The sequence below is a fragment of the Ochrobactrum sp. C6C9 genome, from assembly GCF_022627935.1.
GTDB classification, from domain to species: domain Bacteria; phylum Pseudomonadota; class Alphaproteobacteria; order Rhizobiales; family Rhizobiaceae; genus Brucella; species Brucella teleogrylli.
This window is the reverse complement of sequence record NZ_JABXGB010000004.1, coordinates 1-56,600: the sequence shown is the minus strand read 5'-3', so window position 1 is coordinate 56,600 and position 56,600 is coordinate 1. Positions and strand designations below refer to the sequence as shown.

Genomic DNA, 56,600 nt, shown 5'->3' with positions numbered 1-56,600 from the left:
TTCCGCGATCTTGATAGGGGGCACACCGCCGCCGCCAAGATCGTCTTGACCATCTAAGCAATTGCCCGAAGGTTTGTGCCCCTTCCCCCTCAAATTCTATCCGGGGGATCCAAAAGTGCCACACTTCCCGATTGTTCGCCACGGCTTGGGTCAATTCTTCTGACAGCGCACTGTAATCGCCTTGACTGTCTTGGCTCATGTGCCACAAAGAGCATAGGTAACTGAAATGGGATACTATGAGCGCTCTTGAAAAATCGCTGACCATCATCGAGCTGCTCGCGGCTCATCCTGCCGGTCTGTCCGTCTCAGCGATTGCCCAGCATGTCAATCAGCCTCCAAGTGGCGTGCACCGCACGCTTAACGAATTGATTCGACTTGGTTATGTTCGTCAAGTTCAGGATCAAGGAGACTATGCGCTCACCATGAAGCTCGCAGCGCTCGGTGTAGGTTTTCTCGGCCGCACGGGCGTTGGAGATGTGGCTCAGCCCATATTGGACCGGTTGGCCCAAACCAGCGGCGAGTTGATTCGTCTCTCGGTGATTGATGGCGACGATCTGATCTGGGTCGCGGTTGCACAAGGCGCGACCGGCGGTTTGCGTTATGATCCCGGACAAGAACAGGGCGTCAATGTTCATCTGGCCACAAGCGCAGGTGGTCAGGCGTGGCTTGCCTCGATGACCGATGAAGAGGCTCTGCACCGGGTTGCGCAACAGGGCCTCGTCAACAGCAACAAGCCCTCCGGTCCTGGTGCTCCCACCACGATCACTGAACTTCTGAAAGTGTTGGCGCAGACACGCAAGCGTGGCTATTCCATTTCGGTCAATAGCTACATTATTGGCATGGCTGCGATGGCTGTGCCGGTTCGCAGCGGCGGCGAGGTTATTAGCTGCCTTTCCATCGCCGGACCAACTGTCCGCATGACACCGGAGCGGATGGCGGAGCTTGCACCGCACCTCACCCGGGCAGCAGAAGAGATCGGTCTTGCGGCGAGTGGATCGCGCTACTTTCCCGGCTTGCACAAGCGAAGCTGAGGCCCGTCCGGCATAGAGCATTTCCAGCAAAAGTGCGGAACGCCTACGCGGGGAAATCAGTCCACTGGACTGATTTCTGATCCCGCTTCGATACGTAGGATAATGCTTAAAAACAAAGAGATAGAGCGGTTTCACGATTCCGTCTTAACCGGAACCGCTCTAAAGCAAAAGCCCCGAAGGGAATGATCCTTTCGGGGCTTCTTTTGTTTCGGAGGATTAACGCAGAGCTGAAAAAAGCTTAGCCAGCCTTGCGTAAGTTTTGTTGTTCAGACAGCGCCCAGCCCAGAGGTTGCAGCTTTTGCAAAGCGTCCTGAATTGCGGCGTCCGGTTCGGAACTGAGAATTTCCACGACCGACAGTCCCCGATAATCCGACGCGGCCAGTGCTTTGGCCGCCGCCACGAAATCAACGCTGCCCGTTCCGATGGGGTCGTGCTTCCAGGCGCTTTTCCCGGTGTCGGACATGTGCAGTATATCGAGGTAAGGGACCACTAGCGGGATCGCTTCACTCAGGTCCTCACTGATGAAATGCGCGTTGGCCAGATCGTAGCAGATGGTCAAAGCGGGGCTCGCAAATTCTTCCACCCATTTGACCATGCTCTTTGCATCCGGCAAGACCCCCATCGGGATGTTTTCCAGAAACACCTTTACCCCAGCCCGCTCCGCATAAGCGACCGTCTTTTCGAGAGAACCCCGGAACCAGCCCTCCAACTGCGCCTTTGGTGGCGCATTTAGAGAATTATATCGCCCTGATACGGAGACAAAGCCTTGCGCCCCAAGTTCGTAGGTCGCGTCCAATAGTTTCTTGTTGAAGCCGACCGTCATTTCGCGGATTTCTTCGCGGGGCGAAGCAAGATTATGGTCCAGGCTCTGTGCCGTCAGCGAATGAATGGTCAAGCCTTCCGCTTCCAGAAACCGACGGATGCGCGCATAATCACGCGCCGTCATATTCTGGATGTCGAGATGCGCCGGGCTGACCATCACATCGAAATGCGTGAAGCCAAGCTTCGCCAGACGAGTCAAAGACTCTTCCAGCGGCACTGTCCAGGCATCACTGATCGTACTCACTCCAAGAGGAAACGAGGCCATTTCTTCTTCTCCCGTTTTGATCGTCGCGACTTATTTCAGAGGCGAATTTGCAGTCGGAAAAGCGATGGTCGAACGCATGTCGGTCGTCAGCCAATCCGGCCCGCCTTTCGGTGGCCACACGTTTTTGGCAACGGAATCTGCACGGATCTGGCCGCGCTCGTTCACCGAAGCGAAAGGCCAGATATGCGTCATGCGCGGCTTGCCGTCGACGCCATACATGCAGATGGTCAGCTTTGAGAGTTCCGTGCGCGCCGGTACAGCCGCTTCCCATGCCTTTATCGTTGGCTCCAGACCACCGGTCTTGAGAACATAGGTACGGAATTCATAGGCAGGACCAAAGCTGCCAGTCTCAATCGGCGGCAGAAATGGAAATGGCGCATAGCCTTCAAGTTCCAGTCCGGTCAGCCATTCGGCAGCACCAAACGGACTGGCCGCGCGAAGTGTGCGCTCACGCTCGACTTCAAAATCGCCGGTGGTATCAAAGCCGCGCAGAACCAGAACCTTATTCAACGCGCCAATATCGGCATAGAAAATGCCCAGAAGACGCCCCTTGCCTTCCCCCGCGAATGCTTCCACTGCCGGCGCAACCTTGGCGGCTGCCCCCATGGTCGTGGAAAGAGTTGCGATTTCATAGCGTTGCATGTTTCTTCCTTTCATTCGTGATAACGTCGGGCGCATCTTGTGACACATCGGTAAGCTTTCCGGCGGCGTGTTTGGCCACACGCCATCCAAACACCACGGCTGGACCAATGGTCGTGCCCGGCCCCGGATAGGTCCCGCGAAAGATGGAGGCGAGATCATTGCCGCAAGCATAAAGTCCATGGATCGGCTCACCGTTCTCATTGAGAACCCGGCCAAATTCATCGCCGGAAAGTCCTGCACTGGAGGCGAGATCGGATGGGCGCACAGCCATGGCGTAATAGGGACCGGCACCAACCGGCCCTAAGCACGGATTAGGGCTGAAGCTCGCGTCGCCATTGAACCGGTTCATCACCGATGTGCCGCGCCCAAAGTCTTCATCAATACCGGTTGCGGCAGAACGATTATAGGCTTCGACGGTCTGGACAAGCATGCCCGCGTCGCAACCGATCTTGGCCGCCAGTTCCGGCAAGGTCTCGCCCTCGATCACATATCCGGCCTTGAGCATGGCTTTCAGGTTCTTCGCCCCCGGCAGGATCATCCCCATACCATAGCGATGCAGAAATGCTGCGTCGCAAACCAGGTGGGCTGGATTGGCGCCATTACCAATCTGACCCATCGAAAAATCATGATAGGAATTGGATTCATTGACAAAGCGCTTGCCTGCGGCGTCAACCGCCAGAAGGCCCGGCTTGGCGCGGTCGAGGATGATATGCGGCCACACGGCCGGTGATCCGTCTGCCCGACGATAGGACGAGCACGGCATCCAAAGGGCGGGGCTATCGCCGCCATCTTCGAAGCGCGCGCCTATCGCCATTGCCACATCCGCTCCATCGCCGGTGTTGGTGACAGGCGCCAGCGAATGATCGCGCGCCGCTTCAGGAAACAGCCGGTCGCGGATTTTCTTGTTCCAGCATACGCCCCCCGTCGCCAGCACGACCCCTTTGAGAGCCCTGATGCGACGCAGTCCCAATGGCCCCTCCAACACCGCGCCAACAACGCGGCCATCCTCAACAATCAGTTCGTGAACGCCGGTTTCGAACAGCACCGGCACCTTTGCCTTGCGCAGACTAAAGAGAAGCCGTGCCACCAGTGCATTGCCCATCAAAAGGCGTGTTCCGCGCTTGTAACTGAGGCGGTCGAGCACATAGCGCCCGACGATCTGGACGGTGCTGCGGAAATTGGCGATGGAGCCGAAGGGTTGCAGCAAGGCGCCCAGTTCATTGCGTCCCACCATCATACCGCCAAGTCCCATGAATTCGCGGCGCGGCGGACGAACCCGGTCGAAATCATCACGCTCCAGCAGGCGACCGTCAAAAGCGACTGGGCCCAAAGCCCGGCCCCCATAGGCAGAACCTGGCCCGTCGAGATAGTCGGGATGTGCAAGAGCGGCGGCAAATTTCACATCGGTGCGACGGTCGAGTTCCTCGATAGCCTCGCGCCCTGAGGCGAGAAACGCCTCGCGCAGCCGAATGCCGCTGCGATTGGCGACAACGCTTTCCAGAAAAGCGCGCGCATCCTCGACGGTATCAGGAACGCCTGCTTCTTCAGAAAGATGTGTTCCCGGGACCCAAGTGGTGCCTCCCGAGGTTGAGGTTGTGCCACCAACCTGTTTGGTCTTTTCACATAGGAGGACATTTAGTCCCTCCAGCGCACCAACCAGCGCCACCGTCATGCCACCAGCGCCTGCACCGCAAACCAGCAGATCGACTTCGTCTGTTCCGTGCTGATCATGATCAGATCGCATATTCTGTTTCCTTGCTGTTGGATTGTGCGCTCTCAATCGCGGCCCGCTTGGCAATGGTTTCAGCTGCGAGGAACCCAAAGGTCATGGCAGGGCCAAGCGTGATACCACCACTTGGATAGTGACCACCCATAATGCTGTTCATGTCGTTGCCGGCTGCATAAAGACCGGCAATTGGCTGGCCCGAAGCATCGAGGACACGCGCAAATGCATCGGTCTCGATACCGGTAAATGTGCCCAGACTGCCCGGTACAATTCGCACCGCATAGAAAGGTCCATTGCGGATGGGAGCAATACAGGGATTGGGTTTCTGATCGGGGTCCCCCTGAACCCGCTGATAGAGCGTCTGGCCGCGATTGAATTGCGGGTCTTCTCCCCATTGCGCATCACGGTTGAACGCTGTGACGGTCGCGTTGAGACCCGCCGCGTCGATGCCGCAGCGTTCAGCCAATTCGGTAATCGTTGCGCCCTTGATAAGATAGCCGTTGTTCAACCAACGCCGATAAGGAACGGGCGCTGGTTTGACAGCGCCAAGACCGTAACGGCGCAAAAACCGATGATCGCAGATGAGCCATGAGACAACTGGTTGCCCCTCCGGAGTCGCTGCTATCATATCACAAACATAGTCATGATAGGGGCCGCCCTCATTGGCGAAACGGCTTCCCGAAGCCAATACCGCGATTACACCCGGCTTTCCGCGCTCGACCAGATGCGGAAAACGCCCCACGGTTCCATCATTGCGGGGAACGAGCGATACCGGCGCATAGGCCGCACCATGCGCCATGCGGTCGGATACGTGCCCGCCGACCATTTCGGCAAGACGCATACCATCGCCAATGTTTGTCTTGGGCGCTGCCGATGCGTGATCCGTACCGGCCCGAACATGCGGCAAGTGTTCAAAGAGACGCCCTTTATCATGCGGAAAGCCACCTGTCGCCAGCACAACGCCATGTTTGGCAGTGACAGTAAGGGGGCCTTTAGCGGTCATGAAAACGGCGCCCGTGACACGTCCTTGATCAGCGGTCAATTCGCGCGCTGCGGCTCCCGACCAAAGGGTAATCTCCTTATCGGATGCAGACCGCAATAGCCGCGCGACCAGCGCGTTGCCATTGACAAGTTGCATCGCCCGGCGATGAACAACGAGATCGCGCAGATGTTTCGACACGCGCCGTGTAACATAGGCAAATGCCTTGAGTGAACGCATCGCCGTCAGGAACATGCGCATGTCGACGCCCGATGCGATGCCCATGCCCAAAAACGTTGTTTCAGGGATGGGCGGGCGCAATTTTCCGATCAAGGAGCCAAGTTCGCGACCGTCATAAGGTGCAGCGACAACCGAACGCCAGCCTGTCGCCGCCGCCGGTGCATTGCCGTGAAAATCCGGTACGCCGCTGCCCGGATTGAAGCGGACTTGCGTGTTGCGCTCAAAGAAAGACAGCATGCGCGGCGCGGCTTTCAGATAACCGTCGATCATGGCCTCATCGTAACTATTACCAAGAATATGCCTCAAATAGGCTTTCGGCTCATCGGGGTTTTCACCCTTGCCAGCTGATACGGCATGAGGCGCATTGGGGATCCACAACCAGCCACCGGAAAAGGCAGTGGTACCACCGAACACATCGGTTTTTTCGGCCACGATGACCTTCAGTCCAAAATGCGCTGCCGCTACCGCTGCAGAAAGTCCCCCGGCACCAGAACCGACAACGAGGACATCGCATGCCGCTCGATGAGAGGAAACCATCGGGTCGTTGTTATCGATGGAGTGGTCGGGAGACATATGTATTTCCTATCTGCCAAAACGCGTAACTATCGGGCTTGGGAGTAAAGGGCGGCGATGGCCGCAATCACCAGCGGAACCGCAAAGACGATCATCACCGTCGAAAGGCTTGCACCCGAACCGATCAGAACACCACCCATCGACGGGCCAACGACGGCACCAAAGCGTCCCGCTCCCATGGCCCAGCCAACGCCCGTGCCTCGGACGGAAGCCGGATAAAGGCTGGCTGCGAGACCATAGAAGGAGTTGAAGCCACCATAGATCGCCATTCCCATGAGGAATGCCGTGAAGAGTATAATGCCGAGCGACATGTGGACTGTTCCGAACACCACCAGAAGTGCAGCGGCGAGAACAAGGAACACAGCCCCGACAATGCCTTGCGGAAAGCGGTTCGACAGCTTGCCCATCAGCAACGTTCCCAGAAACGCGCCGAAGTTTAGGATCGCACCGACATAGATGGCATTTTCCAATGTCAAACCGGCTTGCGAGGCAAGCTTCGTCACCCATGAGATAACGAAATAAAGCGACAGGAAGCCCATGAAAATTCCGACCCAGAGCCAAATCGTTGGCACCAGACGATTTTCGGCGAAAATGGTAGCGAAACCGGCAGCTTTCTGCTGAGCGGACTTTTGCGGCAATTGCTCGACCGACTCCATACCGAGCCTCGCCAGCACATGATTGACGCGTTGCAGAGCATTTTCAGGCCGTTTGCGGACCAGAAAATCCAGCGATTCCGGTAGGAAAAACCAGACGAACGGCAGCACCACCAACGAGGCAATGCCCGCGCCGATCAGCATCATATGCCAGCCGTAGACAGGGAGCAGCGGTGCCATGGCGAGGCCGGTAAAAACCGCCCCAAGCGGATAGCCAGCGGTCATGACGGCCACGGCGAAGGAACGCTCCCTTACCGGTGCAAATTCCGCAGCAAGCGCGGCCATCGAAGCAAGGATCGCGCCGATCCAAACGCCGATGAAGAAGCGCAGGACAACCAGTTCCATGACTGTGGTTACAAAGCCGCTCAGGATCATGGCGACGGTGATTGCTGCCAAGGCAGTAATCGTCAGTGGCCTGCGACCCCATCTGTCTGCAAGCGGCGCAACGAAGAAGCAGCCGATCACCATGCCCGCAAGACTTGCGGAGAACACGACACCAAGCCGCTCCGGTGACAGCGCCCAGTCTGCCGAAAGCGCAGGCGCGATATAGGAAAGAATAACAACATCCATGCCATCGATGGCGTTCAATAAAAAGCAAATCGCCAGAATGATGACTCTCAACGAAGACCAGTTTTGCGAAGCGCCAATGGCTTCTAACGCAATATTGTCCTGCTTCGTTTGATCAATGGCTTTTCCATGCACACCCTTGCGGGCTGCAAGCGTCAGTTTTGCGCCATCGGACCCGACGGCATCTATGCTGTTCATCTGTTCCTCCACTCGATCGCATGCGTTCCACGTTGCATTTGCAGCGCGGTTCCACCGTCATGATGCGACATTCTTGTCCTCGTGCGCCGAGGACTCACGATCCTCACTCCCCAGCGTGAAGATCGTTATGCAGAAAGTTGAATATCATTCCATAAAATAATTTGATTTTAATTTTTGAGGGAATTCACCAAGCTCAGTGTCGCGGCCAGCGCCTGAGCCGCTCTTTCACGCGGCGCCAGCCGCGCGTGCAATTCTTCGGAGGCGATTTCCACACTGATCGGCACATTCGCAGGCAAAGCCGCCAGAAATGCGCGCAGATCAATACCGCCCTGTCCCGGAAACAGCCGCCCGCCGCGGGCAACGCGGATCAGTTCGCTATCGGTGTCGATGAATTCCTTTGGCGCATCGCATATTTGAAAATAATGAATACGCTCGGTCGGAATACATGTGAGATCATCGACCTTGCCGCCAGTGCGGTCCCAATGCAGAGCGTCGGCAAGCACACCACCATTGGCTTGGCCGGCCTTTTTCACGATGGCCAAAGCCGCTTGTGCGTCCCGCACGCCAGTCCACGGCATGAATTCGAGATCAGCGGTCAAACCATAGCGGCCCGCAAGCTCGGCGAAACGCGCAAAAGTCTGGGTGAGCCGCGCTGGATCTGGATCGTCACCAGCAACCAGAATATTTGCAGCGCCGAGCACTGCCGCACATTCCAGAAACGGCAGAAATTCCTCGACCTTTGTCTGGGCTTTCAAACGCACGATCTCGACATCCCCAATGCGAATGCCGGTATCGGACAAAGCTGACCGGGCCTCTCTCAGAACTGCCGTGTCGGTCAAAATGGGATAGGGTCCCTCACCACTGGCGGCGGCTGGAAGCAAGCGCAGACCAACGCTGTCATAGCCAGTTTCCGCTGCGATGCGGATCGCTTCTGCAGGAGCGAGATCGGGAACGGTGAGGAATGCGAGTGCGAAATGCCTGTTCATGTCGTTCACACCGCGCAGAGAAAATCGACCATCAGATCGCGTACTTCGACGAACATGTCGGCACCGGTGATTGTGCCGCAGCCGATTTTGCGCGCACGCGCCACAAGCGGGGAAATGGCCGGTTTGGTGATCACTTCTCCCACAAACATGTCGGATCTCAGCTTGTCGCCGTCAAAGGGAAGAGCATCGCCTTCCTTCATGCCCGCAGGCGTCGCATTGACAATAACATCAAATCCGGACGGGTCTGATGTGCCCACGTCAATTTTCGCCAGACCCAGAGAAGAAAGCCGTTCGATCAGGCTATCGCGGCGTGCCGCATCCATTTCGTGGACCGCCAGTTCCGCGATGCCCGACTGAACGAGCGCATAGGCGATAGCCCCACCTGCACCCCCAGCGCCTGCCAGCAAAACCTTTTTGCCTTCCAGCTGGCAGCCAGCCTTACGTAACGCCGCAACATGGCCCATTCCGTCAAACATCGCGCCTTCCCAGCCTGTTGGGGTCCGTCGCAACGTGTTGACAGAGCCCAGAAACGCCGCCGTTTCGGAAAGACGATCCGCCATGCGCGTGGCTGCGATCTTGTGGGGAACGGTGACAATAACACCATCCAGATTCTGAAGCGCGCGGGCGCCTTGCCAGAAACTGGCCAGATCTTCGGGCTTCACGTGGCCCGGTATGCAGATGGCATTATGCCCCCGGGATTGAAGCATCTCGGTTACACCTTGTGGCGATTTCACCTGTGCGATGGGATCACCGATGACGAAGTGGAGACGCAGCGCGCCATTCAGCTCGGGGGCCATATTTCCTCCAATAATTGAATATAATTCAATTTTCGAATATCATGCCAGAAACAAGCGGTCGAGCGAAAAGCGCCGCTCCAGGTCATTATAAGATCGCTGGAAACGAGCTGTTCCAAAGAAATTGGAAAGGCCGAACGCCGTCACTTCCGCAAAACAATGATTGAAAAACAGAATGTGACATGTCAGTTTTAAATTGACATGTCAGTTTTGCAAATGCTACGTTCACATTATAGACTTTCTGTCCATAATGTGAACACAGGAGGAGCCGTGGTCACGCAACCGCCCCGGGATATCGACCCCGAAACATTGCGTCGGATGCCCTATCAAAAGCCGCAGCCAGTAGAAATGCTGCCTGATTTGGTGGTGCCCAACGCCATTCCAACCGACGAACGTATCTGGGTTCCACAGTCCGAAAATGTCTGGTTCCGGCCATTGTGCCTCAACCGGTCAGCCGGTTACTGGATGAACCTGTTGAAGGTTCGCAAGTCTGGCGTGCTCAGCCGCCATCGTCATCCTGGCCCTGTCCACGCGCTGGTGCTTAAAGGCAGCTGGCGCTATCTGGAGCACGACTGGATCGCCACCGAGGGGTCCTATGCTTTCGAACCACCAGGCGAAATCCACACGCTGGTTGTCGATGAAGGTGTGGAAGAAATGATCACCTATTTCCAGGTTAATGGTTGCATGTATTACGTCGACCCCTGGGGCAACAATAACGGCTATGAAGATGTCTTCACGAAGATAGACATGTGTCGGAAACATTATGAAGAAATCGGCCTCGGCGCCGACTATGTCGATCAGTTTATCCGCTGATCGCAATCGGTTGCCGGATACAAAATAAGTCAAAAAGGCAGGTTTGAATCCTGCCTTTTTGCAGCACCAGTTGCACGCTCCCATTCTCCCAACCCCTCAAAGAGTTTTCACCATGACCTATGCCCCCGATCTGTTTTCAGGGAAACTGGCGCTCGTCACCGGAGCCACAACCGGCATTGGAGCCGGAATTGCGACCGGCCTTGCCAGACTTGGCGCGCGTGTCGTCGCCGTTGGCCTCGGTAGCGACCAGTCAAAGCCGGAAGCAGGTCTCGATATCAGCTATCATGAACTGGATGTTTGCGATGCAAATGGCGTTCAGGCGCTGATTGACGGTCTCGACCGGCTCGACATGGTGGTCAATTGCGCAGGCGTCATCCGGCGGCATGAGGAACATGAACTCGACGTGTTTGAAAAAGTGCTCGCCATCAATCTTACCGGCACGATGCGCGTCTGCACGGCAGCGCGCAGCAAACTCGCGGAAGGCAAAGGCGCCATCGTCAACACCGCTTCCATGCTGTCCTTCTTCGGCGGCGGGCTTGTCCCCGCCTATAGCGCCAGCAAGGGCGGCGTGGCTCAGCTCACCAAATCGCTGGCTATCGCCTATGCTCCCGACGGCATCCGGGTGAATGCTGTTGCACCCGGCTGGATCGCCACGCCGTTGACACAGGCTTTACAGGACGACCCCACGCGTTCCGGGCCCATCCTCGACCGCACCCCGATGAAGCGCTGGGGCAAGCCGGAGGATATTGCTGGCGTTGTCGCGTTTCTTTGCAGCCCTGCGTCAGCCTTTGTCACCGGTATTGTCATGCCCGTCGATGGCGGCTACCTAATAGCCTAACCAAAGGCCGAAGGACCGCTGAAACAGGGAGAATAGATCCTGACAATGCAGGAAAAAGTACCCGGCACCGCCGCGTTCTCCCGTTTCATGCAGGTCTTGCAGGCTGTCAGCGATCAGGAACAACCGCTGACGACTGCCAGGCTTGCCACGGCGGTCGATTTGCCTCGCCCTACGGTTTATCGCATCGTTGCGGCGCTCAAGGCCGAAGGTATGCTGACGGAAGTTCGGGGATCGGGCTTGTTGTTGCTAGGCCCGCGGCTTATCAGCCTTGCCGCACGCAGCTGGGAGCGTTCGGATTTGAGACAAGCGGCGGAATTGCCGCTGGCGCGGCTGCGCGACGCCATCGATGAGACAATCCATCTGGCGATCCGCAGCGGCAATGAAATGATCTATATCGACAAGCTGGAAAGCAACCGAACCGTCAGAATGATGTCCCGGGTGGGCACAAGGGTGCCGCTTCACTCCAGCGCGGTCGGGAAAGCCTGGCTTGCGGCGCTTGATCAGGCTGAAATTCAGGCAACACTCGACACGCTGCCCCTTCCCCAAAGAACGCGCCAAACGATTACCGGTCGCGACGATTTCGCCCGTGAAATCGAGGCAACCCGTGAGCGCGGTTATTCGCACGATCTGCAAGAAAACGAGGACGATATCTGCTGTTACGGTCGCGCTATCGTGGATCGCAACGGGCAGGTTCTCGGCTGTATCAGTGTCAGCATGCCGCGATATCGGTTCGAGGAAACCCCAGCGGAAGCAATCCTCAGAGCGATGGCGGATTGTGTCCGCGACATCGCCCGTCAGTTTAATGAGTTTAACGGCTGACCCTCACGCAAACACGACGGAGACCGGGCTGCCGATCTCATAAGTTTCGCCAAGTGGCGAAAGCGCCCCGCTTGTCTGATCAATCTTGTAGACCGCGAGCGAATGACCGTCCTGATTGGCCGCAACCAGATAGCGCCCACTCGGGTCGATAGCGAAATCGCGCGGGGTTTCACCCCGGGTCGTGTACCAGCCAACAGCCTCCATTTCTCCACTTTCAGCATGAACCTTGAAAGCGACGATAGTATCGTGACCGCGATTGGATGCGTAGACGAACCGTCCGTTCGGGTGGACGCGGATTGCCGCGCAAGCCGATTCACCGGTAAAGACCGCGGGCAAGGTGGAGATTTCCTGGATCAGCCGGATTGCATCGTCGCCAAGGGCATATGCGCTGACCGAGCATCCCAGTTCATGCACAACGAAGAGCTTCGACCCATCGGTCGAAAGCGCCATATGCCGGGGCAGATACCCGCCTCTGGTTTTCACCACGCGATCGGGAGTTGTTGCTATCAAGCCTTCAGCAAGTGAATAACGCGCAATCTCATCCGTTCCTGCATCGCAGATCAGAACGTGGTTGCCATCGGGAGTGACCGCTGCGCAGTGAACATGCGGTCCTTCCTGCCTGCTCTCGTTGGGACCCGTCCCACTGCGCTGAACATTGACAACCACTCCGGTCGGAACACCGGCGGCGTCGAGTTCGCAGGTTATGAAATTTCCGCTCAGATAGTTGGAAACAAAAAGCCTGTCTTCGGCTTTGTCCAGCGCAACGTGGCAAGGCCAGTCGCCCATCGCATCGACGCGACCGAGCAAGCGTATATCGCCCGAGGCTTTATCGAAGCTGAGCGCTGCCGCCGCCGCGCCATCCTTGGCAGAAAGTTCCTCGACGGCATAAAGCGTCTTCTTATCGGCAGATAGCGTCAGATAAGTCGGGTTGCGAAGCCCCGCGAATTGCGAAACCGGTGTGATCCGACCGCTTTCGCTCGAAAGCCGAAGAACGCTGATCCCCTGCCCGCGCGCCTGCACATGGGGTAGCGAATCCGTATAGCTGCCAAGGATCAGGGTGATTTCGTCCGGATTGATATTCTGTTCGGTCATGATTGGGGTCTCCTCCATTCATTGGGCGATGCGGGCGTAAAGATCGTCCTGCGGATGATAGCCGAGGAAGCGTTTGCCATTGTCGAGGCTCCAGTCTGAACCGGCATTCGCCGATACACCGTTAACCACAATGCCTGGCTCGGGCCAAGTGTCGCTCGATGCGGTGACGCTGGCGAAGACAAGCTGTTCGAAATCGCCGTTGGATAACCACATATTGCGGAACCATCGTAATGTGCGCGCTTCCTCTGCGTCGGCGGCGCTAGTCGCGCTCTGCCCGCTGGGCGAGCCGGAGGTGCTGATATCGGCAGGGTCGTTGTCGCCGGGCAACGCCCAACCGACGCGCAACGACACAGCGCTCAGACGTCCCTTGGAACCAGCGGCAAGACCGGCGACGAAACGCTCACCCATGATCTTGGAGGAACCATACGCCGTCGAGTCGATATCCTTCGTGCCATCGTTCCAGCGGGTGCCCGGCGCTGGCGCCAGTTCCTCGCGGAGGGCACCCGGAGCCATGGTGGCGGCCAATTCGCCATCCTTGTAGCCGCCCATCGCGTGATTGGACGAGCAGAAGACATAACGGGCGACGCCATGCTCAAGACAAGCGAGTCCGAGATTGACGGTCATGTCGAATGACGCAGCCGCTTCGGACCATGTGGAGTCCGGCACGGGGTTTTTTGCGGCAAAATGAACAACGGCATCCACGCCTTCAAGGTGCTGACGCCAGCTTCCGTTCGCATCGGTCAGATCAGCCACCACGATTTCGATCTTGTCGTTCTCCGGTTTCGGTGGCGTGCGATTGGGCGAATAGAAACCAATGACTTTCTCGCACCAGGGTGCTGCGGCCAGTGCTGCGACTGCCTTCGCGCCCAGATTTCCACCAGCGCCCGTCACAATCACCGTTTTTGTCGTGCGCAATTTGGCATCCTTCTCCATATGTCTCACTCCCTTTCGGTATCTTTGCGCCTTCAGCGCTTGAATTCTTCGAACAGGCTAAACGCAGTGTCTCGTCTCTTGCCGCACAGAATAGTCGTGCAGCGGACGAAACCTCAGCGCATCCTTGTTGAGGGTGGCAATATCGGGGCATCCAAGAAGTCCCAGCCCGCGATCGACCTCCGACGACAGGATGCCGATGGCATGCTGCGCGCCAGCCTCACCGCCTGCGGCCAGACCATAAATCCCAGCGCGGCCGATCAGCACAAGATCAGCTCCCAGAGCCTTCGCCTTGAGAATATCGGTGCCGCGTCGGAAGCCACCATCCAGCATGATGGCAAGCTTGCCTTTCAGCTCGGCGGCAATTTCCGGAAGCACTTCCAGAGCCGACACCGCACCGTCAAGCTGACGTCCGCCGTGGTTGGAAATCACGATCCCATCGGCGCCGCAATCGAGCGCCAGCCTTGCATCCGCTGCCGTCGAGACACCTTTCACGATGAGTTTTCCCGGCCACAGATCGCGCAGCCAACGAATGTCGTTCCAGTTGAGAGATGGATCAAGCTCGCGACCCAAAACCGCCGATGCGCCCTTGGCAGAGTCCTGTCCCGGTGGCAGAAGATCGCCAAGGTTCTTGAAACGCGGCAAACCATGCGGGATCGGCACATCCAGCAACCAGCGCGGATGCAGAGCCGTGTCGATAAGGTTGCGCAGATTGAGCTTCATGGGGCGGCGAAAATTGCGAAGGTCCCATTCGCGATTGCCATAGACCGGAATATCCGTCGTGACCACAAGGCCTTGAAACCCGGCGGCCTTGGCGCGTTCAGCGACTTTGCGGACGAATTCGCGTGTCCGGTACATATAGACCTGCATCCACAACATACCGCCTGCATGTTCGGCGATATCTTCCATCGAGGTATTCGAGACATTGCTGAGCGTGAACGGAATGTCAGCTTTCGCAGCGGCGCGCGCAAGCTTCAGGTCGCCCTGATGCGTGAGCATTCCGTTAAAGCCGGTCGGCCCGATAGCAAACGGGCTCGCCACTCGTTGGCCGAAGAGCTCGACCGACTGGTTTCGACTGGTCACATCGACCAGCGTGCGCGGCAAAAAGCCGATCTGTTCGAAGACGTCCCGGTTGCGGCGCAACGTCACCTCGTCATCCGCTCCGCCTTCGACATATTCGAAGCAGAAATTCGGGGTTCGGCGGCGCGCGATCAAACGCAGTTCCTCGATGTTGCGGGCGCGTCTGAAATCCCAACCGGCGTAATATCGTCTTTTCATCAAATGCTCGCTGTCCGTTGCCGAATATGCCCATGCAAACAGAAATGTAACATGTCATTAATTGGATTAATGGCTTCGCACCTTCTGCCTGCGGAGCCACAATCTGGAAAATGCGTCAGCCGCTGTGATAGCCACCATCAACCGGCAATACGGCGCCGGTGACGAAAGCTGCCGCAGGTGACGCAAGGAAAAGCGTCGGCCCGACCAGATCGTCCACCGTGCCCCACCGCTTCAGCGCCGAGCGCTGGGCGATCTTGTCCGCACTGCCCTCGACCTGCCAGAGGTCTTTCGTCATGTCGGTCTTGTGATAGCCCGGCGCGACCGCATTGACGCGCACGCCGTCACGACCATATTTATGCGCCATGGCGCGGGTCAGACCGACGATACCCGCCTTGCTCGCGGTGTAGGCGGGCACGGTTTCATCGGCAAGATAGCTCAGCATCGACGCCACATTGATGATATTGCCGCCGCTCGCCTTCAAGAGAGGATAAGCGCTGCGGGCAAGGCGCATGGCGCTCGACAGGTTGATATCGATCACATTCAGGAATGTATCTTCATCCCATTCCTTGTCCGGGCGGGAAATGCCCTGACAATTCACCAGAACATCCAGACGTTCCAATTTGGCAAAAAATGCATCAGCGGCTGGCGCATCGCGCACATCCAGACGCTGGAACGACAGCCGGTCAGTCGCAAACTGTGCGGCCTCTGCGATACGCTGTTCGGAACTGCCCGTCGCGATGACGGTCGCACCGGCTTCGGCAAAACCGCGCGCCATGGCAAGACCGATGCCGCTGGTGCCGCCGGAAACGATCACAACTTTGCCGTCAAATACCGGCTTTGCGAATGTGCTTACATCCATTTTGATTAACCTCCTCATTTGTCCTTGAAATCACGAAGCCAGTGCCCTGAGCGCCGAAACCACCATGTTGGCTGTAACGGGCATCGGCTCGTTGTGAATAATCTCGCCTTCGCGGGTGGCGCGCCTTGCGACGATACCGAGTTTTTCTTCCGTCACCTCAGTTATGCCGATGTCGGACAGGCGGGTGGGAAGGCGCACCGTTTGACAAAAGCTGCGTACGCGCTCGAATTCTTCTGTTTCGCCAGCAATGAGCAGTCCCGCCAGCACGCCGATCGCGACCTTTTCGCCATGCAGATGATGGTGCACGTCATCCAGTTCGCAAAGGCCATGGTGAATGGCGTGGGCGGCTGCAACGCCGCCGGATTCAAAGCCAATGCCCGACAAAAGAATGTTGGCTTCAACGATGCGTTCCAGCGCCGGGCCCGTCTCGTTGCGGTCGCATTGCGCAAGTGCTTCTTCACCGAAGGCAAAGATTTCATCCCGGCATCTGGAGGCAATGGCAAAAGCCAGATCGGCGCCGGGCAGACCCATGCAGTTCGCCGCACCACTTCGGCGGCAGGCCTCGGCCTCATAGAAGGTGGCAAGTGCATCGCCAATCCCCGCCGCCAGATAGCGGGAGGGAGCGCGCGCGATCAGCAGCGTATCGACGAGGACGAGATCGGGATTGCGCGGCAGGAACAGATCATAGGCAACCGTACCATCATCGCGATAAACCACGGCAAGCGCACTGCACGGCGCGTCGGACGCGGCAATTGTCGGCACGACGACAACCGGAAGGCCGAGCCGGTGAGCGACAGCCTTGGCCGTATCGAGCACCTTGCCACCGCCGATCCCGACGATCAGGTCTGAGGACGATGTGGCGGCCAGTTTCTGGACATGCTCCACTTCCGTTTCCGAACACTCGCCGCCGTGTCTGACAGCCACTGGCTGCATAGCCTCGCCGAAGGCGGAACGCAGGCGCGGTTCCAGTTCCGCGAAAAGAAACCCGTCCAGAAGCGCCAAAGGTTCGACGCCAAGTTCGCGACTGTGCTGCCCCAGTTGCGCGAAGACATTGGGCCCCTGGATATAGCGGCCCGGAAAACGAATGCCATGGACGGAAGACAGGTTGCTCATGAAGCCTCTCCGATCCGCACCACGATTTTCCCCAATACGTTACGTTCGCGCATGTTCTTGAGTGCATCGACCGCCTCGTCCAGCGCAATGACCTGCTCGATCATCGGGTCGATTTTCTTTTGCTGCAAAAGCGCCAGCATGGCGTCGCCCATCACGGCGAAGTCTCGCTGGGTGGGAACATGCCCGGCGGCATAGGCGCCGCCCAGCGCCACCTCATGGATGGAAGCGGCATAGGTATAGGGCGGAACGTCACGCAAAACCGGCATGGGATCGATGCAGAGCAGATGCCCGTTATAGCGGATCAGATCAAGTGACTGCCGCGCATCGCCGGGATTGGCGACCTCCAGCATGATATCGGCTCCGTAACCATCGGTGAGGGCGTGCACTTGTTGCTTCAGATCTTTTGCATGGCGGTCCATAACATGATCCGCGCCAAGCGATCTTACGCGCGGTTCCTGATCCTTACGCGCCAGAGCGATGACCGTCGCGCCTTTGGATTTGGCGATCTGCATGGCAAAGCCGCCCACGGCGCCGCTCGCGCCCTGAACAAGTACGGTCTGCCCTGCTTCCACGTGCGCCTTGCGCACCAATGCCTGATAGGCCGTCAGGCCGGCACAGGGTAGCGCCGCCGCAGACGTCGCCGCTATGTCGTCTGGCAATAGGGACAGGACGTGGCTGTCAGCCAGTGCAAATTCGGCCAAAACGCCCTGCCGGTTAAGGTCGCTGTGCCATAGGACTCGATCCCCCACGTTCCAGCCCGTCACGTCCGGTCCCAGACTGTCGATCACGCCTGCGCCATCAAGGCCAACCACATGCGCGCCGGTTCCTTGCCACCATGGCGCAAAGCCGGTCGCAAGTTTCCAGTCCACGGGATTGAGCGATGCCGCCTCAACGCGGACGCGGACCTGCCCTTTAGAAGGTTGTGGACGCGGAATCCGGCGCAGGCTGACACCCTCCATCTTCTCGTCCGGCGCATCGCAAACGACGGCCCACATCAATGGCTCGCCTGAAACATGTAACATGTTAGAAATTTCTGCACTGCGGTCGGGATTTGTCATGCCGTCACTCGTCCATCAGACCGGCGTAATAGACTTCAGAATAGCCGATGTGCTGGCGCAGGAGTTTGCGCACCGCTTCCACATCATTGGCTTCGATTGCATCGCGCAATCCCTTATGCTCGCTGAGCGAATGTTCGACATGCTGCGGCTGTTGGCTGAAACGCGTGCGGAGCGCGGCAAAGCGGCTATTAACCTTGCTGGTGAATGTTTCCTCCAGGAAAGGCGAACATGCACTTTCCACGAACAGAAGATGCAACCGCGTATCGAGCTTTTGATATTCATCAATTGCCCCGCGTTGGGCGCAATCGACCATCTCGTCATAAATCTCGCTGACGCTGCGCTGCAACACACGCAGGCTGCGCTGCATGGCAAGAGAAATTGCCTCAAGTTCCAGCGCCGTGCGCAGCTCGGACAGAGCCTGAAGCTCCTGCGGCGTCGGCTTGAAAACAAAAGTTCCAGACTGCGCCCGGATTTCAATCAGCCCTTCTGCTTCGAGGCGGATATAAGCGGACCGGATCGGCGCCTTCGTGACCTGATAAAGTTCCGAAAGCTGGCCCTCCGAAATCTTCTCGCCCAGCGCAAATTCGTTGTTGACGATATCGGCGCGCAGTCGTTCCAGCACGATCTCGGATACCGGTTTCGGTCGGACGATTTTGGCAATCGTTTTCTTGGATCTCATATCATCCTGCCCGCTTGCTACCCATGGCGCCGGTCACAGTACCGGCCATGGCTTCAACTGCCTTTGCCGCGATCACAAGTGTCGTCGAGTTGGTATTGCCACTGATGATATTTGGCATTGCGGAAGTATCGCCGATTCGCAAGCCCTCGACACCCATCACTTTGAGATCGCTGGTGACAACCGCATTCGGATCGTCCTCGCGCCCCATTCGCGCTGTACCGACCGGATGATAAACGGTTTTGACGAATGCCCTTGCATGTTTGGCCAGCTCTTCATCCGTATCCTTGCCGGTGCCCGGAAAGATTTCGCGGTCGACCATATGCTTGAGCGGCGCCGAATTCAGCACCCTGCGCGCCTGACGCAAGCCCGCGACAGACAGGCGCAGATCTTCCGAATCGGACAGATAATTCGGGTTCACCAGGGGCTGTTCGTCAGCCCTTCCAGAATTCAGCCGTACCGTTCCCCTGGACGCCGGACGCAACACACAGGAATTGATGGTGACGCCATAGCTCGGCTTCAGATCGGTTGTGCCCCGGTCGAGATAAACCGACGGAATACAGAACTGCTGTATCTTCGCGTCGTTGGAGAAATCATCCGGGTCGAAGAACGAACCGGCTTCCACCCCGTTCGATGTGACAGGACCGCTTTTGAACAGAAGATATTGCAGGCCATTGCGGATCTGGTTCCAGCCCCTATCCTGCCCGAAATAGCCGTATTTGCCGTTGCAGAAGGCAAGCACCGGCACCTCGGTGTGATCCTGAAGGTTTTCACCGACGCCCGCTCGATCTAGCACAACATCGATGCCGTGCGCCTTCAGATGCTGTTGCGGACCGATGCCCGACAGCATCAGGATTTTCGGCGTGGCGATGGCCCCGGCGCAAAGCACCACTTCCTTTTGCGCCTCGATCTCGGTTACGGCATTGCCACGCGAGAATATTACGCTCTTTGCACGTCCGTTTTCGATGCGCACGCGATGAACGAGGCTGCCGCTTGATATATCGATGAGCCCCGTTTTCGTCGCCGGATAGAGGAAAGCATCGGCTGCCGAACAGCGTCGACCATTATGCGTGTTGAGCTGGAAAAAACCCGCTCCGGTCTGCTGACCGCGATTGAAGTCAGCCTTGAAGGGCAGGCCTGTGGCCTGCGCTGCCTGCACATAAGCCCGCGACAACTCATTGACATGCAACGGGTCGGAGACTTTCATCGGTCCTTCGCTGCCATGCAGATCGTCGTTGAAACGGTTATTGCCTTCAATGGCGCGAAAAAGTGGCAGCAGTCGCTCGTAACGCCAGCTCTCGTCGCCGGTCGCCTCCACCCAGCGGTCGTAATCGGTGGACTGGCCACGGATATAAACCATCGCATTGACCGAAGACCCGCCGCCGATGACGCGGCCGGACGGAATGACCGGTGTGCGTCCATTGAGCTGTTCCTGTCGTACCGACTGGAAAAACCACATATAGCGCGCAGCATTCAGCAACTTCACATAACCTGCCGGCATCTGGATCAGCGGATTGCGATCCGATCCGCCCGCTTCGAGAACCAGAACACTTGCGCCCTGCTCGGCCATTTTAGCCGCGATATAGGAACCGGACGTGCCGCCACCGACGACGATATAATCATAAGCCTTGCGCGTCATTTGAACTGGTCTTCCTTTGCCGCATGAAACAGAAGCAGTTGCGACGGATCGATGGAAATCGTGATCGCCTCACCGCGTTCCACACGAATATCCGGCGCTGTAACGATGGATATGCGGGTCGCGCCGACATCGGCAAAGACAATGCTGTGATCCTGCAATTCCTCGGTAATGAAGGCTTTGGCTTTCAACTGGATCGGACCATGCGCGCCGAGTTTCAGGAAATGCGGTCGCACGGCGATCTGTCCCTGCGGCCCGACCTCTTGCAGACGCGGCAGCAGATGGTCCGGCAGATCGATATGATTGCCCTCCACATCCAGTGCACGGTTAGAGGCTGCCTTATAGGGGAGAAAATTGATCGGCGGCTCGCCGACAAATCCCGCCACAAAGGCATTTTTCGGGCGTTGATAAATCTCCGATGGGACGTCGAATTGCTGGATATTGCCGTTGCTCATCACCATGATGCGGTCGGCGAGCGCAAGAGCCTCTTCCTGATCATGGGTCACATAGATCATCGTATGGGCGAATTCCTGATGGATCGCCTTGATGAACCGCCGCATGCGATAACGCTGACGCGTATCGAGATGGCTGATAGGCTCGTCCAGCAAAAAGACCGACGGCTTTCTGACCAAGGCGCGCGCCAGTGAAACACGCTGCGCCTGCCCCGACGACAGACCGCCCGGACGCAACGAGAGCAAAGACTCCAGCTCCATCTTGGATGCGATGTCGCGCACACGCTTTTTTACCTCCGCATCGCTCATGCCGGATGCGCGCAGGGGAAAGGCGATGTTTTCGAAAACGGTAATCGGCGCATAGAGTGCGTAATTCTCAAAGCTCATGGCGACGTTGCGATCGCGAGCGCGCACATCGTTGACCTTTTTACCGTCGAAATAAATGGCGCCATCCGAGACAGTTTCAAGGCCAGCGATCATGCGCATGGTCGAGGACTTGCCGCAGCCGGAAGGCCCCAAAATAGCAACGAATTCACCGTCATTAATCTCAAAATTCAGCGGGTGCACGGCTTCCACGGTGCCGTATCGCTTGACGAGGTTTTCCGCTCTTATCGATGCCATGTGTCAGGCCCTTCCTTCCAGAGCCTTTTCGCCCTGGAACAACTGAAACTTGCCGGGATCGATTGCAACGCCGACCCTGTCACCAGCGCGCACAGAGGTCGTTGTCGGCAGCGATATCGACACCTGATCCCCACCCACATTGACGACGGCAATATTCGCATAACCAAGATGCTCGACGACGCTGACCTGCCCTGCAATCGTGCCGGACTTACCTGCTTCGCCAAGCGAAACCGCTTCCGCCCGGAAGCCGGCCTTGAGATCATCCAGCTTGCTGAAGCGGCTGAAATGTTCATCGGAGACAATCTTTTCACCGGCCAGGCTTGTCAGTCCGACGCTCTTGCCTTCGCCTGTCACACGCACGGAAACGAAACTCATTGGGGGATCGCCAATGAAGGAGGCAACAAAAGCGTTTTCGGGCCTGTGGTAAAGCTCCGCAGGGGTTCCAACCTGTTCCAGCTTGCCCAGATTGAGCACCGCGATGCGGTCGCCGAGCGCCAATGCCTCACGACTGGAGGTGGTGGTGAACACCACGGTCGCATTGAGGTCTTGCGCAAGCGCCTTGAGTTCAGCCCGCATCTGGTGACGCAGCTTTGCGTCAAGGTGGCCGATGGGTTCGTCCAGAAGATAAATGTCGGCCGGGCGGATGATAGCGCGTCCCAAAGCCACGCGCTGACGCTGCCCGCCAGACAGGAAGCCCGGACGGCGATCGAGCAGATGGCCGATGCCGAGCATCACCGAGACCCGCTTCACCCTGTCTTCGACTTCCGCACGCGACATCTTGCGCGCCTTGAGCGGAAAGGCGAGGTTTTCGCCGACGCTCAGATGCGAATAAAGCGCGTAATTTTCAAACGCCATCGCAGCATCGCGCCGTTCGGGCGGCAGCGGCAACAGGGAAACGCCGTCGCGCTGAATATCGCCCGATGTCGGCCTGGTGATGCCGCCCAAAAGGTTGAGCATCGTTGACTTTCCGGCACCTGCTGGACCGTAGAGAACGAAGAAGCTACGCTTTTGAATATCCAGATTGATCTTGCGCAGCGCAACCGTTCGCAAGCCGTAACGTTTATGGACGTTGACAAAACTATACATGGTCAGTCCACCTCTTTCATGAGGGCGGCGATTTCAGCTTCGGCCAGCGCACGCTCCTTGCGGCAGCTTTGACGGGCGAAAATGAAGAAGCCAATGGCGAGTATGGCGGCGACGATATTCATGATCGTGACCGAAAACCCACGGTCAGGAAAATGTGCTTCAAGAAAGCAGAGCCAGAAGAAGACAACGCCGATGTAGATCATCACGGACTTGAAGCCCGCATCCCAGATTTGTGAGAAAGACATCGTTACCCCCTCACCGCGCCGAAAGTCAGTCCGCGGACCATATAGCGCTGCATCAAAAGGACGAAGAGAAGCATCGGCGCGACCGAGATCGTTGCCGCTGCTGCGACGGGACCCCAGAGAATGCCTTGCAGGGTGAAGAAGCTTTCAACGCCGACCGTCACCGTCGAGGCAAATTTGCGGGTGAGAATGTAGGCGAAGAGGAACTCGTTCCAGCAAAAAATCAGGGTGAAAACCGTGGTCACGGCAATGCCGGGTGCAGCCAGCGGTAACGTCACCTTGCGCAGTACTTTCATGCGACTGAGACCGTCCATACGCGCCGACTGTTCCAGTTCACGCGGAATGTCCTGAAAGAAGCTGACCAGAAGCCAGATGGCGAACGGCAGATTGAACATCACATAGGACACGATCAATGCGCCATGCTGGTCGAGCCCCAAATGCATGAACTTGCCAAATCCGGTGCGCCCGATATCGCGAAAGATCAGAAAATAAGGCAGGATCACCGCAATGGCTGGCATCATCTTGGTGGACAGGATGAAGAACAGCACATGACCATCGCCAACATTATAACGGGCGAAACTGTAAGCCGCGAGCGAGCCGACAACGATCACGATTGCAGTCGAGATCACCGAAATGATGAGCGTATTGCGCACATAGAAAAGGAACCCCTTGTCAAAGAGCGCATGCTGGTAGTTTTCCAGTGTCGGCGTGAAGAAAAACTGGGGTGGCGACACCATGATCGCCGATTCCGGCTTGAAGCTCGTCAGCAGCATCCAGAAAATCGGAAAGAAAAAGAACAGAAGTACGACAAAGATCGCCGCATAGCGCAGAATTTCTTTCAGTGGTGATGTCTTGTGTTGCAACATCTCATGCCTCCCCTGCACGATCGGTGAACTGCTTGAGCAAAGGCTTGAGCGCGAAGATTGACGCCACAAGCATCACGTAAAGGAAAAAGACAGCCATGGTCGAAGCATAGTCCATGCGGAAAAGCTTCAAGCCTGTGCGATAGAGATAGAAGGTCATGGTTTCCGTCGAGGTGCCAGGACCACCCTGCGTCAGCACCGCGACCGCATCATAGAGACGAACGCAATCAATGGTCCGCAGCACGAGAATCAGGAACAGAACCGGCTTGAGCAATGGAAAGGTCAACGTGCGCAGGACGCGCCATGTGGATGCGCCGTCCAGTTCGGCAGCCTCGAAAGGTTCCTTGGGCAGCGCCTGAAGCCCGGCCAGCACGATCAGGGCCACAAAGGGCGTCCACTGCCAGACGTCAAAAATAATGACGGACCAGAGCGCGATATTGAAATCGCCGAGCCAGTTGGGCTCCGGCAGACCGAAGGCGCCCAGCACCCAGTTTACGACGCCGAACTGCGTATCATAGAGGTAGCGCCAGAACAGCCCCGTCACGGCAGCCGAAGTCGCCAGAGGCAGGATCATGATCGATCGGATGAGGCCCTTGCCATAGCTCGCCCCGTGGATGAGAAACGCAATCGCTATGCCGAACGACATTTGCAGGCCGACCGATACGATGGTGAATTTCAGCGTGATCCAAGCCGCAGCCCAGAAGGCCTGGTCGGCAAATATCGTGCGGAAATTGTCGAGTCCGACATAGTCTCCCAGCTTGCCGCGTGAGAGGTCGGCAAAACGGAAAGATACGTCCACCGCATAATAAAGCGGCAACAGCGCGAAGATAACGATGACAAGCATCGCGGGAACGATAAGCAGGACCGAGAATGCGCGGTCGGACGCCACCTTTGCAGGTGGAGCATGATAACTGTTCATGACAGGAACCCGGACTGTTTCTGAGTAGGGGTACCGGAGCGGCCTGCGGGTGCCCTCAAGGCAAAAGCCGCTCCGATGTATATCAGACATTTCCGACGGGGCGCTCAACGCTTCCGCGAAATATGCCAACTGATCGGTCGGTCGGAACATGTCCCGACCCCGACCATATTTACTTGCCGATGGGGCAAGGACCACCGCAAATCTTCTCGACTTCAGTCGCAAGGCTTTCAGCCGCCTGCCGCGCGGTCAACTGACCGGCCGCCGCTGACTGCAACGGAATTTGCATCGTGTTGTAGATCTTGGCGCCAAATGGCGAGGAGACGAGATTGGACGTGAAACCGTTCATGCTCTCGAAGACCTTGGCCAGCGTTGCATATTCGCCATTGGTCTTGCGCGCTTCCGGCGTCTGGAATTTCGGATCGGTCAGGATCGACATGAGGGTGGTCGCACCGCCATAGGATGCAAACTTCGCCTGCGCTTCCGGTCCTCCGATATGGGCAATGAACTTCATTGCCATATCTGGATTTGCCGAACTCGACGAAACCGCCAGAAGGAAGCCGCCGACATAAGACATTTTACCCGGTGCCTCCGCGACGGCCATTTTCGCTCCGGGCACGCTTTCCTCGGTTTTGACCGCATTTGGCCATTGGTCGAGGAAGAAGTCATGCGTCATCGCAATCTGGCCGTCGCGCATCTGGTTCATGACACCGTCATAGGTGACGGTCAAAGCCGCGGGAGGCGCGAATTTCAGAAGTTCGATATAATCGGACAGGACCTTCTCGACGTCATCGACAGGAACCTTGCCCTCACTGTTCAGCCAGTCGGACTTCATGTCCCACAAAGGCGCCGATAACTCGTCCTGAATGTCGGGAAAACGACCGGCCATCAGACCGACACCGTAGAAGTCTTTTTTCAGAACTTCACCTTTCAGTTTTTCGCCCGCTTTGCGCGTGAAAAACTCGGCCATGTCGCGATGCTGCTTCCAGTCGGCGGGCTTCGCCAGCTCGTAGCCATATTTGGCTTTAAAGGCGGCCTGCTCCGCTGGATCTTCCCAAAGGTCGGCGCGATAGAAGAAGCCCGAGGAATAGGTATAATAAGGCAATCCCCACAGATCGTCCTTATAACGGATCGTCATATTGGCGAGAGTGGGGTGAATATCGTCAATGATGCTTTGCTTGTCTTTCAGAAAATCCGTCATCGGCAGAATGAAGCCGTTATCTGCAAACTCCGCATATTCCGCGTTGTTGAGCGTCACGACATCATAAGCGCCGGTCTGCCCCACCATCTCGATAACCTGTTTGTTATAGAGCTGGGAATTATCAATGTTGATGACATTGACCTTGGCGCATTCCTTTTCCTGAAAGTCATTGACGAGTTGCGCCATGGCGTCGGTGTAAAAGCCTGCAATGGTAGACCAGGTGATCTCGACGCGATCCGCGTCGGAACAGGCAGCTGAAGCCGGACTGGACAAGGCAATAAGACAAAGCGCGCTCGCGCCCAGAAGATAATTTTGCATGATTTCCTCCCATTTCTTAATTAGACATGTAACATGTCAGATTGAGAGTCAAGACGGTATTTTCGTGCTATTACGGATTTGAAATCCTGCCCTGCATGGCGATCGCTTCAAAGTCAGGCGGCATGAAATCCCATGTCGCAGCTGGGGCCTGGCAGAACTGCCGCGCCTCCTCCGCAGAATGAGGTGCACCTTTGCCGTCGGGAGATTAGCCGGCAAATTGATAATCACGGCGTTCTGCGCGCCGTAATTTGTTCACCACGGCGACTGGGTGCCGTTTCAAGGGCCTGTAAGTTGTCGACGGCACTTATGAAATGACAGACCGAAGGCATCTTCGCCGCGTCGAGTCATTGACTTTTTTCAATTGTGACAGTTAAAAACGCTCAAAATTCCTTCAATGGACCATTCACAAGCGGCTATTTCGACCGCTACATCGCGTTAGTAATCAAGAGTAAATCATGGCAAACGAAGATCTCGAAGCTCGGCACTTAGAGACCTTGGATCGAGATTTGGGCCGTTTCGCCAACCTCGAAACGGCAGCGAGTTACGTTTCACGTCCGCTCGTGGCACCGGGCGTGGCGCTGGTATTTATCATCCTTGCAGGGCTTGGCGCGGCCATGCTGCTCGGTCAGACCAGCCAGACGCTGATTGTCGTCGCCGCGGCCGTTTTTGGCGCCTATATGGCCTTGAACATCGGCGCTAATGATGTGGCCAACAATATGGGCCCTGCCGTCGGTGCCAATGCGTTGAGCATGGGCGGCGCGATTGCGATTGCCGCGGTGTTTGAAAGTGCGGGTGCGCTCATCGCGGGGACTGACGTCGTGTCCACCGTGGCGACGGGCATCATCGCGCCAGATACGCTCGCCACCCCGATGATGTTCATCTGGGCAATGATGGCGGCGTTGCTTGCCTCTGCCCTCTGGGTTAACCTCGCGACATGGATCGGTGCGCCTGTCTCGACCACTCATGCGGTTGTCGGCGGGGTCGTCGGAGCGGGTGTCGTCGCGGCAGGCCTCGGCGCAGTCAATTGGTCCCAGATGGCGGCCATCGCGGCAAGCTGGGTTATTTCGCCCGTGTTGGGCGCTATCATAGCGGCTGGTTTTCTTTGGCTGATCAAGGCCCGTATCGTCTATCGCGCGGATAAAATTGCTGCGGCTCGCGTCTGGGTGCCCATCCTTGTGGGGCTCATGGCGGGGACCTTTGCAACCTATCTGATCATGAAAGGACTGAAGCAGCTGATCGACGTGTCGATCGGGGTAGCCTTGATTATCGGATTGGCATTTGGCATCGGAAGCTGGATTGCCTTGATCCCGGTCATTCGCCGCCAGTCCCGGGGCCTCGAAAACCGTAACAAGTCGCTTAAAGTCCTGTTCAGCATTCCGTTGGTCGTTTCGGCTGCTTTGCTCAGCTTTGCCCACGGCGCGAATGATGTCGCCAATGCTGTCGGGCCACTCGCGGCAATTGTCCAGACATCACAGACCGGTACGCTAACTGAAGGCGTTGTAATACCACTCTGGGTCATGCTGATTGGAGCCTGCGGCATTTCCTTCGGCTTGTGTCTATTTGGTCCCAAACTCATTCGCATGGTTGGCAATCAGATCACAAAGCTGAACCCGATGAGGGCCTATTGCGTCTCACTCTCAGCCGCAATCACGGTCATTCTCGCCAGCTGGCTGGGGTTGCCCGTCAGCTCGACCCACATTGCCATCGGTGCGATCTTTGGGGTCGGCTTTTTCCGCGAATGGGACACAGAACGGCGGTTGAAGAAAGCACGCCAGGCTCTACCACTGAATTCTGTTCCCGTAGAAGAGCGTCGCCGTCGCAAGCTGGTTCGCCGTTCGCATGCACTGACCATTGCTGCCGCCTGGGTAGTGACTGTCCCCGCCGCCGCGATCCTCTCCGCCATCCTGTTTGCGCTGCTGAACCAAATCTCCGCTGGAGTCTCCTGACCAGACCAAAAAACTCTGTCTCCTTGACCCGCCGAGGACAGTAATCGCCGCTTAGCTCCAACACATGGAACCTCAGCTGGTCTGGCCGGTTATCCTTGATGCGTGCGAGGAGGAGAGTGGCAATTGAGCGATTTCGATCTTTACTACTGGCCAGTACCATTCCGCGGCCAGTTCATTCGAGGAATTCTGGCTTATGCTGAATGTTCCTGGGATGAACATGATTTCGGCGAGATTGAAGAAGTCATGCGCCTTGATGTCGAGGAGCAGCCGATCGCATTTATGGGCCCACCGGTGCTGATTGATCGTCCGCGCAATTTTGCGGTGTCACAAATGCCCGCGATCGCCATGTACCTCGGAGAAAGGCTGGAACTCCTGCCAACAACAATCGAAAAACGAGCACTGACAGCCAAGATTGTAAACGATGCGAACGACGTCATCGATGAACTGACGCTCGACGGCGGGCGTGAAATGTGGACGCGTGAAAAATGGACCGAATTCGTTCCCCGACTACGCCAATGGCTCCGCATTTTTCAAGATACTGGCAAGCGAAACGGGCTTAAAGTCGATACAGGATTTATGCTTGGAACTGAAAAGCCCGGCATCGCCGACATCGTGACTTCTATCGTTTGGTCTACGATGGCCGACAGGTTCGCTACAATTGAGACCATAATCAAAGATACCTCACCGATGATATGGGGTCTTTCCAAGCGGATGCAGGAGATACCGTCGCTGGCTGCGCTGGATACCAAAAGCTTCAATGATTATGGCGATGCCTATTGCGGCGGAGAAATCGAGAAGTCGCTTCGGAAAGTCGCGACCTAGAGCGGTTCCGGTTCAAACGAAATCGGGGAATCGCTCTATCTATTTGTTTTTACGCATTATCCCACATGCAGGCCCGGTGCTTCCTGTCCTGTGCTTTCGACATATTCGGTATAGCCGCCACCATATTGCTGAATGCCATCCGGCGTGAGTTCCAGCACGCGATTGGAAAGCGCCGCCAGAAAACGACGATCATGCGATACGAAAAGCATCGTCCCTTCATAAGATGAAAGCGCTTTGATAAGCATTTCCTTGGTGTCGAGATCCAGATGGTTCGTCGGCTCATCGAGTACGAGGAAGTTCGGCGGATCGAACAGCATCGCGGCCATGACCAGCCGCGCTTTTTCACCACCGGACAGCACCCGGCATTTCTTCTCGATATCATCCCCGGAGAAGCCGAAGCAGCCAGCTAGCGCGCGCAATGGAGCCTGCCCTGCCTTTGGAAAACGCTGCTCCAGCCATTCGAGAATAGTGCTATCGCCGTCCAGAATATCCATCGCGTGCTGCGCAAAATAGCCAAGTTTCACGCTGGCGCCGAGATTCACAATCCCCTGATCGGGTTCCGCTGCACCTGCGACAAGCTTCAGCAGCGTCGATTTACCGGCGCCATTGACGCCCATAATGCACCAACGCTCACGGCGGCGAACCATGAAATCCAGTCCGTCATAGATCGTGCGGCTACCATAGGTTTTGTTGACGCCCTTGAGACTGACCACGTCTTCTCCCGAACGCGGAGCGGGCGCGAAGTCGAAAGCAACCGTCTGGCGCCGACGCGGTGGCTCCACACGGTCAATTTTTTCAAGCTTCTTCACACGGCTCTGCACCTGCGATGCATGAGATGCGCGCGCCTTGAAACGCTCAATGAACTTTATTTCTTTGGCCAGCATTGCTTGCTGACGCTCGAACTGGGCCTGTTGCTGCTTTTCGTTCAGCGCACGCTGGCCTTCATAAAAGGCATAATCACCCGAATAGGAATTAAGCGAGCCGCCATCGATTTCGATAATCTTGGTGACGATGCGGTTCATGAATTCGCGATCATGCGATGTCATCAACAGCGCGCCATCGTAGTTCTTGAGGAAAGCTTCGAGCCAGATCAGGCTTTCAAGATCAAGATGGTTGCTTGGTTCGTCGAGCAGCATCACATCAGGACGCATCAGCAAAATACGGGCAAGCGCAACGCGCATTTTCCAGCCGCCGGATAATTTGCCGACATCGCCATCCATCATTTCCTGACTGAAACTCAAGCCAGCCAGAACTTCACGCGCCCGGCCGTCCAGACCGTACCCGTCGAGTTCCTCATAGCGGGCCTGAACCTCGCCATAGCGCTCGATGATCGCATCCATCTCATCGAGCCGATCGGGATCGCACATGGCCGCTTCAAGTTCGCGCAGTTCCCCAGCAACAATGCTGACTGGCCCGGCGCCATCCATGACTTCGGCAACCGCCGAACGTCCACCCATTTCGCCGACATTCTGGTTGAAATAACCAATTGTCACGCCTTTTTCGACCGTGACCTGACCTTCATCCGGCAGTTCTTCACCGGTGATCATACGGAAAAGCGTTGTTTTGCCAGCGCCATTTGGCCCGACAAGACCAATCTTTTCACCACGGTTCAATGCGGCGGAGGTTTCGATAAACAGAATGCGATGGCTATTCGACTTGCTGATATTGTCGATACGGATCATGAGTGTGGGAGGCCTTGTGATAACTTGGCCTTCCTATGGCATGCCTTGCTCGCGCTGTCACGGGGCACCGCGCAACCCGCGTCGCTAATTTCTTTCTTAATACAGGAACGGGCAAATTGGCCATTGTTCGACCGGCAAGGCACAAGCAACGCCGAACTACGCCGCTCGATCCCTCTCAACGCGATTTCGTCCGTGTTGCTTGGCACGATAGAGATAGCTGTCGGCGCGGGCGATTGCCGATTTAAACGGCTCGCCCTGTTCCAGCACTGTTACGCCAAAGCTCACGGTCAGCTGCAGATCGGCAGATATATGGCGCCATCGTCTGGCTGCAAATGTCTGGCGCAAATCCTCGGCCAGAGTGGTTGCAACCGACGCAGAAGTTCCGGGCAGGAGTGCCACAAATTCCTCACCCCCCAAGCGCGCCACGCAGCTTCCCGGGCCCGCCCGTTCCTGTAACAATTGAGCAAAATCAGTCAAAACCATATCGCCGGCATGATGGCCAAACCGATCATTCACCGTTTTGAAGTGATCAATATCCGCAAGAATGATTGTCGTTGGCTCGACCGACCCATTGGCCAGCTGAAACGAGCGCAGGAACGCCTGCAGACCTCTGCGGTTTGGAACACGTGTGAGCGAGTCCGTGTGAGCCATATCGCGATAGCCGTTGATCAGATCGATACTCACCGCAAGGACAATCGAAAACGTTAAGATAACGCCGCCGAAAAGCCCCGTATATTGCAGCATAACGCCCCAGAACGAACGGCTCCAAAAGCCGACCTCAGGCGCGGCGTCGCTCAAAAACAGATAGACGACACTCTGAACCAAAAGAAACGCGAAGATGGCAATAAAGGTCACAAAAAGTACATTCTCGGAAGAGGATTTCTTCTTTGCTCTCACCTGCCAGAGAGACGCCAATGTCAGTGATGCGCTGCCACTGAGTATCGACAGCGTCTCAAGCCTCACGCTTTGAAAAAGCGCCAGCGATAGTGCCGCTGCGCCAAGGAAAATCACGACAAGAGCGATTTCTAAAACCGGCTTCTTTGGCATTTTGAAATGGTAAACCAGCGCGCGGCAGCATAGGGCCACGCCCGCCAGAATGAGCAAGTCCTCTCCCAAAGGTTTAACCGCCGAGAATGTGGCCGTGCGAAAGAGCATCAGGCCATAGCCAGCTCCAAGCAGGCATAATCCGCGACCCCATAGAATTGTTGGAAAACCGAACCGGGCAGCAACAATCAGGCCAAAACCGCAAACAAGGATCAATAGTGGAACGGACCATTCCAAAGCGGAATTGATTATACGGCGGCCTTTACAATCATTTAGTTGAATACAGACTTAACTGATGTCAGAAGGTCGAGTATGCCACGCAAAAACGTGGATTGCTTACGCCGTCCTGTCCGCTGATCGACTAACACTTAAGGGCGCATTCAACAACCCACGGTTTACTTAAAATCAATCAAAACAATGTGTTAATCATACATGATTGGTGAGAACAGTGACTACATTATCTATAACGACCTGCTATCAGGGCGTACCTTTCCCAACGACGGCTGATATTCCATTCGTTGGCTTTGGGCACCACACTAACTGAGTGAATTCCTGCCTACCTGCAGAGGATCGAGCTACTGACAATAGGACGGCTTCTTACCGCTTACCATGCCGCAACCGCGCTTGATTTCATCCCTGATCAAATCGCATGAATTTCCCGAATTGCACGGCGGGTTGGTGGCGGGCGAAATTTCCTTGCATTGGTTGACGAGAATATTGGCCGCTTTCGCACCAATCTCTTGTTTACAATCCATGGCTGCATCGGAATCGTCCTGCTGTCCGATTTTTTTCAGCCAACCCAACTGCTGGCTCAAGAGACCTATTCTTTGGCGCGTCAGGACTTCCTTGCAATCCGCTTCAGACACCATGATCGCGTAGTTTACTTGCTGATAGCGGCATTCACTGTCGCGGTACTTGATCCAGTTGCGCTGGCTTTCCTTGAGCTGCGCTTGACTTCCATCCGGCAAGGCATTGATGACCTGACCATAAAGGTCATTCAGCCGGCGATCCGCCGCCTTCAAATCGGCATAGGCAAGAGAAGACTGGAGCACAGCAAACACAACCAAACCGAACATCATCAATCGCTGCATCGTCTCGCTCCTCTATCGCCTAAAATCTGAACGGGCACCGGCGGACCGAGCGTACTCGATCCGCCGTTACTGGTCTACTTGGTTGTATAACCGCCATTGACGAGAATTGTCTGCCCCGTCATCCACCAGCCTTCCGAGACCAGCAAGCGGATCCACGGAACAATATCGCCAATATCCGTCAGGCCTGTCTTCGAGAAGCTCGAAAGTGCTGCGGCTGTCTTGTGATAGGCCACCGCGTCCGCACCTTCAGCGGGGTAGAAGAACGGCGTATCCATGGGACCGGGTCCGATAGCGGTCACTGAAATCCCGCGCTCACCGAACTCTTTTGAAGCGGCGCGCGTGAAATGTTCGACGGGAGCCTTCGTACCGGCATAGCTCGAATAAAACGGCGTATAAGCGCCGAGCAGCGAAGTGACCAGCGTGCAGATTTTGCCGTTATCGTTCAGTTGCTTGCCTGCTTCCTTGATGAAAAAGAATGCGGCTTTCGCATTGACTGCGGACATCTCGTCATATTCAGCCTCGGAGATCTCGGTCATTGGCTTCTTCAAGACCTTGCCGACGGTATTGATGGCAATATCCGGCTTGCCAAGGGCTGCAATCGCGTCAGCGAAAAGCTTCTCCGTCGCGCCAGCCGTGATCAGATTGGCCTGAAATGCAACGGCTTCCGCACCTGCCGCCTTGACAGCGGCAACGGTGGCATCGGCATCCGCTTTGCTTGCTGCGCTGTTATAGTGGATCGCGATTGCCTTGGCGCCATGAGAGGCGAGATCACGCGCGATAAGCCCCCCCAGATTTTTCGCACCGCCAGCAATAATGACGGTTTTGCCTTTGATGGAATGATCGGTCATGGAAAGGGCCTCCTTTGAAAATTACCGAATTCATCAGCTATCCCTCCAGGAAGGGGCTGATACTCGCTATATGAGCATGCATATCTGAGTTATCGCTACTAAATCAGATGCTGTTATTCCTTTCTGATTGAATTCAGATATGACAGTCGTTTTCGAACAATGGCGGCTCTTTGGAACGCGGCAGGTTAAGAGACAACCTGCCTGCGTTCTTATATTTCGCCACGCCTTATCTTTGTGGGCGTTGTATGCAACCGTTCCCTTATAAGGGAAGTCATATGGCTTTGGCTTCCAAACCCGCAAATCCGCCAGATTTCGGCAAGCGGCAGATCGTCGGCGCGAATGAGAAGTTCTGCGCGCTCGACACGCAGATCAATGAGATACTGATGCGGGCTTTTGCCGGTAGTTTGACGAAAGGCGCGGGAAAAATGGCTGACGGATAAGCGCGCCAAACTCGCAAGGGTTTCGATAGGAATGGTATCTGCGAGATGCGAGCGCATATAATCGTCCACCGTGCGCCAGGCCCTTGCCGAGAAACCACCTGCGAGACCGTTATATGTAGTTTTCCTAATGGAAGAATGATTTCGCAGGAGATGCAGCCATAACGCGACATTCAGGGAATCCAGATACAGCAAATTGGAGCTGTCGTTTCCGCGTAAAATCTCCTCCCGCATGAGCCGCGCAAGCGCCAATGCGGTCTTATCTATCCGCCCAGGGCTCAACGGCCTTAACTCAAACTCATCCGTCTCAAATTCTACACCGGCCAGATTGCGCAACCGATCGCTTCCGAAACAGGACAGGATGTTTTCCTTTGGCGTGCGCCAGCGCGCGAAGAGATCAGCCTGATCCGGAATAAGCTCCAGCGATCCAACCGGGACATTCGCAGTGGTGCTTCGGTCGGAGCCTATTCTCGCCTCCCGTTTTATCTGCGGCGTGAGCAGGATAAGCGCGAAGGGATCTGGGGCCACAATCTGGATTTGATTTGGCCCGGTCCGGGTAAGGGTGACCGCGCTCTTATCGCTCTTGTGCAACTTACCCCATTCTTCGGGAATACTGTCGAGCCACTTCATCCGACCGCCGAGCTCAAAACCGTACTAAACCGTTCGTTTTGCGCAACAAAAGGGCGACCGCTGCCAGTTAACTGGGGGCGAACTGACAGCGGTCTGTCACAGTGCCTGCGTTGGAGAGTGCGGACAACCAACGAGGATCTGTGGACTTCGATTACCCACTCACGCGAAGGTAGAACTTCTTTTCTATCGAGAAAGGGCTGTGTTCGAGCAGAGGGATATTCGCGACCAAAAATGGCGCTCTGCAATTTTAGTCGCCAGGCGGCACGTCTGAAATCCATCCGCAGTTCGCCGATTATTAAAGATTCGCTTCTCAAACCAGCCGCTGACAGCCAGTATATCCGATCAACCATGCGCACCCCTTAAACGCAGTATTTAACACGCTCGTATTGACCAACACTCGATCAGAATACGCTACTTTGAATAGTCCTTAAATGAGCAACAGGTTTTGGGGAGGTTACGTAACCGTCACATCCACCGCGAAACGTCAGACGGGGTTGATATCGGACGGAATGTTACGGAAAAACTTTGGTATATAGCTTCCCTTGGGGATCGCGATATGGATGGGTTCCAGCTTTCCCTTCCCGTTATTGTAGACGTCCAGTGATTGTCGGAGCCTCTTGGCACTTGTTCTGACGAGTGAATCGCCTGCGAGATCGTGCCCGCTTTTCCGGTCAAATACATCCAAGGCGATTGTATATTCTTTTATTCTGTCCGCCCGCCCTGAAAGGGTTTCTTCGACAATATAGATAAGAAATTTCCGCGCACGCGGCGATCTGGAGAATTCGGCTGCGCTTGTCAATTTGGCAAGACATGCACGTATAGCTTCATCCATATCCGGAAATTCATTCTGTTCCACTTCCCGCTGATTTACGCCATTCATCGAAATAGTGGACGTCTTCGAAAAATCGGCAGACGTGCTGGAAGAATGCTGTATTTCCGCTCCGCTGTGCAGCACAGAGGCTTCGACCGTAACGGACGACTGATCCAACGCACGCGATTTCGATAAGGGAAGCGTATCGGGAACTCGGCTTATCCTATCTCGATAGGCAGCAATGATATCCAAATTTATTGTCAGGAGCACTGACAGCGCGAGTATAAGACCGCCGAAAAGACCTGTATATTGCAGAAAGACGCCCCATATGGAATTACTCCATAGACCAACTGTGGGATCGACGTCTTGAACAAATATATATGCAGCCGCTTGCATCAACAAACAAACCAGTGCAAAAGAAAAAACTGATATTAATATCCATTCACTAGCGGTTCTCATTCCAAATTTTACGCGCGATAAATATGAAATCAAAAGAACAGCGCATCCGGTTAGAACAGATAGACTTTCCAGTCTAACGCTTTGAAAATAGAACAATGAAAAAGCAGCCGCTGCTAAAGCGAGAAAAACAATCAGCGCATCAAAAACAGATAGTACTCGAAGCTTAAACTTGCTCGCAAACGCATGGCAGCAAATCGCAATCCCCGATATTATCAGGAGATCTTCACCAAGCGGTTTAATAGCGGAAAAGCTTTCAGTACGAATAAGCATCAACGAATAACCGACGCCCAAAAGACACAAACCGACGCCCCATTTTATGGTCGTCGCGTTCAACTTTGCCGCGACGATAAGTGCGATCCCGCAAAGGAAAAGCAGTATCGGAACGGACCACTCCAGGGCAGCAGTTAACATAGTTCAGGGCCTTTTCTTTAAACCGCGATAACGAGGGCAATAAAGGGGGGAACCCGCGCTATGCAATTTGGAGGGTTGATAGCCGCTCCTTTTAAAAATCGACTAACACCAGGTCTTTGGCCCTACAATAAATTTAATCGCTTATGCATTTCAAATGAGTATTTATTTCGTATATTTTCAGTGAACGCGCATATAACGGGGGACACTAAAAAGAATTCAGTATCCCGCTCGCGAGAACGGCACGAAAGCTTTCGATTGTTGATCCAGCCGTCCGTTTAGTTGTCGGTATCCGGATTATCGACTTCGCATCCCACGCCATGGCAACCGGTATAATTGCCTTGTGTATCGAAGTTCGGATTGCCGTCCCTATCGAACTGAGGCCGTGTATCTATCTGGCTTTCTTCACGGCGGCGGCGCTCCCGCTTGCGTTCACGATCACGCTCTTCCTGTGCCTGAATGCGATCCTGAGCGCGCTGCTCATCTTGTTCATGAAGCGCACTTTGTTGCATCATGCAGTTCGCGAAGGCATCGGTGCCCGGGCGAAAGCCGAAGGACGAACATTTGTCTTGGAAGACTTCATCTGCGGTGACACAGCCAGTGATTACCAAAGGCACAGCTGCAAGTATGAGGTACTTTAACTTCAATCGTGGCATTCGATACTCCTCATAAGGGGGGAACAGATGGCCGCGTGCGAGGCTATGCTGGATCAAGCCCGTCTCGAAAGAACACGGCACCAGAGCAACATTTAAACTTGGAAACACGACGACGACTGCATTTTTAGAGGCCTTTGTTAGCTGACTTCCTGTAGTTCACGATCTGCAATGTCATCCTGACTTAGAAAAGGGCGACCACGTCATTTCGTGGCAGCGACGCATCCGGCCAGAGATTAATCCACCCGACGGCCAATATTAACAGCCGCCGCGCCCCTGCCCATTAAGAGCTTCTTTTCTATGGCAGATTCGAAGTAAATACGAAATCTTATTTTGACGACGCATAACAACATTGCCATTTGCTTTGCGTTTTAAAGATAAGGGCGGCGCGTTTGCGCGCCCTCATCTATGCAACCTGCTAATCAGGGCTGTCCACCAAACATCCGACACCGTGACAGCCGATATAATTGCCATGCGTATCGTAGTTGGGTTCGCCGTTTCTATCGAACTGCGGTGTGTTATCGATACGCTCAGAGCTATCCGGCCTGTCGACAGTGCACCCAATGCCGTGGCAGCCATTATAGTCACCGGAGTCACGGTAGTTGCTTGTTGCATGGCTGTGTTTGTGCTTGTTATCGGCAACCATTCCCTCGACGATTGCACCGAGAACTGCACCTGCGACAACACCGCCAATATCATGACCATGATGATCATACTGGCGCGCACCCGGATCGAACCCATCGCCCCGGCCATGGTGATAGCCACCGACATCTGCAAATACGCCGGAACACCCTTGCGCAACCCATATATAGCGGCTCTTTGGATTGTATCCCCACGTGCGGTTCAGTATGCAAGCAGAGCTTGACGTTTGATGGATAAGTTGTGGCCTGGACAGCGGCCCGGCGTAGCATTCATCGTATTTGTAGTCTCTTGAGCGGCACTCGACAGTCGTTTGAGCTTTTGCTTCGAGAGTGAACGGCGGCGCAATTGTTGCACCAACCGCGATAGCCCCCACCATGGTCAGATATCTTAGCATTCTTCCCTCCGAATCCGTTGACATTCCGTCGTGCTGGTCAGAGTGCGCCTAGAACACGTGACCAATGCAACACAAACCCACGAGATATACTTATACAATTTCGTGATGACTTGTTTAGTGTAATCTGAATTAATGTTAACATAGAGAAAATTAGTAACTTATAATATACATCTATTTATGAGATAATGGGCGCGAGTTGGCTGCTGCACTTAAGTGCTGATCGCGACGCTACTGAAATGGAGTTCTGCAAGGAAAGTGGCTTCGGCGAAGGTAATCGGCTGGAGAGGTATTTCTAAAAGCAATTAGAACGCGAAGACAGAGTGATAATTCGTCGCGCGACTATTCAATCGCCATTCTGTTGGTTCTTCTCAATCTGATAGGTAAGCCAGCGGCAGAACATGCCGATAATGGATGTTGCCGCGCCGGATATCAAACATATCGTCGGCAAAATACTTTTATGCGCGCCGTCCCAACTAACGACTGCCAACAGCAAAACGCTTAGCGTGGAAACGAGATAGCCAGCACCCTTCAGTTTGTGCAAGGAATTCGGGCTCATCCTCGACCCCATCTCGCTAATCGTTTTTAACGCGCTCAACAAGCTGAGCGAATGGCCCGTCAATATATGCCTGTAGCGTCGGGAGTGCCTCGGCCTTGATGCCCTTCTGACCGAGAAAATACTTGATCAGTGCATCGGAGCCTTTCATGAACTTGCCCCGCTCAACCTCTGCAGCGGGGAAGCTCAAATCCTCCAGCACCGGGGACAATTTTTCCCTGATCTGAGCCTGCTCAGTTGTTCCTTCGGCAAACTCGATAAGCTCAATACAATCAAGCATTCCGGCTTCCAGCAATGCGAGCCGCAGTTTGAAACAGAAAGGGCAGCCTTTCTTCAAATAGACCACAGGCTTGCTTAAAGCGGGTTCAGGCGCATCGGATGCCGATAGCCCTTCTCCCAGGGCGCCGGTGACGCCTCCGGTTTCCTCGTCTGGTCCAGGCTTGCTATAGCGATCATCGTCTGCGGTGCGAACTGATTTGGGCTGATTGTTCATGTCTCCCTCACTGGCATTAGCGGACAAACGGGCAAGGCACTTGGTTACAGTTTTACGGCCTCTTCGCGTGGCCAGAACCTGAGCTTGCGGCAAGCTTCGACAAAAGTCGGAATCGAAGTCGCACTGTCGATGGAAAGAAGGCCCTTATCGGCATCCGGCGCTATGCCCGCCTTTGCAAGGAGCGGAAGGGCCCCGGAATTGAACCCGATGAACTTGCAATGCGCAAAAGCATCGGCCACGAAATCACGCGCTGCAGCTTCTCCGGTCAATCTATTGGCCGCCTCTTCTGCCAGGACAAGGGCAACGGCGTCAAACACAACAGAGGGGCCACCATCAATCATATGATGGGCCACGATCCATTCGCCAGCAGAGGTCTCAAAACCGCCAACTGTTGGAGAGACAAGTTCTATCACCGCTCCTTCTGTCACAGCCGCTTCACGGATCGCTTCAATCAGTTCCATATCCGTCCCATTCGCCACAAGAACGCCGATCTTGCGGCCCTTGAAGCTTGAGGGACCATTTTCAATAATGCTGAGCGCTGGCGACAGAGGGAGATCCTGGCGAACGGGTGCAAGAGCATCGGCAGGCTTTGGCATTGTGCGGATGCCAAGCCTCTCCGCGACCTCGTTTGCCAGCCCCTCTTCAATATTCATCAAATGCGAGACCATCCGTTCGCGGATAATGGGCGTTTCTACTTTCGACAGTTCGAAGGTCAACGCCATCGCAATATGTCTTTGCTCAACCGATGTCTGGCTCAGATAGAATTGGCGAGCCTGGCTATAATGATCGTTAAAACTCTCCGGGCGCAAACGTACTTTTTCACCGCTTTCCTGCGCCTCAAAAGACCGGAAGCCGTTGACTGGATCGGGCCGCGGCCCCTTCCCCCAGGAATTGGGCTGATAATTGGCCCGGCTGTCTGGATTGCGCATCGCCATATGCCCGTCCTGCTGAAAATGCGCAAACGGACATTTGGGCGCGTTGATGGGAAGCTGGGTGAAATTCGGTCCACCGAGCCGCTTTAACTGCGTATCTAGATAGGAAAAATTGCGCCCCTGAAGCAAAGGATCGTTTGAGAAATCAATGCCGGGCGGCACATTCTGCGTCATGAAGGCAACCTGCTCGGTCTCCGCGAAAAAGTTCTCCGGCATGCGGTCAAGGACCAGCCGACCGACCGAAATCGGCTGGAGAATTTCTTCGGGTATCAGCTTGGTCGGATCCAGCACGTCGAAATCGAAGCTGTCGGCAAATTCCTGATCGAAGAGTTGCACGCACAATTCCCATTCCGGGAAGTTACCGGTTTGAATGGCAGTCCAGAGATCGCGCCGGTGAAAATCCGGATCGGCCCCATTGATCTTCACAGCCTCGTTCCAGACGACCGATTGCAGTCCGAGCTTCGGTTTCCAGAGAAATTTGACGAATGTCGATTGATTGTCCTCGTTCACGAAGCGGAACGTATGGACACCGAACCCTTCCATGAAGCGAAACGAGCGTGGGATTGCGCGGTCCGACATGATCCACATGATCATGTGCATGGATTCCGGCGTCAGGCTGATGAAATCCCAGAAATTATCGTGAGCGGATTGTGCCTGCGGAAAAGCGCGATCCGGCTCTTCCTTCACGGCATGAATGATGTCAGGGAAGCGTATCGCATCCTGAATGAAGAAGACTGGAATATTGTTGCCGACGAGATCCCAATTGCCTTCCTTGGTGTAAAACTTGACCGCAAAACCGCGCACGTCACGGGCGAGATCGAACGAGCCTTTTGAACCCGCAACCGTGGAAAAGCGGACGAAGACCGGTGTTTTCTCGCCAACGCGCTGGAATATATCGGCGCGCGTATATTCGGAGATCGACCGGGTGGTCTCAAAATACCCGTGCGCGCCATAACCTCTCGCATGGACGACACGTTCCGGTATGCGTTCATGGTCAAAATGAAAAATCTTTTCCCGAAAATGGAAATCCTCGATCAGCGTTGGGCCGGATTCGCCGATTTTAAGCGTATTCAGATCGTCTGATACCGGCCCGCCCTGAGATGTCGTCATGACCGGAACATCGTCAGTCGCAATCTGGTGAAGATCGCCACTGTTGCCGGGAAAAAGCTTCTGGTCGTGGATTGTAATCGGCTTGTCTTCGGCGCTCGGCCTTTTGCTCGCGGGCATGGTTCGCTTCCCCTTTTTCAACGGTTGTGAGCCACTTGGAGTGACAGGAGCTTGCGTCCTAACCTTGCGAATTGGGGTTTGTTCCAAACTGCCGCCTGCGCTTGTCTTTTAAATCAGGCGCGCCAAGACAACTTTGCTAAGTTTCCGGGACCGTTACGGCGAGACTTTCGGGGCATTCAAACGCGATTTTGGCCCGCTGACAAAACCGGACCCTCGCAACCAGAAGCGCCAGGGCTTCTCAACTGCTCGACTGATACCGATGCGCGGACCGCAATCCACAGTGCATGGCTGTTCAGGCGCCGAAAGCAAAAACGGGGCGGCATCGAGCGCAGCCCCATCCAACTCGCCGGAAATTGCCAAAGCCTGGGCAAGCTTCGCCGGCCCCGAACAAAGCTGCTTAAGGTCCGTCATACCTCGCCGTTCCTGCATGAGCGGTATGCCCTGTCGCGGCTCAATTGCCCGCAGGAGTACGGCAGATGCATCAGCGCAGACAATGTTCATGCACCAATGCAGGCCATATATCCGATAAACATAGGCGCTGCCCGGACGTCCAAACATGGAGGCGTTTCGGCGCGTCGGACCAGAGAAACTGTGAGAGGCCGGGTCAGTTCTGCAATAGGCTTCAGTTTCGACAATCAGACCGCCGACTTCGCCGACGCGAAACGTCCAGCCAATCAGTTGCGGAGCGATCTCTACAGCGCTGCGGTTCAGAAACATGCGCACAGCATCATTATTGTTCATGAAGGCCTTTAGCGCCGGTGTTTTCAAGCCGAAAGCGGTTCCTTTGAAAACAAGCACAGTTAGGTGTCATCCGCAATGACCCCTTGGCGTGCATTAGAATTTGCTACCCCAGTGTTCGGCTGATGACGATCTGCGTACTTCTTGTGCGAGAGCCGGGCAGAAAGCTCTACAATATAGTTCTGGTCCCGCAGCCCGCTATCATAGAGAAGCAGGATGGATGACGCCAAATCCCGGCCCGAATATTCATGATCACTCTCTTCGAGGATGATCGCCGCCAATGTATAACAACTGCGCATGAAGTCGACCTCGACCTGACTGTAAATGCGGCTTGCTTCGTGGAATAATGGCATGTCTGCCTCCATTAAAAAACCATTATGCGCCTACTTCTCAGCCGCGTATTAAAGGGTCTGCTAACGTACAGACCATATAGCTTTCCCGCGGTCTCCGTTCTTCAGGCCGCCTGTTGCCACTATCGGACTCCCCTTCTAAGTCCCATTTCTGCAAAGCTGCTCGTTTTGAAGTACATCTCAACAAAGCGGCTTTCCCGAAAGTGGCTCCTGATTGGCTGGCTTTGCCGGAATTGTCCGCTAGCGTACCAAAAATCATTTGCCGGATCAAAGTGTTATAGACTTAAAACCGTCAAAGAGGATTGGGAGCGTGACGGCGAGGCGCTCGTACTCTGCCCGAAGAAAAACAAGATGTACGACAGAAATACAGTGAAAAACCGCCTGTTAAAAAGCCTTCCGCCAGACATCTACAATCAAATTCAAACTTTATTGGAGCCTGTTACCCTGGAACGTGGACAGGTACTCGTTAAAGCTGACCAACCTATCGATTATATTTACTTTCTCTGCGAAGGCATCGGATCGGTCATCACCGTGTCTGATAAAGGTCCAATGGTGGAAGCGGGCATGTTCGGTCGCGAGGGATTTTCGCCCACATCGGCGGCCGTTGGCGCAACGACCAGTATCCATGAGGTCGTCATGCAGGTCAGTGGTTCTGGCCATCGGATCGAAATCGGCTCGGCGCGGGCGGAAATCAACCGCAACAGCTTGTTCGCCAATTTGCTGGCTCGTTACATTCAGACCTTCGCCTCGCAATTATCCTACACAGTCTGGGCGAATGTGAATCTGCATATTCACGAACGTCTGGCTCGCTGGCTTTTGATGTCTCACGACCGGACCGACGGGGATGAAATCGTGCTCACCCACGATTTCATCGCGTTGATGCTCGGCGTCAGACGTCCCAGCATCACGACCGGCCTGCACGTGCTGGAAGGGAAAAAGCTGATCATATCCGAAAGAGGCCGTATTACGGTTCGTGATCGAAAGGGTTTGGAGGATTTTGCCGGTGAAGCCTACGGCAAACCGGAAGAGGAATATCGTCGTCTTTTTGGTCTGAGCGGTTAGACCGGATCGGAACGGGCGCGGTCAAAACTGCCCATCAGACGTGAATACTCTTTTTCCGGCCAGCCGTAAGCATCCCGCGCATATTGCTCCAATTCTCGGCGGCTGCGAATGATAACCGCTCCGCGCACGGATTTGATCAGCCCCAGCCCCTCCAATATATGGAGCGAAGTGGTCACGCTTGGTCGCCGGACCGCAAGCATGATAGACATGAATTCATGGGTCAGGGCGATTTCGCTGCCAGATATCCGATCGTCACACATCAATAACCAGCGCGCGAGGCGTTGAGGAACATCGTGAATGGCGTTGGAAGCCGCAGTGTGGGCCAGTTGAACCGAAAAGGCTTCTATTGACCGGATCATGATATTGGAAAAATTGCAGCTACTGGCCATCCAATGACGAAACCGGTCATAGGGTATTTCGTACGCTTCGCCTGCGACCTGTATGAAGACATCGTAAGAGCTTGTTTCAACACCGGCAATTGCCGAGGTCGGCACATAACCGTCAAATCCAAACAGCCCCGCCTCGGCCCGGTGACCTTCGGCGGTCGTCACCACAATGGAGCCGATGCCGGATGTCATAAAATAGACTTTTGTGATTGACCGGCCTTTTTCCGCAATAATGACACCTCGCGGAAGATCGACATGCACGGTTTCACGGATGATCGCAGCATAATCGTCAGGCGGGAGCAAAGCCAAAAGCTTGTTCGCCATGGCGTCTTGGCTGGGAAATGACATACATGCACCTCTTCTGGGTCCCTCACCCAGGGACAACAACCAGAAGAACGCTTGGTTCCGAAATAGCCGCCATCCCAACTTCGTGGAGGCGCTTTGATGAAGAAGCAGAACCCGGCCCATCGAGCAGGCAAGTTCTTATTCAATGCTTGCCGGCGGAACTCAAATCGCCTTCAAGCTGTGTTCTTGCTCTGTTGAGCCGGCTTTTGATGGTGCCGATGGTGCAGCCCGCTTTTGTGGCGGCGTGCTCATAGCTCAAACCATTAAAAATCACCAGTTCGATGACGTTCCGGTGAAGTGGCGATAACCTGTCATAGGCGCGCCCGACATCCTGCAATTCCATGGCCCAGTCTTGCGACGGACCGATGGTGGGCCCGTCCCACTCCTGCATGACATCCTCGCGCTGCGCTCGCTTGATTTTGCTGCAGAAAGTGTTCTTCATGATGGTGAAGAGCCAGGACTTCAGCGGCCCAAACGGCACATATTTATCCTGGTTCTTGAGCGCCTTCACCACTGTCTCCTGAACCAGATCGTCCACATCGGTGGATTGGCGACACATGGTTCGCGCAAACTGATGGAGCGCGGGTAAAAGTTTCAGCAACTCATCTTCGAAATCGGGATTGGATGACATGGTAACTCCTCCTGCCCACCCGGTGAGATAAGGCCTCTCGAAGCTATTGGTTCCGACGCAACTGCAATTGGTACGTTACCGTACATTTTTTCGGCAGGCATGGAACAACGCGGAGCGCGGCGGGTTAGGACCAACCAATTCGAGGAGCGTGACATGAATATTCTGACGATCAATGTTCGCAGCGATGAAACGCCAGTAGTCGTGGAATTTGTCGGCGAAGCGGAAGAGAAAATTACAGTTCAACTTACGCCCAGCGGTTCGTCAGAACGAAATGAACAACTCGAGCAGGCGGCAAACTGTCTGTCGCAGGCGATAAAGACGGTCGAGATAGAATTGGGGCGGGCAACCACGCCCCCGCAACGAGATGATGAAAATCAGCGCCTTGAAAAAGGTTTGAAGGACAGTTTTCCGGCAAGCGATCCGGTTGCCGTGACAACGCCATCGACACCGGCCTCAGCCGATCCAAAATCCTGAGGTTTGTCTTTTCGAAACGCAGATGGGGATTTCGATGAAAAGCGATCTTGTCGTCCCGCCGCCCTCATTGCATCGCATCTCATGCCTGTAGAAACGGGTCTTTTGCGGGGTAAGCTCCAGCCCGGCTCCGTGCATCTTTGTATCGACATGCAGAATCTGTTTGGACCAAACTCGCCATGGTTCGTTCCGTGGGTAGAACAGATTTTGCCACGGATCATCGATATCTGCACCGTCCAGCGTGACAACACCATATTCACGCGCTTTATCCCGCCAAAGCGCCCCGAGAATGCGGTAGGTATCTGGGTCGATTACTACCGAAAATGGGAAGCGCTCACGCTGACCCATATCGATCCTGCGCTAATTCAGCTTGTGGACCCGTTGAAGGATTTTGTGCCCCCCGCTGCCGTACTCGACAAGACAGTCTATTCGCCATGGACAGAAGGCCATCTCCAAACCTATCTGGTCAATAAGCGCATTCATACACTCGTTATCACCGGTGCGGAAACGGACCTTTGCGTACTCGCTACTCTGCTGGGTGCCGTGGATCGTGGATATCGCGTCATTATGGTTCATGATGCAATCTGCAGCGTTTCCGACCAAACGCATGACGCGATCATGTCGCTTTGCCACCAGCGCTTCAGTGAACAACTGGAACTGGTTTCCACAGAGGAACTGATAGACGCCTGGCGTTGAGGTTGGAGGTGTAGCCTTGCCGATCAGCGGCCCCAAATCAGGATAAGCGCCACTATAATCACTAGCAGGATCACCAGCGCCACTAAGAATGGCTGCACAGTTCGCTTTCTATCCTTCTCCCACTGACTCAGGGCCGAAGCGTGACTGGAGGCATTGCTGTCGTGCTTCATACTGTCTGGTGATTGTTCATGATCGCGCCCCGGAGAGGAACTGCCGCCCGCTTCGGAATCCGTTTCGAAAGGCGCTGCAGCCGGATCAAATCCAGGCGCCTTGTCACCGGTTTGTCCCTTCTGGATAGCACCGCGTATGCGGGATCCTTCGCTCGTTTTGTGTCCGTCCTTGTCCATTTTTGATCTACCTCGGCAACCAAACCCCACGTTGGCCCAGATGTTCCCGGTGCGCCGTCAGTGTTATTTGCCCCGGCGGCGTCTCCCAACATCGCCGGGGCAGGCGCTTAGCGTTCGAACACTCCAAGTGTTGCTTCGCGCCATCCATCCGATGAACCGTACCCTCGGATGTTCACGCTGGCAGTGCTGGAGGACGTGCAGACTCATCCGCAGCCTTGATAGCGGCAATGAAGCACTCTCTGGCTGTGTTGGGCTTGTTCTCAAGGTCGGCAAGACAGTTCTCGATGGCGCGCCAGAATTCCGCACCGCGGGCCTCATGCGGCCATTCTTCAAGAAGATATTCCGCAGCCATCGCCGTGTTCGTGACCGCGCAGTGTTTGCCCGTTCCGAACAATTCAACGTCAACAGGTTCACCCCAAGCCATGGCAGCCTCCCAAAAAGATGCCCTGCCTCGGCGGGGGCGAAAGGCAAGGCTGGTGACAGCCTGGCAAGCAATGTTCGAGCGGGACTGACACCAATTCTAGATCGGTGAGCCTAACCGCCTGCGCTTGAGTTTGTTCCCTGAAGATTTGAATTTGCCGCCATCGATTTCTGACGGCGATCCATGAATTTCTTGTTGGCGAGCCGGGCGGCCAGTTCGGTAATATAATTATGATCGCGAAGGCCGCTGTCATAAAGCAACAGTGTCAACGACGCCAAATCGCGCCCCGAATATCCCCGGTCACTTTCTTCTAGCATTATAGCCGCGTGAGTATAACAACTTCTCAGGAAGTCGACTTCAATTTGATTATAGATGCGGCTCGCTTCATTAAAAAATGGCATGTCTGGCTCCCGGCTTCGACATAACCAGCAAACCATATTCATTCTAATAAAGATATCATTCCCTGATCACTTAATATGTGAGTCAAGAAAAGCTCATCCGTACAAAAGGATGCGGTTATTCATTATTTTTCCGCGCCGCTTTCTTTGCACCCGTAGATAGAATTCAAAAATTCTTCAACTTACTATTACGTCAACTATTCGGACTTTTACAAGCTGCACGGACGGATAAGGGCGACCAGATGGTCGCCCCTACCAACTTTGGAACATTAACGCCTGCGACGATCATCATATTCGTAATCGCGGCGATCATCCCAACCGCGCCGCGACGCTTCGGAATGACCTTCTGGATCGCCGAACCACCCGCCATGGCCCCGACCAGTGGAACGCTGGTCATCGTCACGGCTTGCGTAACGGCGGTCATCATCGCGACTGGAATAGCTGCGTCGGCCGTCATCACGGTCATCGCGCCGTTCGTCCCAGCCCCGGCGGGCGGCTTCTGCATGCCCGCGAGAGTCACCGTACCAGCCACGACCACGATCATCGTCGTCATAGCGACTGGAACGACGGTCGTCGAAATCATCATTGCGGCTGGAATAGCGGCGACGATCGTCATAATCCCTGTCGTCGCGGCGTTCGTCCCAGCCACGGCGGGCGGCTTCAGCGTGTCCTTGCGGATCGCCAAACCAGCCGCCGTGGCTGCGTCCCCTGTCGTCATCGTCGTAATGACTGGACCTGCGATAATCGTCATCACGGCGGCTTTCGGCATAGTGGCGACGACCGCCGCCTCTGCTGCGGTCATCGTCACTGACAAGGCGGCCCTGATCGTCACGTTCTGGCATATTACGTGGCATTTTATCCTCCTGATTGTATGAATTTTGCGCGCAGTGGCGCATTGAGCTGCAAGAGCTCTTCTCCAGCTGCATTCCCGCAGCCGCGAGTCTTCCGGTTTCGATTATGCTGTACCCTTGGCGGATGGCGCCGTGGCCGAGCGGACCTTGATGTTGTTTTGAACATCCGCCACGCCCGCACATGCTTCGGCGCAATCCTCAGCGCGGCGTTTATCCTGTCGGGTTGCGACTTGTCCCTGCAAGATGACTTCGCCCTTCTTGACGCTGACCTCAATGTCGGAGGCATCAAGATCTGCATCTTCCATCAAGGCGTCAGAGACATCTTCCTTGATGCGCTCGTCCGTGCGGGTGTAACCCTTCGGTCCCTTTCCGCGATGCATTCCTGTGCCGCTTGAGGACTTCATCGGCTCATTGCGTGCGCCGTGACGCTCATAGCGGCTATCGCGCGCAAAAGATTCTCTTTGCGGAGAATTATATGCGAAGCGTTCCTCGTCATCGCTATAGCCGCGCGAACGATAATCACCCGGATAGCGTTCGTCATAGTCGCGGTAGTTTCCGCCACGGCTTTCATAATCACGGTCCCGGTAGGGTTCGTTATAATAGTCGTCGCGATCTTCGTTTTGGTATCGACCTGGCATATCACGTGCTCCTTTGGTCATTGGCAAATGACAGCCAACCCAACCGCAAGCGATTGCCTTTGTTCCTGCATGTTCAAATTTTCTGAGACCCGACCGTCGCTATCAATGAAATCGAACAAACAGCCGAGTATCAGCGGCTGAACACGTCCAGCCGCGCATGGTACATGCCTTCTCCAGTCAGCCGGAGGGCAGGCTATTCAACAGGTGTGTTAGGCAAGGCGATTGATATTTCGAGCGTGTTGTCCGTCCACGCCCGATCAAGTTGGGCCGCAAGGGCTGAGACCAGCGCCTTTTCAAGTCGCGTTCCGAATCCTTCGCTTGGTTGATCGTTATGATGTTCATTGCCCGTTTCCAGCCAATGAACGACGACAGCTTCCTGTGTTTCTTCTACGCTGACCAAAAGCTGGCCCCCTGTTACCGCCAGTGCGCCATGCTTGGCGGCGTTCGTCGCCAGTTCATGCAAAAGCAGCGACAGATTTGTCAGCGACTTGCCCGAGATTGCAGGATCAGCCCCGGAAATGCGAATACTCTGCTCATCATAGGGTTCTAGAATGGTGCGTAACAGAGTCTGAAGCGGCACCGAAGAAACCGTCATTTCGGCCTCTTCCCATGCCGGCATTGTCAGTTCATGCGCCCGCGCAAGCGCGGCTAGGCGCGCCTGGACGGTCTCGCGGAGTTCATCAACCTGCGTGGTCGATCTTGCGCTCAGCGAAACGATTCCGTTCGCCAGTGCGAAAAGGTTTTTCACACGATGCTGCATCTCGCCCATCAGGAGCAGCTGCTGCTTTTGTGCCTGCAGACGTTCTGTAATGTCGCGCGCGATCTTCGAAGCCCCAACAATCACGCCATTCGCATTGCGAATGGGTGAAATCGTCAACGAAATATCGATCAGCGTTCCGTCTTTTCGCTTCCGGATTGTTTCAAAATGGTCGACCCGGTTGCCATTGCGTATCGCGGCCAGAATAGCCGGCTCTTCACCCAACCGGTCGTCTGGAATGAGAATTGTCACCGGTTTGCCAATGACTTCTTCCGCCTGATAGCCGAAAAGGCGCTGTGCGCCCCTGTTCCAGCTCTTGATGATTCCTTCCAAGTTCTTGCTGATGATGGCGTCATCAGAACCGTCGACAATCGCAGCCAGCCAATCGCGGATGTCGAGTTCCGTATCGCTAAATTGCGGCCGGGCTGCTGCTGTGACGGACAACGTGAATCGACGTATACCGCCGGTCGAACCAACGAGCCGCTCATCGCCAGTTTGATCTTGATGACTTTCCATCTTATCCGCCCATTCCAAAAAGATTAATTCATATTAGTCGATCATGACGCGATATCAATTGTCTGAAATAAACCAACCGGATTCCAGGTGCAGGCGTTGTCCGCCCCTTCTCGTTCGCGCCGCAATTCCGTTCTTGCGAAAGGGTGTTTCGATCCCAAAGCTTGCAAGCGCAGCGACACAAGGAACAAAAATGTACGCGCCAGGTTAGGGAGCCCGAACTTGTATTGGCGCCAGCTGCCGTTCGAACGACACTTGCCAAGCTGACGTCAGCCCTACCTTACCACCTCAAGGCAGGGCATCTTTTACTGGGAGACCGCGATGGCTTGGGGAGAACCCGTTGATATTCAGCTCTACGGCTTCGGGAAGTATCAGGTCGTGACGAATACGCCGATGGCGTCGGAATGCCTTTTAAACTATTGGCCGGAAGGCGCCCAGGGCGAGGAATATCAGGACGCATTGCAGGCTGCCTCGCGGATATGGAGGGGCTGCCAAATACTGCCCGGGCGTCATTTATCAAAGCCGCAGAAGCGGCGGGACTGAAGGTCCGCCATAATCAAAAGCCCACGCTTAACTAAGCGGCGACGCCTTTTCCCAACTGTCTCTGCTTTTCCAACCGCTGAAGGGTTTCGCTCGTACGTTCTGACAGACACTGCAATGAAGTGGGCCTGCCAAAACATCTGTTTGGCGGCCATGTAACCGTATCATTACCAGATAAGCACTGTCTTAAGTATTCCCAGCCTGCATAAGCTTACGATAAGATCGAGAGTCCCGGTGCCGTTTCGAAAGATAGGAAAACGGTCACGTCTATATTGATGGTAACCAGGAATGGGACTGCTCGCCTCGCGTATCTCTCCTTTTCAGCCAGATTTGATTTGTCGCACCGCAGCCCGTACGCGCCCAGAGGGTGATTTTCACGGCGCAGCTTATGCCGATCAGTGTGAGTGTAAGCGGGGCCAATACTTCATTACGGAGGTCAGCAGATAATCCTTTCATCGTCCCCCCGCACCAGCCAAGTTTTTGGCGCCTACTATCTGATGCTCGACACACCAAGGAATAATCCATGAGCGAATCAGTTCATCCTCTTTTGCGCCTGCGAGACGGTCATCATGCGCATGTCACCTATGAAGAGCTTTTCTTCGATCTCGTTTACGTCTTCGCGGTCACTCAACTCAGCCACGCGCTGCTTCATCATCTGACCGCGTGGAGCGCGCTTGAAACGCTGGTGCTTTGGTTCGCGGTCTGGCTCGGCTGGCAATATACGTGCTGGGTCACCAACTGGTTTAACCCCGAACAGCTGAAAATTCGCCTTGTTCTGTTCGGCTGCATGGCGCTGGCGCTGGTCATGGCCGCCTCAATCCCGGACGCTTTTGGCGCAGGCGGCCTGATATTCGCCGGGTGCTATGTCGCGATGCAGCTTGGACGAACCAGCTTTATCGTCTGGCAATTGGGGCGGGGTCATCCGCTGGCAGCCAATTACCGGCGCATGCTGGGTTGGCTTACCCTTTCAGCCTGCTTCTGGATCGGTGGAGCCGTTGCGGAAGGGGAAGCCCGGCTGGCGCTTTGGATCGTGGCAGCGCTTTGCGAATATGTTTCGCCAATGATCGGCTTTGCCTTGCTGGGAATGGGCCGCTCACACGTCAGCGATTGGACGATCGAAGGTGGGCACCTCGCCGAGCGTTGCCAGCTCTTTGTCATCGTGGCGCTGGGCGAAAGTCTTCTAGCAACGGGCGCCACCCTTGCAGGCGCGGAAAACTGGAACATTGCCGAACTGTCCGCCATGCTTGCGACCTTTCTCGGCACCATCGCCATGTGGTGGCTCTATTTCGGGACGTCGAGCAAGGATGCGACCGCCCGCATTACGCAGGCCCGTGATCCGGGAAAGATCGGTGCCTATTTCCACTACATCCACGCCATATTGATTTTCGGCATCATCGTGAGCGCTGTGGGCAACGATCTTGCCATGGAGCATCCCGCAGGTCATGCCAGCGTGGCGCAAATTGTCGTCATCGCAGTCGGTCCTGCTATCTACCTGATTGGCAGCGCGATCTACAAATATGTCGTTTACGGTCGCCTCCCCCTGTCCCATATCGGAGGGGTCGTTTTGTTGGCTCTCATTGCGCCGTTCGCACAGAGCGCCGATCTTCTCACGCTGGGATGGCTTACAACCGCCGTGCTTTTTGGTATCGGCTTATGGGAAAGCCGGACCAGGAGCGAAGTTTCCTTAAATGAAGGCGGCGTCCACCAATAAGGTGACGCCAGGTCTTTCTTTCACGGCGGCGCATCAATGGATGCGCCGCAGCAATCTTTCGCGATAGGTATCGACAATCACAGCAAGTATGATCACCGCGCCAATGATGATTGGCTTGTAATTATCGCCGATGCCGAGCAATTGCAGGCCGGTCGCCAGAACTTGCAGAATACAGGCGCCCGCCAGTGTGCCGACGATCGAGCCTTTTCCCCCAAAGAGACTGGTCCCGCCGATAATGACTGCCGCAATCGCGTTCAGTTCATAGCCGATACCGGCGATCGGGCTGCCAATATTCAAGCGCAGCAAATAGACGATCGCGGCGATACCTGCGGTGACACCCGAGATGACAAACGCAGCAATCTTATACGTGTCGGGATTATGCCCCGACAGACGGACCGCCTCATCATTGGCCCCAACGGCGTAGATCATGCGACCGAAAACAGTAAACCGCAGTATGAACCAGCCTGCAAAAATGACCGCCACTGCCACCAGAAAGATTGAGGGCAGAAAGCCGCCGATGATCAGATTACCGAAATCGACGAAGCCTTGCGGCAGTCCCGTAATGGTGGAGTTGTTGGACACCACGCGCGCTGCACCAGCGGCTATATTCAACATACCGAGCGTCACAATGAAGGACGGAATCTTCCAGAAGGTCGACACCTTACCGTTGATGTAGCCACAAAACCCACCAACTGCGATGCAAGCCAGCACGGCAAGCGGTATCGATAATCCGGGTTCCAGACCTGATGTCATGATGAGCGCACCTATGACCGTGCAAAGCGCGAGCACCGAGCCAACGGAGAGATCAATGCCGCCGGTCAGGATGACGAAAGTCATCCCCGCCGCGAGAACCGTATTAATGGCGATCTGGACGAAAATCTTCAACGCGTTGCCGGGCGTGGCGAAATAAGGCGCGGTGAAAGAAAACACCAGCGTGATCAGTAAAAGAGCTAGAAAAACGCCAGCGTCACGCAGCAAGAAGCGTTTCAACTTCTGTCGGTCCGCTGCTGCGGATCTCTCGGGCACAGAGGGCTTAGCTGTCATTGAACATGCTCCTGATAGGCAAGCGAGAGAATACGCTCCTGATCAAATTGCGACCGACGCAGTTCTCCTACCAGCTTGCCATTGGAGAACACGATAATGCGGTGACACATGCCAATGAGTTCAGGCAAATCCGAAGAGACCATAATGATTGCTTTTTGATTTGCGGCCAGCATCCAGAGTAATTGATAGATTTCGCGTCTGGCACCGACATCGACGCCCCGCGTCGGTTCATCCAGGATCAATGTTGAGGAACCGCGAAACAGCCATTTTGCAAGCACCACCTTTTGCTGGTTACCACCAGACAAATTGCGCACCGATGTGCCTATGGAGGCCGTTTTGATCCGCAATTGCTCAACCAGTTCCATAACGGATTTCTTTTCTTCGCCTTTGTCCAGCAATCCGCCATGGGAGATTTTCTTCAAATCGGTGATCGTCGCATTTATGTCTACAGGCATATCCAGCATCAGCCCCTGCCCCTTACGATCTTCGGTCAGGAAACCCAGTCCATTTCTGACAGCATCTTTGGGATTGCGAATATTTACCGGCTTGCCGTCCACACGGATTTGTCCCCCGCCTTTGGGATCAGCACCGAAGATCGCGCGCATGATCTCCGTGCGGCCCGATCCTACCAGACCTGCCACACCCAGAATTTCGCCCTCGCGCACCGAAAAGGAGACCGCAGGGTCTGTTGTCGATCGTGTAACGCTTTCGACCTCGAGGGCAACCGAACCTGGCACGATGGTGGAGTCGAAGCTATATTCGTCTGCAATATCCCGCCCAATCATCATGCGGACCAGATGGGGCACGCTCAGCCCCTCAAAGGCGCGCGTTTCAACCAGACGACCGTTGCGCAAAACGGTGACCCGGTCACCAATTTCAAAGACTTCATGCAGGCGGTGCGAGATATAAATGATAGTTACACCCCTGACCTTCATTCTCCCGATAATGGCAAAGAGCCGTTCAATTTCAGGCGGTGTCAGTGTCGCCGTCGGCTCATCCAGGACCAGAAGCTTGCTATCATAGCCAAGCGCCTTTGCAATTTCGACCAATTGCATTTGCGCGACGCCCAATTCGGAGACAAGTGTGCGAGGATCTAACGCCAGCCCAACCTCGTCCAGCAATTCAGCGGCACGCCTGTTGAGCGAAGCCCGATCCAAGATGCCGCAACGTCGCGGGAGCCTTTCCAACATCAGGTTTTCCGCTATGGAAAGGTGTGGAAGTAAATTGAGTTCCTGATGAACAATACGAATGCCCTGAACTTGCGCATCATGCGGCGTCTTGGGCCGATAGGGCTGATCATTCAGAACAATCTCGCCAGCGTCCGGCTGATAGATACCGGCAAGCAGTTTGATGAGCGTTGACTTGCCAGCGCCGTTTTCACCCAGAATAATATGCGTTTCGCCGCGCAACAGTTGTAGATTGATACCCTCCAGAGCAGTTACGCCCGGAAAGACTTTGCCGACGTTTTCAAGCTTCAAGATCGCGTCGGCTGACTGCATACTATTCCTGCCTGTTGGAGTGACGGAAGGCCGCAACGGAGTGCATCCGATGCGGCCTCGCTATCTTGCGAGTTCCTAAAGGTCCTTGGCGGTAATCAGCTTGATATCCGTCTTGACCCAGCCTGAGAATTTTTCTCCCGCCAGTTCCTTAAGGCCATAATCGATGCCCATTGCCGCCATCTGCGCGCCGAACTGGTCGATCGTGGCCAGCATCTTGCCGTCCTTGATCAGTGGCTGTACGGCGGCAATATTGTCGAAACCAACGACTTTGATCTGGCCTGACTTGCCTGCTGCATCAAGCGCCTTCACAACGCCCAGCGCCATTGAGTCATTGGCTGCCATAACGCCCTGAATATCCTGATATTGTGTAAGGAAATTCGTCATGAGTGTGTTGGCTTCTTCTGTCTCCCAATGCGCGGTCTTGGAATCCAACAGTGTCAAGCCGCCTTCGGCCACAGCATCATCGAAACCCTTCTTGCGCTCCTTGGCATTGTCGGCCTCGGGATTACCTTCGAGGATAACCACCTTACCGCCCTTGCCGAGTTCCTTGGCAAGTGCCATGCCGGACAGCTTTGCGCCTTCGCGATTGTCGGGTCCGAAAAATGCCAGATCGACACCGGCCTGCTTCTTCGCCTCTTCATCAAGCGCCACGTCGATATTGATGACCTTGATGCCAGCTTCCAGCGCCTTCTTCACCGGTGTGACCATAGCCTTGGAATCGGCCGGCGCCAGAACGATCACATTGAACTGCTGCGTGATGAAGTTTTCAACCGCATCAACCTGGGCGGCGAAATCTCGTTCGTCTTTCATGCCAACAGCGGCAAAGGTAAACTTGTCCGTATTCTTGGCCGCATAATCTTCAGCACCGGCCTGCATTTGCTTGAAAAACTCGTTTGCAAGCGACTTCATGACAAGCCCGATTTTGGGTTTGTCCGCTGCAAAAGACGGTAAGGACGGCAAAAGCAGAGCGCCTGCTCCAGCCGCGCTGGTCGTTAGAAACTGGCGTCGCGAAATTGAACCTAGACCCAGCCCATTAATAATTGAACCTTTAGTCATGAATTCCTCCCCTCGCTTCAGCATTAAGCTTGAGCGTGAATTCAAGGTAGAGCCGGAAATGGAAAACTGTCAAGACTACAGAAAGTGGGAGATTATAAGTAACCCGCTAGGGCGAATACATTCGATAAAATTGAATGGCAGATAGTATTTTCCCAGTTTCTTGGGTCTAAGTGCCCGACTCAAAATTCGAGCCTTGCGATACGCCGTGTCATTCGCCTGATTGACGAGATGAACATCCATGCCTCTGCGGATGCAATTGAAGCCTCCCAATCTTTTGCCAGACGGCGGCAGCGGTTGAGCCAGGCGAAGGTTCGCTCGACGATCCACCGTTTGGGCAAAACTACAAAACCTTTGGCCTGATCGGATCGCTTGACGATTTCAATTGCCAGCGCTTTGAGATGTGCCACAGCAGTTGTCAGCTTTTCGCCAGCATATCCGCCATCGGCAAAGAGTTTCGCCACGGTGGGATAGTTGTCACAGGTGCGATTGATCAGATCAGGTGCACCGTCCCGGTCCTGAACGTCGGCACCATGCACGATGCCTTCCAGCATATTGCCCGTCATATCGGTCACGATATGGCGCTTGCGCCCTTTGATCTTTTTGCCAGCATCATAGCCTCGTGGACCGCCAGATTCCGTCGTCTTGACCGACTGGCTATCGATAATAGCGGCTGTCGGCTCCGCCTTGCGGCCTTCCGCCAGCCGTGTCACCGCAACCAGCATTTCATTGATAAGATCAAGCAAGCCGTTGTCGCGCATCCGGTAGAAATGGTACTGCACCGTCGTAA

At 55.2% G+C, this 56,600-nt stretch carries 58 protein-coding genes (1 of these 58 running past the window's edge); 12 read left to right on the top strand and 46 right to left on the bottom strand.

Features of this window, described 5'->3' with window-relative positions:
- Window positions 1–57, top strand: partial view of a zinc-binding dehydrogenase gene (locus HWD97_RS04160; RefSeq protein ID WP_124915802.1) — the end only. It extends 945 nt beyond the left edge of the window; only the last 57 of its 1,002 coding nucleotides appear in the window; the start codon falls outside the window, past its left edge; it ends in the stop codon at window positions 55–57.
- A 179-nt stretch (window positions 58–236) separates the two neighbouring features.
- Window positions 237–1,031, top strand: a complete 795-nt coding sequence (locus tag HWD97_RS04155; RefSeq protein WP_371834764.1) for an IclR family transcriptional regulator — start codon at window positions 237–239, stop codon at window positions 1,029–1,031.
- A 238-nt stretch (window positions 1,032–1,269) separates the two neighbouring features.
- Here HWD97_RS04155 and HWD97_RS04150 read toward each other — a convergent pair whose 3' ends face one another.
- The 7 genes from HWD97_RS04150 to HWD97_RS04120 form a co-directional block, all read right to left on the bottom strand.
- Window positions 1,270–2,118 carry a sugar phosphate isomerase/epimerase gene (locus tag HWD97_RS04150; RefSeq protein WP_124915800.1) on the bottom strand — a complete coding sequence of 283 codons (849 nt, stop codon included), beginning with the start codon at window positions 2,116–2,118 and terminating at the stop codon, window positions 1,270–1,272.
- 30 nt (window positions 2,119–2,148) lie between these two features.
- Window positions 2,149–2,760 carry an NIPSNAP family protein gene (locus HWD97_RS04145; protein ID WP_109365635.1) on the bottom strand — a complete coding sequence of 204 codons (612 nt, stop codon included), beginning with the start codon at window positions 2,758–2,760 and terminating at the stop codon, window positions 2,149–2,151.
- Window positions 2,747–4,504 carry an FAD-binding protein gene (locus tag HWD97_RS04140; RefSeq protein ID WP_371834763.1) on the bottom strand — a complete coding sequence of 586 codons (1,758 nt, stop codon included), beginning with the start codon at window positions 4,502–4,504 and terminating at the stop codon, window positions 2,747–2,749. Before HWD97_RS04140 ends, HWD97_RS04145 begins: the two co-directional genes overlap by 14 nt.
- Window positions 4,494–6,278: an FAD-dependent oxidoreductase gene (locus tag HWD97_RS04135; protein ID WP_109365633.1), complete on the bottom strand. Its 1,785-nt coding sequence runs from the start codon at window positions 6,276–6,278 to the stop codon at window positions 4,494–4,496. The genes HWD97_RS04140 and HWD97_RS04135 overlap by 11 nt, the downstream gene beginning before the upstream one ends.
- A gap of 29 nt (window positions 6,279–6,307) precedes the next feature.
- Window positions 6,308–7,696: an MFS transporter gene (locus tag HWD97_RS04130; protein ID WP_171318099.1), complete on the bottom strand. Its 1,389-nt coding sequence runs from the start codon at window positions 7,694–7,696 to the stop codon at window positions 6,308–6,310.
- Window positions 7,697–7,863: 167 nt separating this feature from the next.
- Window positions 7,864–8,682 carry a sugar phosphate isomerase/epimerase family protein gene (locus HWD97_RS04125; RefSeq protein WP_371834762.1) on the bottom strand — a complete coding sequence of 273 codons (819 nt, stop codon included), beginning with the start codon at window positions 8,680–8,682 and terminating at the stop codon, window positions 7,864–7,866.
- A 5-nt stretch (window positions 8,683–8,687) separates the two neighbouring features.
- Window positions 8,688–9,479 (bottom strand): shikimate dehydrogenase, encoded by a 792-nt coding sequence (locus HWD97_RS04120; protein WP_371834761.1) that lies wholly within the window; start codon window positions 9,477–9,479, stop codon window positions 8,688–8,690.
- A 315-nt stretch (window positions 9,480–9,794) separates the two neighbouring features.
- Between HWD97_RS04120 and HWD97_RS04115 the strand changes: the two genes are divergently transcribed.
- The 3 genes from HWD97_RS04115 to HWD97_RS04105 all read left to right on the top strand — a co-directional run bounded on the left by HWD97_RS04115 (window position 9,795) and on the right by HWD97_RS04105 (window position 11,946).
- Window positions 9,795–10,289, top strand: coding sequence for a 2,4'-dihydroxyacetophenone dioxygenase family protein (locus tag HWD97_RS04115; protein ID WP_121539079.1), 495 nt, complete (start codon window positions 9,795–9,797; stop codon window positions 10,287–10,289).
- A 112-nt stretch (window positions 10,290–10,401) separates the two neighbouring features.
- The gene (locus HWD97_RS04110) at window positions 10,402–11,127 is read left to right on the top strand and encodes an SDR family NAD(P)-dependent oxidoreductase (protein WP_371834760.1); all 726 of its coding nucleotides are present in this window, start codon (window positions 10,402–10,404) and stop codon (window positions 11,125–11,127) included.
- Between the two features lie 45 nt (window positions 11,128–11,172).
- Window positions 11,173–11,946 carry an IclR family transcriptional regulator gene (locus HWD97_RS04105; RefSeq protein WP_371834759.1) on the top strand — a complete coding sequence of 258 codons (774 nt, stop codon included), beginning with the start codon at window positions 11,173–11,175 and terminating at the stop codon, window positions 11,944–11,946.
- Between the two features lie 3 nt (window positions 11,947–11,949).
- Here the strand turns inward: HWD97_RS04105 and HWD97_RS04100 are convergent, their stop codons facing one another.
- The 14 genes from HWD97_RS04100 to HWD97_RS04035 form a co-directional block, all read right to left on the bottom strand.
- Entirely contained in the window at window positions 11,950–13,038 is a 1,089-nt protein-coding gene (locus tag HWD97_RS04100) for a lactonase family protein (protein WP_171318096.1), read from the bottom strand.
- An 18-nt stretch (window positions 13,039–13,056) separates the two neighbouring features.
- Window positions 13,057–13,971, bottom strand: a complete 915-nt coding sequence (locus tag HWD97_RS04095; RefSeq protein ID WP_371834758.1) for an NAD-dependent epimerase/dehydratase family protein — start codon at window positions 13,969–13,971, stop codon at window positions 13,057–13,059.
- A gap of 57 nt (window positions 13,972–14,028) precedes the next feature.
- Window positions 14,029–15,246, bottom strand: a complete 1,218-nt coding sequence (locus HWD97_RS04090; RefSeq protein WP_371834757.1) for an alpha-hydroxy acid oxidase — start codon at window positions 15,244–15,246, stop codon at window positions 14,029–14,031.
- Window positions 15,247–15,361: 115 nt separating this feature from the next.
- A complete protein-coding gene (locus tag HWD97_RS04085) occupies window positions 15,362–16,105 on the bottom strand; it encodes an SDR family NAD(P)-dependent oxidoreductase (RefSeq protein ID WP_371834756.1) in 744 nt (247 codons plus the stop codon).
- A 30-nt stretch (window positions 16,106–16,135) separates the two neighbouring features.
- Entirely contained in the window at window positions 16,136–17,218 is a 1,083-nt protein-coding gene (locus HWD97_RS04080) for a glycerol dehydrogenase (protein WP_371834755.1), read from the bottom strand.
- A complete protein-coding gene (locus HWD97_RS04075) occupies window positions 17,215–18,213 on the bottom strand; it encodes a zinc-binding dehydrogenase (protein ID WP_371834754.1) in 999 nt (332 codons plus the stop codon). Before HWD97_RS04075 ends, HWD97_RS04080 begins: the two co-directional genes overlap by 4 nt.
- A gap of 67 nt (window positions 18,214–18,280) precedes the next feature.
- A complete protein-coding gene (locus HWD97_RS04070; protein WP_109365621.1) occupies window positions 18,281–18,955 on the bottom strand; it encodes a GntR family transcriptional regulator in 675 nt (224 codons plus the stop codon).
- Window position 18,956: 1 nt separating this feature from the next.
- Window positions 18,957–20,591 (bottom strand): GMC family oxidoreductase, encoded by a 1,635-nt coding sequence (locus HWD97_RS04065; protein ID WP_109365620.1) that lies wholly within the window; start codon window positions 20,589–20,591, stop codon window positions 18,957–18,959.
- A complete protein-coding gene (locus HWD97_RS04060) occupies window positions 20,588–21,661 on the bottom strand; it encodes an ABC transporter ATP-binding protein (protein WP_109365619.1) in 1,074 nt (357 codons plus the stop codon). The genes HWD97_RS04065 and HWD97_RS04060 overlap by 4 nt, the downstream gene beginning before the upstream one ends.
- A 3-nt stretch (window positions 21,662–21,664) precedes the next feature.
- The gene (locus tag HWD97_RS04055) at window positions 21,665–22,747 is read right to left on the bottom strand and encodes an ABC transporter ATP-binding protein (RefSeq protein ID WP_371834753.1); all 1,083 of its coding nucleotides are present in this window, start codon (window positions 22,745–22,747) and stop codon (window positions 21,665–21,667) included.
- A gap of 2 nt (window positions 22,748–22,749) precedes the next feature.
- The gene (locus HWD97_RS04050) at window positions 22,750–22,992 is read right to left on the bottom strand and encodes a hypothetical protein (protein ID WP_109365617.1); all 243 of its coding nucleotides are present in this window, start codon (window positions 22,990–22,992) and stop codon (window positions 22,750–22,752) included.
- Between the two features lie 2 nt (window positions 22,993–22,994).
- Window positions 22,995–23,855 carry a carbohydrate ABC transporter permease gene (locus tag HWD97_RS04045; RefSeq protein WP_371834752.1) on the bottom strand — a complete coding sequence of 287 codons (861 nt, stop codon included), beginning with the start codon at window positions 23,853–23,855 and terminating at the stop codon, window positions 22,995–22,997.
- 1 nt (window position 23,856) lies between these two features.
- On the bottom strand, window positions 23,857–24,771 hold the full coding sequence (locus HWD97_RS04040) for a carbohydrate ABC transporter permease (protein WP_109365615.1): 915 nt from the start codon (window positions 24,769–24,771) through the stop codon (window positions 23,857–23,859).
- Between the two features lie 169 nt (window positions 24,772–24,940).
- The gene (locus tag HWD97_RS04035) at window positions 24,941–26,287 is read right to left on the bottom strand and encodes an ABC transporter substrate-binding protein (RefSeq protein WP_109365614.1); all 1,347 of its coding nucleotides are present in this window, start codon (window positions 26,285–26,287) and stop codon (window positions 24,941–24,943) included.
- 455 nt (window positions 26,288–26,742) lie between these two features.
- On the opposite strand from HWD97_RS04035, the gene HWD97_RS04030 reads away from it, so the two are divergent.
- Together HWD97_RS04030 and HWD97_RS04025 are read left to right on the top strand one after the other, a co-directional pair.
- Window positions 26,743–28,233 (top strand): inorganic phosphate transporter, encoded by a 1,491-nt coding sequence (locus HWD97_RS04030; RefSeq protein WP_109365613.1) that lies wholly within the window; start codon window positions 26,743–26,745, stop codon window positions 28,231–28,233.
- A gap of 123 nt (window positions 28,234–28,356) precedes the next feature.
- A complete protein-coding gene (locus HWD97_RS04025) occupies window positions 28,357–29,055 on the top strand; it encodes a glutathione S-transferase (protein ID WP_109365612.1) in 699 nt (232 codons plus the stop codon).
- A 56-nt stretch (window positions 29,056–29,111) separates the two neighbouring features.
- Here HWD97_RS04025 and HWD97_RS04020 read toward each other — a convergent pair whose 3' ends face one another.
- The 13 genes from HWD97_RS04020 to HWD97_RS03960 form a co-directional block, all read right to left on the bottom strand.
- A complete protein-coding gene (locus HWD97_RS04020) occupies window positions 29,112–30,737 on the bottom strand; it encodes an ABC-F family ATP-binding cassette domain-containing protein (RefSeq protein ID WP_319080424.1) in 1,626 nt (541 codons plus the stop codon).
- Between the two features lie 156 nt (window positions 30,738–30,893).
- On the bottom strand, window positions 30,894–31,892 hold the full coding sequence (locus HWD97_RS04015) for a GGDEF domain-containing protein (protein WP_371834751.1): 999 nt from the start codon (window positions 31,890–31,892) through the stop codon (window positions 30,894–30,896).
- Window positions 31,893–32,356: 464 nt separating this feature from the next.
- The gene (locus HWD97_RS04010; RefSeq protein ID WP_109365610.1) at window positions 32,357–32,872 is read right to left on the bottom strand and encodes a lysozyme inhibitor LprI family protein; all 516 of its coding nucleotides are present in this window, start codon (window positions 32,870–32,872) and stop codon (window positions 32,357–32,359) included.
- Between the two features lie 74 nt (window positions 32,873–32,946).
- Window positions 32,947–33,720: an SDR family oxidoreductase gene (locus HWD97_RS04005; protein ID WP_109365609.1), complete on the bottom strand. Its 774-nt coding sequence runs from the start codon at window positions 33,718–33,720 to the stop codon at window positions 32,947–32,949.
- A gap of 209 nt (window positions 33,721–33,929) precedes the next feature.
- Complete coding sequence (locus HWD97_RS04000) at window positions 33,930–34,787, bottom strand: AraC family transcriptional regulator (RefSeq protein ID WP_283735563.1); 858 nt, start codon at window positions 34,785–34,787, stop codon at window positions 33,930–33,932.
- Between the two features lie 484 nt (window positions 34,788–35,271).
- Window positions 35,272–36,468, bottom strand: coding sequence for a hypothetical protein (locus tag HWD97_RS03995; protein ID WP_371834750.1), 1,197 nt, complete (start codon window positions 36,466–36,468; stop codon window positions 35,272–35,274).
- 275 nt (window positions 36,469–36,743) lie between these two features.
- On the bottom strand, window positions 36,744–37,121 hold the full coding sequence (locus tag HWD97_RS03990) for a hypothetical protein (protein WP_109365606.1): 378 nt from the start codon (window positions 37,119–37,121) through the stop codon (window positions 36,744–36,746).
- 415 nt (window positions 37,122–37,536) lie between these two features.
- Window positions 37,537–38,154: a DUF3011 domain-containing protein gene (locus HWD97_RS03985; RefSeq protein ID WP_109365605.1), complete on the bottom strand. Its 618-nt coding sequence runs from the start codon at window positions 38,152–38,154 to the stop codon at window positions 37,537–37,539.
- A gap of 343 nt (window positions 38,155–38,497) precedes the next feature.
- Window positions 38,498–38,710 (bottom strand): hypothetical protein, encoded by a 213-nt coding sequence (locus HWD97_RS03980; protein ID WP_371834749.1) that lies wholly within the window; start codon window positions 38,708–38,710, stop codon window positions 38,498–38,500.
- Window positions 38,711–38,726: 16 nt separating this feature from the next.
- Window positions 38,727–39,200: a hypothetical protein gene (locus HWD97_RS03975; protein WP_371834748.1), complete on the bottom strand. Its 474-nt coding sequence runs from the start codon at window positions 39,198–39,200 to the stop codon at window positions 38,727–38,729.
- A 44-nt stretch (window positions 39,201–39,244) separates the two neighbouring features.
- Window positions 39,245–41,359: a catalase gene (locus tag HWD97_RS03970; RefSeq protein WP_319080427.1), complete on the bottom strand. Its 2,115-nt coding sequence runs from the start codon at window positions 41,357–41,359 to the stop codon at window positions 39,245–39,247.
- Between the two features lie 153 nt (window positions 41,360–41,512).
- On the bottom strand, window positions 41,513–42,100 hold the full coding sequence (locus HWD97_RS03965; RefSeq protein WP_109366385.1) for a DNA-3-methyladenine glycosylase: 588 nt from the start codon (window positions 42,098–42,100) through the stop codon (window positions 41,513–41,515).
- A gap of 59 nt (window positions 42,101–42,159) precedes the next feature.
- Entirely contained in the window at window positions 42,160–42,450 is a 291-nt protein-coding gene (locus HWD97_RS03960) for a hypothetical protein (protein WP_109366384.1), read from the bottom strand.
- Between the two features lie 348 nt (window positions 42,451–42,798).
- Between HWD97_RS03960 and HWD97_RS03955 the strand changes: the two genes are divergently transcribed.
- Window positions 42,799–43,509, top strand: coding sequence for a Crp/Fnr family transcriptional regulator (locus HWD97_RS03955; protein ID WP_109365601.1), 711 nt, complete (start codon window positions 42,799–42,801; stop codon window positions 43,507–43,509).
- Here HWD97_RS03955 and HWD97_RS03950 read toward each other — a convergent pair.
- Window positions 43,506–44,243, bottom strand: a complete 738-nt coding sequence (locus HWD97_RS03950; protein WP_109365600.1) for a Crp/Fnr family transcriptional regulator — start codon at window positions 44,241–44,243, stop codon at window positions 43,506–43,508. The genes HWD97_RS03955 and HWD97_RS03950 overlap by 4 nt on opposite strands.
- 139 nt (window positions 44,244–44,382) lie before the next feature.
- Complete coding sequence (locus HWD97_RS03945; protein WP_109365599.1) at window positions 44,383–44,871, bottom strand: sigma-70 family RNA polymerase sigma factor; 489 nt, start codon at window positions 44,869–44,871, stop codon at window positions 44,383–44,385.
- Between the two features lie 153 nt (window positions 44,872–45,024).
- On the opposite strand from HWD97_RS03945, the gene HWD97_RS03940 reads away from it, so the two are divergent.
- Together HWD97_RS03940 and HWD97_RS03935 are read left to right on the top strand one after the other, a co-directional pair.
- Window positions 45,025–45,345: a hypothetical protein gene (locus tag HWD97_RS03940; RefSeq protein ID WP_109365598.1), complete on the top strand. Its 321-nt coding sequence runs from the start codon at window positions 45,025–45,027 to the stop codon at window positions 45,343–45,345.
- An 81-nt stretch (window positions 45,346–45,426) separates the two neighbouring features.
- On the top strand, window positions 45,427–46,038 hold the full coding sequence (locus HWD97_RS03935; protein WP_109365597.1) for a cysteine hydrolase family protein: 612 nt from the start codon (window positions 45,427–45,429) through the stop codon (window positions 46,036–46,038).
- A gap of 23 nt (window positions 46,039–46,061) precedes the next feature.
- Here HWD97_RS03935 and HWD97_RS03930 read toward each other — a convergent pair whose 3' ends face one another.
- The 6 genes from HWD97_RS03930 to HWD97_RS03905 form a co-directional block, all read right to left on the bottom strand.
- Window positions 46,062–46,385, bottom strand: a complete 324-nt coding sequence (locus HWD97_RS03930; protein ID WP_109365596.1) for a hypothetical protein — start codon at window positions 46,383–46,385, stop codon at window positions 46,062–46,064.
- Between the two features lie 172 nt (window positions 46,386–46,557).
- Window positions 46,558–46,809, bottom strand: a complete 252-nt coding sequence (locus HWD97_RS03925; protein WP_109365595.1) for a DUF982 domain-containing protein — start codon at window positions 46,807–46,809, stop codon at window positions 46,558–46,560.
- A gap of 110 nt (window positions 46,810–46,919) precedes the next feature.
- Window positions 46,920–47,207, bottom strand: coding sequence for a hypothetical protein (locus HWD97_RS03920; protein ID WP_109365594.1), 288 nt, complete (start codon window positions 47,205–47,207; stop codon window positions 46,920–46,922).
- A 266-nt stretch (window positions 47,208–47,473) separates the two neighbouring features.
- Window positions 47,474–48,058 carry a hypothetical protein gene (locus HWD97_RS03915; protein WP_147438014.1) on the bottom strand — a complete coding sequence of 195 codons (585 nt, stop codon included), beginning with the start codon at window positions 48,056–48,058 and terminating at the stop codon, window positions 47,474–47,476.
- A 101-nt stretch (window positions 48,059–48,159) separates the two neighbouring features.
- Window positions 48,160–48,693, bottom strand: coding sequence for a BON domain-containing protein (locus tag HWD97_RS03910; protein ID WP_371834747.1), 534 nt, complete (start codon window positions 48,691–48,693; stop codon window positions 48,160–48,162).
- A gap of 193 nt (window positions 48,694–48,886) precedes the next feature.
- A complete protein-coding gene (locus tag HWD97_RS03905) occupies window positions 48,887–49,966 on the bottom strand; it encodes a PAS domain S-box protein (RefSeq protein WP_109365592.1) in 1,080 nt (359 codons plus the stop codon).
- A 318-nt stretch (window positions 49,967–50,284) separates the two neighbouring features.
- Here HWD97_RS03905 and HWD97_RS03900 point away from each other — a divergent pair, with 318 nt between their 5' ends.
- Window positions 50,285–50,506, top strand: a complete 222-nt coding sequence (locus HWD97_RS03900) for a DUF982 domain-containing protein (RefSeq protein ID WP_342210473.1) — start codon at window positions 50,285–50,287, stop codon at window positions 50,504–50,506.
- A gap of 520 nt (window positions 50,507–51,026) precedes the next feature.
- Window positions 51,027–52,214, top strand: coding sequence for a low temperature requirement protein A (locus tag HWD97_RS03895; RefSeq protein ID WP_109365591.1), 1,188 nt, complete (start codon window positions 51,027–51,029; stop codon window positions 52,212–52,214).
- Between the two features lie 33 nt (window positions 52,215–52,247).
- Here HWD97_RS03895 and HWD97_RS03890 read toward each other — a convergent pair whose 3' ends face one another.
- The 4 genes from HWD97_RS03890 to HWD97_RS03875 all read right to left on the bottom strand — a co-directional run.
- The gene (locus HWD97_RS03890) at window positions 52,248–53,258 is read right to left on the bottom strand and encodes an ABC transporter permease (RefSeq protein ID WP_109365590.1); all 1,011 of its coding nucleotides are present in this window, start codon (window positions 53,256–53,258) and stop codon (window positions 52,248–52,250) included.
- Window positions 53,255–54,757, bottom strand: coding sequence for a sugar ABC transporter ATP-binding protein (locus tag HWD97_RS03885; protein WP_371834746.1), 1,503 nt, complete (start codon window positions 54,755–54,757; stop codon window positions 53,255–53,257). The genes HWD97_RS03890 and HWD97_RS03885 overlap by 4 nt, the downstream gene beginning before the upstream one ends.
- Window positions 54,758–54,832: 75 nt before the next feature.
- Window positions 54,833–55,813, bottom strand: a complete 981-nt coding sequence (locus HWD97_RS03880; protein ID WP_371834745.1) for a sugar ABC transporter substrate-binding protein — start codon at window positions 55,811–55,813, stop codon at window positions 54,833–54,835.
- Window positions 55,814–55,992: 179 nt separating this feature from the next.
- Window positions 55,993–56,600 (bottom strand): IS5 family transposase (locus tag HWD97_RS03875; RefSeq protein ID WP_371834744.1); only part of this gene is annotated, 608 nt, incomplete at its 5' end.

Bases quoted from the DNA above. Each gene is read 5' to 3' on its own strand.
- HWD97_RS04095 (WP_371834758.1), bottom strand. From the start codon at position 13,971: ATGGAGAAGGATGCCAAATTGCGCACGACAAAAACGGTGATTGTGACG.
- HWD97_RS04115 (WP_121539079.1), top strand. From the start codon at position 9,795: ATGCCCTATCAAAAGCCGCAGCCAGTAGAAATGCTGCCTGATTTGGTG.
- HWD97_RS04130 (WP_171318099.1), bottom strand. From the start codon at position 7,696: ATGAACAGCATAGATGCCGTCGGGTCCGATGGCGCAAAACTGACGCTT.
- HWD97_RS04065 (WP_109365620.1), bottom strand. From the start codon at position 20,591: ATGACGCGCAAGGCTTATGATTATATCGTCGTCGGTGGCGGCACGTCC.
- HWD97_RS04015 (WP_371834751.1), bottom strand. From the start codon at position 31,892: ATGCTCTTTCGCACGGCCACATTCTCGGCGGTTAAACCTTTGGGAGAG.
- HWD97_RS04060 (WP_109365619.1), bottom strand. From the start codon at position 21,661: ATGGCATCGATAAGAGCGGAAAACCTCGTCAAGCGATACGGCACCGTG.
- HWD97_RS04085 (WP_371834756.1), bottom strand. From the start codon at position 16,105: ATGGATGTAAGCACATTCGCAAAGCCGGTATTTGACGGCAAAGTTGTG.
- HWD97_RS03880 (WP_371834745.1), bottom strand. From the start codon at position 55,813: ATGACTAAAGGTTCAATTATTAATGGGCTGGGTCTAGGTTCAATTTCG.
- HWD97_RS04000 (WP_283735563.1), bottom strand. From the start codon at position 34,787: ATGAAGTGGCTCGACAGTATTCCCGAAGAATGGGGTAAGTTGCACAAG.
- HWD97_RS04150 (WP_124915800.1), bottom strand. From the start codon at position 2,118: ATGGCCTCGTTTCCTCTTGGAGTGAGTACGATCAGTGATGCCTGGACA.
- HWD97_RS04005 (WP_109365609.1), bottom strand. From the start codon at position 33,720: ATGACCGATCATTCCATCAAAGGCAAAACCGTCATTATTGCTGGCGGT.
- HWD97_RS04090 (WP_371834757.1), bottom strand. From the start codon at position 15,246: ATGAAAAGACGATATTACGCCGGTTGGGATTTCAGACGCGCCCGCAAC.
- HWD97_RS03950 (WP_109365600.1), bottom strand. From the start codon at position 44,243: ATGTCATTTCCCAGCCAAGACGCCATGGCGAACAAGCTTTTGGCTTTG.
- HWD97_RS03980 (WP_371834749.1), bottom strand. From the start codon at position 38,710: ATGAGCCCGAATTCCTTGCACAAACTGAAGGGTGCTGGCTATCTCGTT.
- HWD97_RS04040 (WP_109365615.1), bottom strand. From the start codon at position 24,771: ATGAACAGTTATCATGCTCCACCTGCAAAGGTGGCGTCCGACCGCGCA.
- HWD97_RS03920 (WP_109365594.1), bottom strand. From the start codon at position 47,207: ATGCCATTTTTTAATGAAGCGAGCCGCATCTATAATCAAATTGAAGTC.
- HWD97_RS03935 (WP_109365597.1), top strand. From the start codon at position 45,427: ATGCCTGTAGAAACGGGTCTTTTGCGGGGTAAGCTCCAGCCCGGCTCC.
- HWD97_RS03905 (WP_109365592.1), bottom strand. From the start codon at position 49,966: ATGGAAAGTCATCAAGATCAAACTGGCGATGAGCGGCTCGTTGGTTCG.
- HWD97_RS03940 (WP_109365598.1), top strand. From the start codon at position 45,025: ATGAATATTCTGACGATCAATGTTCGCAGCGATGAAACGCCAGTAGTC.
- HWD97_RS04100 (WP_171318096.1), bottom strand. From the start codon at position 13,038: ATGACCGAACAGAATATCAATCCGGACGAAATCACCCTGATCCTTGGC.
- HWD97_RS03985 (WP_109365605.1), bottom strand. From the start codon at position 38,154: ATGCTAAGATATCTGACCATGGTGGGGGCTATCGCGGTTGGTGCAACA.
- HWD97_RS03975 (WP_371834748.1), bottom strand. From the start codon at position 39,200: ATGAACAATCAGCCCAAATCAGTTCGCACCGCAGACGATGATCGCTAT.
- HWD97_RS03995 (WP_371834750.1), bottom strand. From the start codon at position 36,468: ATGTTAACTGCTGCCCTGGAGTGGTCCGTTCCGATACTGCTTTTCCTT.
- HWD97_RS03885 (WP_371834746.1), bottom strand. From the start codon at position 54,757: ATGCAGTCAGCCGACGCGATCTTGAAGCTTGAAAACGTCGGCAAAGTC.
- HWD97_RS04070 (WP_109365621.1), bottom strand. From the start codon at position 18,955: ATGAGATCCAAGAAAACGATTGCCAAAATCGTCCGACCGAAACCGGTA.
- HWD97_RS04055 (WP_371834753.1), bottom strand. From the start codon at position 22,747: ATGTATAGTTTTGTCAACGTCCATAAACGTTACGGCTTGCGAACGGTT.
- HWD97_RS03930 (WP_109365596.1), bottom strand. From the start codon at position 46,385: ATGGACAAGGACGGACACAAAACGAGCGAAGGATCCCGCATACGCGGT.
- HWD97_RS03925 (WP_109365595.1), bottom strand. From the start codon at position 46,809: ATGGCTTGGGGTGAACCTGTTGACGTTGAATTGTTCGGAACGGGCAAA.
- HWD97_RS04105 (WP_371834759.1), top strand. From the start codon at position 11,173: ATGCAGGAAAAAGTACCCGGCACCGCCGCGTTCTCCCGTTTCATGCAG.
- HWD97_RS03990 (WP_109365606.1), bottom strand. From the start codon at position 37,121: ATGCCACGATTGAAGTTAAAGTACCTCATACTTGCAGCTGTGCCTTTG.
- HWD97_RS04020 (WP_319080424.1), bottom strand. From the start codon at position 30,737: ATGATCCGTATCGACAATATCAGCAAGTCGAATAGCCATCGCATTCTG.
- HWD97_RS04010 (WP_109365610.1), bottom strand. From the start codon at position 32,872: ATGCAGCGATTGATGATGTTCGGTTTGGTTGTGTTTGCTGTGCTCCAG.
- HWD97_RS03890 (WP_109365590.1), bottom strand. From the start codon at position 53,258: ATGACAGCTAAGCCCTCTGTGCCCGAGAGATCCGCAGCAGCGGACCGA.
- HWD97_RS03960 (WP_109366384.1), bottom strand. From the start codon at position 42,450: ATGCCATTATTCCACGAAGCAAGCCGCATTTACAGTCAGGTCGAGGTC.
- HWD97_RS03895 (WP_109365591.1), top strand. From the start codon at position 51,027: ATGAGCGAATCAGTTCATCCTCTTTTGCGCCTGCGAGACGGTCATCAT.
- HWD97_RS04030 (WP_109365613.1), top strand. From the start codon at position 26,743: ATGGCAAACGAAGATCTCGAAGCTCGGCACTTAGAGACCTTGGATCGA.
- HWD97_RS04120 (WP_371834761.1), bottom strand. From the start codon at position 9,479: ATGGCCCCCGAGCTGAATGGCGCGCTGCGTCTCCACTTCGTCATCGGT.
- HWD97_RS03945 (WP_109365599.1), bottom strand. From the start codon at position 44,871: ATGTCATCCAATCCCGATTTCGAAGATGAGTTGCTGAAACTTTTACCC.
- HWD97_RS03955 (WP_109365601.1), top strand. From the start codon at position 42,799: ATGTACGACAGAAATACAGTGAAAAACCGCCTGTTAAAAAGCCTTCCG.
- HWD97_RS04155 (WP_371834764.1), top strand. From the start codon at position 237: ATGAGCGCTCTTGAAAAATCGCTGACCATCATCGAGCTGCTCGCGGCT.
- HWD97_RS03910 (WP_371834747.1), bottom strand. From the start codon at position 48,693: ATGCCAGGTCGATACCAAAACGAAGATCGCGACGACTATTATAACGAA.
- HWD97_RS04080 (WP_371834755.1), bottom strand. From the start codon at position 17,218: ATGAGCAACCTGTCTTCCGTCCATGGCATTCGTTTTCCGGGCCGCTAT.
- HWD97_RS03970 (WP_319080427.1), bottom strand. From the start codon at position 41,359: ATGCCCGCGAGCAAAAGGCCGAGCGCCGAAGACAAGCCGATTACAATC.
- HWD97_RS03915 (WP_147438014.1), bottom strand. From the start codon at position 48,058: ATGCCACGTAATATGCCAGAACGTGACGATCAGGGCCGCCTTGTCAGT.
- HWD97_RS03900 (WP_342210473.1), top strand. From the start codon at position 50,285: ATGGCTTGGGGAGAACCCGTTGATATTCAGCTCTACGGCTTCGGGAAG.
- HWD97_RS04075 (WP_371834754.1), bottom strand. From the start codon at position 18,213: ATGTGGGCCGTCGTTTGCGATGCGCCGGACGAGAAGATGGAGGGTGTC.
- HWD97_RS03965 (WP_109366385.1), bottom strand. From the start codon at position 42,100: ATGAACAATAATGATGCTGTGCGCATGTTTCTGAACCGCAGCGCTGTA.
- HWD97_RS04125 (WP_371834762.1), bottom strand. From the start codon at position 8,682: ATGAACAGGCATTTCGCACTCGCATTCCTCACCGTTCCCGATCTCGCT.
- HWD97_RS04110 (WP_371834760.1), top strand. From the start codon at position 10,402: ATGACCTATGCCCCCGATCTGTTTTCAGGGAAACTGGCGCTCGTCACC.
- HWD97_RS04050 (WP_109365617.1), bottom strand. From the start codon at position 22,992: ATGTCTTTCTCACAAATCTGGGATGCGGGCTTCAAGTCCGTGATGATC.
- HWD97_RS04145 (WP_109365635.1), bottom strand. From the start codon at position 2,760: ATGCAACGCTATGAAATCGCAACTCTTTCCACGACCATGGGGGCAGCC.
- HWD97_RS04035 (WP_109365614.1), bottom strand. From the start codon at position 26,287: ATGCAAAATTATCTTCTGGGCGCGAGCGCGCTTTGTCTTATTGCCTTG.
- HWD97_RS04045 (WP_371834752.1), bottom strand. From the start codon at position 23,855: ATGTTGCAACACAAGACATCACCACTGAAAGAAATTCTGCGCTATGCG.
- HWD97_RS04135 (WP_109365633.1), bottom strand. From the start codon at position 6,278: ATGTCTCCCGACCACTCCATCGATAACAACGACCCGATGGTTTCCTCT.
- HWD97_RS04140 (WP_371834763.1), bottom strand. From the start codon at position 4,504: ATGCGATCTGATCATGATCAGCACGGAACAGACGAAGTCGATCTGCTG.